This window comes from Pseudomonas sp. LB3P58, assembly GCF_054897895.1.
The window spans coordinates 2,721,250-2,777,830 of record NZ_JBUBVE010000001.1; the positions used below are offsets into that span (position 1 = coordinate 2,721,250).

A 56,581-nucleotide genomic window follows, 5' to 3' on the forward strand; every position below is an offset into this window, starting at 1 on the left:
GTGCGTCCGTCAGTTTGGCCAGCACCAGATGGACAATGTTTTCGGTCAGGTCCTGATCGCCACCGGTGATGAAGATCTTGCTGCCGGTGATGCTGAAGCTGCCGTCGGCCTGAGGTTCGGCGCGGGTGCGGATAATCCCCAGATCGGTGCCGGCGTGGGCTTCGGTCAGGCACATGGAACCGGCCCAGCGGCCTTCGTACATCGGCGGCAGGTAGAGGCTTTTCAGGGTGTCGCTGGCGTGGGCATCCAGCGCCAGGCAGGCACCGGAACTCAACGCCGAATACAGGGCGAAGCTGGAGTTGGCGCCGTAGAGCATTTCTTCGAACTGCACGGCGAGCATCTTCGGCATGCCCATGCCGCCGAAATCGGCGTTACCGGAAAGGCCCACCCAGCCGCCTTCGATGTAGGTGGCATAAGCCTGTTTGAAACCGATCGGCGTGCTGACCTGGCCATCGACCCACTGGGCGCCTTCCTCGTCGCCGCTGCGATTCAATGGCGCAATCAGGTGCGAGGTGACTTTGGCCGCCTCCTCAAGAATGGCGTCAGCGGTGGCGGCGTCGACACTGTCGGCCAGGGCTGGCAAGCGTGCCCACAGGGCCGGGGCGTCGAACACTTCATGCAAGACAAAGCGCATGTCGCGCAGCGGGGCGTTGAATTCGGGCATAACGTGAACCTCAAAAGGTTGTGCGATGGGCACGGCGCCGCTTGAGCAGGCCGTGCCCTTTGAATCAATGAGCGGAAGCGCTGGCGGCACCGAGGCCGGTCTGGGCGCGAACGAACTGGTCGGCGTAAGCGTCACGCTCTTTGTCGGCCCGCACGCTGCGGTCGAGTTTCGACACCACGACGATCACGAAGAACGCCAGCGGCATGGAGAACAGCGCCGGGTGGTCGTACGGGAAGATCGCGTGAGCATGGCCGAGCACGGTGACCCAGACGGCTGGCGAAAGGATCACCAGCACCAGCGCGCAGATCAGGCCGGCGAAACCACCGATGATCGCGCCTTTGGTGGTCAGGCCTTTCCAGTACATGGCCATGATCAGCACCGGGAAGTTGGTCGATGCGGCGATGCCGAAGGTCAGGCCGACCAGGAATGCGACGTTCATCTTCTCGAACAGAATGCCCAGCAGAATCGCGATGATGCCCAGGCCGACAGTGGCCATGCGGGTCACGCGCATTTCCTGTTTCTGGCTGGCTTTGCCTTTCTTGAATACTGTGGCGTAGAGGTCGTGGGATATCGCCGAGGCACCGGCCAGGGCCAGCCCGGAGACCACCGCCAGAATGGTGGCGAAGGCCACGGCCGAGAGGAAACCGAAGAACAGGTTGCCACCGACCGCTTTGGCCAAGTGCATGGCGACCATGTTGCCGCCGCCAATCAAGGCGCCGCCGACTTCGCCATTAACGTAGTACTGCGGATCGGTGCCGATGATCACCATCGCGGCAAAGCCCAGGGTGCAGACAACGAGGAAGAAGAAGCCGATGAAACCGGTGGCGTAGAACACCGACTTACGCGCTTCCTTGGCGTTAGGCACAGTGAAGAAACGCATCAGAATGTGCGGCAGGCCGGCAATCCCGAACACCAGGCCCAACGACATCGAAGCGGTGTTGATCGGGTCGGCGAGCATTGAGCCAGGGCCCATGATGTTCCAGCCGCTGGCATGGGCTTCGACGGCTTTGGTGGCCAGGGTTTCGTAGCTGAAGCCGAACTGCGACATGGCCATGAACGCCAGGGTTGTGCCGCCGGCAAGCAACAACACAGCTTTGATGATTTGCACCCAGGTGGTGGCGATCATGCCGCCGAAGATCACGTACACCAGCATCAGTGCACCGACGATCACCACCGCAACCGGGTAGTCGAGGCCGAACAGCAACTTGATCAACTGACCCGCACCGACCATCTGCACGATCAGGTAGCAGCACACCACCGTCAACGAACCGAAGGCGGCGAAGATCCGCACTTTGTTCTGGTCCAGTCGATAGGACACGATATCGGCAAAGGTGTAGCGCCCCAGGTTGCGCAGACGCTCGGCCATCAGGAAGGTGATGATCGGCCAGCCGACGAAGAAGCCGATGGTATAGATGAAGCCGTCGTAGCCTTTGGCGAATACCAGGCTGGACAGCCCCAGCAGCGTGGCGGCGGACATGTAGTCGCCGGCAATCGCCAGACCGTTCTGGAACCCGGTGATGCCGCCGCCCGCAGTGTAGAAGTCCGACGTGGATTTGGTTTGCCGCGCGGCCCACCAGGTGATGGCCAGCGTGCCCAGCACGAAGACGAAGAACATGCCGATCGCATGCAGGTTGAGCGGTTGTTTTTCCACCACACCCAGCGCGGGTGCAGCCAGCACAACGGAGGCCGGCAATAGCCCGGCAGCGGCGAGGAGAAGTTTACGCAGCAGGTTCATCACTTGCTCTCCTCGAGAATGGCGGCGCCCAGTGCATCGAAACGCGTGTTGGCGCTGTAGACATACCAACCGGTCAGTAGCCAGGAAAAAATGATGATCGCCGCGCCAACCGGCATGCCCAGGGTCAACATCCGATGCTCGGCGAGCGGCGCATGCAGCCACTGCGGGGCAAACGCCACCACCAGCATGAACGCGTAGTAAGTGCCCAGCACCGCAGCACTGAGTGACCAGGCCAGGCGCGAACGGCTGCTCACCAATTGAATGAATTTCGGGTTGGACCGAATGCGTTCACAGCGTTGGGTATCGGTTGAATGGATGTCGATCATGGGTGGCTCCACCTTGTTGTTGTTATCGGTGCTTTTGGTATTCAGGGCAGGGCAGCGCCGAATCCGGCCTGCACGAGCCCGAAGCGGCCAGTAAAATCACCGGCCGCTTGACGGGTACAACGTCGATTCGGTTAGAGCGCTTTGGCCCTGTCGCGCAGAACGTACTTCTGGATCTTGCCGGTTGAAGTCTTCGGCAGCAGGGTGAAAATCACGGTGCGCGGCACTTTGAAACCGGCCAGGTGTTCGCGGCAGAAACTGATGATGTCGGCCTCGCGAACGTCCTGGTGATCAGCCTTCAACGTGATAAAGGCGCAGGGCGTTTCGCCCCACTTCTCATCGGGGCGGGCGACGACGGCCGCTTCCATGACGGCTGGATGGCGATAGAGCACACCTTCCAGTTCGATGGTGGAAATGTTCTCGCCGCCGGAAATGATGATGTCCTTGAGTCGGTCCTTGATCTCGACATACCCGTTCGGATGACACACCGCCAGGTCGCCGGTGTGGAACCAGCCGCCTTCGAACGCTTCGGCCGTGGCGGTCGGGTTCTTCAGGTAGCCCTTCATCACGGTGTTGCCGCGCATGAAGATCTCACCGATGGTCTGACCGTCTCGTGGGGTCGGCTCCAGCGTCTTCGAGTCGCCGACCATCACGCCTTCGAGCGTCGGGTAGCGCACGCCCTGACGGGATTTGATTTGCGCCCGTTCGTCCAGCGGCAACTCATCCCATTCGGCGTGCCAGGCGCAGAGCGTCACCGGGCCATAGGTTTCGGTCAGGCCATACACGTGGGTGACCTTGATGCCCATTTCTTCCACGGCACCGATCACTTTGGCCGGCGGTGCGGCACCGGCGACCATCGCGTTGACCGGGTGATCGATCGCCGCTTTCGCCGATTCCGGCATGTTGACCAGCGCGTTGAGCACGATTGGCGCAGCGCACAGATGGGTGACCTGATGCTCGCGGATCAGCGTGAGGATTTTCTGTGGATCGACACGGCGCAGGAACACATGCACACCGGCCATGGCGGTGATGATCCACGGGTAACACCAACCGTTGCAATGGAACATCGGCAGGGTCCAGAGGTACACCGGGTGGTTGCCCATGGCCCAGGTCATCTGGTTGCCCAACGAGTTCAGATAAGCACCGCGATGGTGGTAAACCACGCCTTTAGGGTTGCCGGTAGTGCCGGAGGTGTAATTCAGCGAGATGGCTTGCCATTCGTCCGCCGGCCACTGCCAGGCGAAGGCCGGATCGCCTTCGGCCAGCAGCGCTTCATAGTCCAGATCGCTGACCGCCTGACCTTCGCCGTATTCCGGATCATTGACGTCGATCACCAGTGGCGGGTGATCGAGCATGCCGATCGCCGCGTGAATCACATCATGGAACTCGCGGTCGGTAATCAGCACCTTGGCTTCGCCATGTTGCAGCATGAAGGCGATGGCTTCGGCATCCAGACGCACGTTGAGCGGGTTGAGCACCGCGCCAATCATTGGCACGCCGAAATGCACTTCAAGCATCTCGGGAATGTTGGGCAGCATCACCGCCACCGTGTCGTTCTTGCCGATGCCGCGACCGGCCAGCGCCGACGCCAGACGGCGGCAGCGGGTGTAGGTCTGCGCCCAGGTGCGGCGAATAGAACCATGGATGACGGCGGGGTAGTTGGGGTAAACGCTGGCGGTGCGCTCGATGAAGCTGAGCGGAGACAAGGCAATATGATTGACAGCCGCAGGGCCTAGCCCTTGTTCATAGATCGACATGTACGGGTACTCGGTGGCTGATTGTTAGCTCTATAGGTGACCCTTGCAGCGTCGCCGCTGAGGGCACCTTTTATGTCCGGTTTGCTTTATATAACATTCAGCCACTGATATGGAAGTACAACCTACGTCATATAGGATATGTACTATATTTGCTTCTTGCGGATCTAAAATGAATGCAGTGACACTGCCAAGGCCGGTATATCCTTGGCTCCCCCAACGAAGCGGACCTGTGATGACCCTGACTCCCGTTCGATTGCACAGCTGGTTGCGCCTGCAGCGCGAGGGTGTGTCTCTGGCCGCCCGGGCCGATGCGTTGTGCCGTGCGTTGCAGGAATGTCCCGAGGTGCGCCGGGCGGTTTATCTGAGTTGGCAAGCCAATGCGCGGATTTACAGCCACGAGGGCGCCGCTCAGCATTTTCCACCTGGCCTGGGCGACCCATCGCTGGCCAGCGATCAGTTGCTGTTTGATCGGCTGGTCGAGGCGGGGCGTCTGGATCTGGCGCAAGTGCGGCAACTCGATTGCTGGTTGTCCGGTCGATTGCGTCGGGCCGCTATCAGCCATGGCCAGGTGTTTGATCTGGCCTTGCAACCGGGGCAGCCGGGGTTGTTGCTGGTGGAAGTGTGCGAGGGCGTGAGTCTTGATTGGCTGGGTTGGGTGCAGGATTTGCTGACGACCTTGCTGAGCAGCGTCAATGGCATGCTGCGTGGCTCACCGCTGTTGGGGCACGATCCGCAACCGAGTCTGTTGCTCGATGCGCAGGGCCGGCCGCTGGAGTTCAACGCGGCGCTGTTGGCGTTGCTGGCCGAAAAACCGCTGACCGAGGTGCTGGGCTTTTTGCCGGTGAATCACCGGGTGCTGGTCCGTGCCTGCCTCGACCAGCAACGCGCCATCGATGGGGTCGAAGCCCAGTTCGAAGCGCAGATCCTGATCTGGACGTTTATCCCCGATCCCCAGGACAACCGTGTACTCGCCCGTTGCCGCGACGCCACGGCACAAGTGCTGGCCGAGCGTGAAGCCGCCACGGCACGCAGGCTGTACAGGTTGATCATCGAGAACACCACCGACCTGATTTCCCGACACACACCGGACGGGCGCTTTCTGGATGCCTCACCCGCGTCCTGGACATTGCTCGGTTATTGGCCGGAAGAGTTGCGGGGGCAAATGGCCCAGGGCCTGTTCCATGGTCAGGATCTGGCCAGCCTGGTGCAGCGCGCGCGGGATGCCCTGGAGCAGGACGGTTATCACACGATGACCTATCGCATTCGTCATCGAGACGGGCATTACCTGTGGTTCGAAACCGCGAGCCGGGCGATTCGTGAAACCTACACCGGAACGGTGGTCGAAGTGGTCAGCGTGTCCCGGGATATCACCGCCCGGGTGCAAGCCGAGGAGAACAAGCGGCGTCTGGCTGAGGTGGTCGAGGCCAACACCGATCCGGTGTTGTTCATCGACCCCGAGGGGCAAGTCACTTACCTCAACCCGGCAGCGCGGCGCATCCTCGGGATCGACGAGCAGCAGCCGATGCCGGCCTTGGCGCAATTGTTCGCCAGCGCCGACCTGGCACGTCTGCAGCGTGATGGCTGGAGCAGCGCCGAACGCGATGGCGTCTGGAGCACCGATGCGCGATTGCAGCCACCGGGTGGCGGCACTTCAGTGCCGGTATCGCTGGTGTTGCTGGCGCACCGTTCGGCCGGTGGCGAGCGCTATTACTCCTTGGTGGCGCGGGACATGACCGAGCGTGAACTGCGTGAAGTGCAACAGCGCCGCCATCAAGACGAACTGGCGCACACCGCGCGGTTGGTCACCCTGGGTGAATTGGCCTCGGGCATCGCACACGAAATCAACCAGCCGTTGGCGGCGGTGGTCAATTACGCCAATGCCAGCCAGCGCTATTTACAGACGCTGGATTCCAATCCCCAGGCCGCCGCCCGAGTGGCGCAAGGGCTGGAACGCATTACCCATCACGCCACGCACGCCTCGGAAGTGATCAGACGTTTGCGCGCGTTTCTGCGCAAGGGACAACGTCGGATGCAGGCCCTGAATTTCACCGACGTCGCCCGCGAGGCCGTGCGTTTGTGTGCCTGGGAAGCGAGCAATTGCCAAGTGACAATCGAGGATCGCCTGCCGGATAATCTGCCGCCGATTTATGCCGACCGGGTGCTACTGGAACAGGTGCTGCTCAATCTGTTGCGCAATGCCATCGACGCCAACCGCGAACAACATCCGGGGCAGCCTTCGCAGATCGTGATGGCTGCGGGGCAGGGCGGTGGTGCAACCGTGGAAATCAGTGTGCAAGACCAGGGACCGGGCGTCAGCGAGCCCGAACTGGAGCAGATATTTACCCCGTTCTATACCAGCAAGGCCGATGGCCTGGGACTTGGCTTGTCCATGAGCCGCAGCATCATCGAAGGTTTCGGTGGCGAATTGCAGGCCCTACGCCAACCTGTCGGGCTACTGATGTGCTGCCGCTTGCCGCTGGCCGGCCCAACAAAACAACAACAGGAATAACGTAATGGCAGGTGTGACGGAGCACGTGGTGTATGTGGTCGACGACGATCAAGGCATGCTCGACTCAACGGTCTGGTTATTGGAATCGGTAGGGCTCAAGGCCTTGCCGTTTACCAGTGGCGTGGAGTTTCTCAATGCGTGTGATGCCACGCTCGATGCCTGCGTGCTGCTCGATGTTCGCATGCCCGGCATGGGCGGTTTGAACGTGCAGGAAGAAATGCGCACACGTGAGCTGAACCTGCCGATCATCTTCGTCAGCGGGCACGCGGACGTGCCGATCGTGGTTCGCGCCTTCAAGGCGGGCGCCCATGACTTCATCGAGAAGCCCTATAACGAGCAATTGCTGCTGGACAGCGTGCAGCAGGCGCTCAGCAACTGCGCGGCAAATCGCTCAGGCAATCAGGGCCATGAAGCCTTGCAGGCACGTTTGCTGACACTGACCCCACGGGAGCGCGATGTCTTGCTGCCGCTGGTCCAGGGTTACACCACCCGTGAGATCGCTGAACAACTGGGCGTGAGCGCAAAAACCGTCGACTTGTATCGTTCGCGGGTGATGAAACGCATGCAGGCCAATACCTTGCCGGACCTGGTGGGCATGGCTATCGCCGCTGAACTGGTCGATCCGCTGAAGCTGCGGTGATTTGCGCAGGGGTAACAGGGGTGTCAGATGAATCCACCCCTCACCCCAGCCCTCTCCCCAGTGGGGAGAGGGGGAAAGGGAGCCGATCTCCACGCTTTTCAAAGCCTGCGTTCACCTTGATATTTCAGGTCGATGTAACTCTAAGAACAACTCGGTCAGTCCCCTCTACCCTCTGGGGCGGTCCGACGTTTCGGGAGGGTTAGGGTGAGGGGTGGATCCTGAGCCAGACACTTATCCAACACCGCAATTCTCACGTTTTCCATTGAGCGTCTATGCTGGGCTAACCGATCTCATCCCTCTGCAGCGATCTGCAAGGAGGCAGCAATGGTGCCCACATCCAGTTCCGAGAAGGCGTTCACACGCAGTCTGCTCGATGTTTTGATCCGTGCCGGACTGATTGCCGTACTGGTGCTGTTCTGCTTTGAGATCTTCAGCCCGTTCCGCGACCTCATGCTGTGGTCGCTGATCCTGGCAATCACCCTTTACCCGCTGCAAGAGCGGCTCAAGGGGCCGCTGGGTCAGAAAGACGGCTACATTGCGACGCTGATTGTGCTGATCGCTATCGTTGTTCTCATGGTGCCGATCTATCTGTTGGTCACCTCGATTGCCGATTCGGTCGCGCATGCCATGACCACCGTCAAGGACGGCAGCTTCCATATTCCGCCACCCGCCGATTCAGTCGCTGCCTGGCCGTTAGTGGGCAAGTCGGTCTCTGCTTTATGGCTGCAGGCCTCAACCGATCTTCCCGAGCTGGCAGCGAAGTACCTGCCGCAGATAAAACATTTCAGCGTGAGTTTCCTGGGCAAACTGGCCGGCGTCGGCATGGGGTTCCTCACCTTTATCTTTGCATTGATCATCGCCGGCATTTTCATGGCCTATGGCGAGAGCGGCAGCCGCAGTGCGGTACAGATCGCTTCACGCGTGAGCGACCCGGGCAAGGGGCCGAAAATCGCCGAACTCTGCACCGCAACGATCCGTGCGGTCGCGCTGGGGGTGGTCGGCATCGCTTTCATCCAGATGCTGCTGGTGGGCATCGGATTCGTGCTCATGGGCGTCCCCGGCGCCGGTCTGCTGGCCTTGGCGGTGCTGCTGCTCGGCATCATGCAATTACCGGCGACGCTGATTACGCTGCCCGTGATTGCCTTTGTGTTCGCCACTGAGGGAGCCAGCACGGCAACCATTGTTTTCGCCATTTATGTGTTCGTTGCCGGCCTGGTGGATAACGTACTCAAGCCCTTGCTGCTGGGGCGCGGTGTCGATGTGCCGATGCCGGTGGTGTTGATCGGTGCCCTGGGCGGCATGGTCACCAGCGGCATCCTCGGGCTGTTCATCGGTCCGGTGGTGCTTGCGGTCGGCTATCAGTTGTTCTGGCAGTGGGTGGAGGATCAGCCGCAGAACAGACCGGACGTCCCGCCGACGTTATGACTGCCCGGGCTTGCGCTAGCATGAAAGATGTTCAGGCCATTCGCCCTGACGAGCAGGGCTGCCGCCATGACTGCACAGAATCCTCACTGCTTCGTCGACACGACTAAAACGTGGACGTGAGTGGCGGCCTGCCTCTACGCCTAGAGAGGGTTGAATCATGACCATCCATTCCTGGGAAAAACTCTACCTCGATGACCTGAGCCTCGGTCAGCAGTTCGAAAGCGACAGCTTGCGTGTCCATCGAGCGTCGATGCTGGCCTTTGCTCAGGAGTTCGACCCGCAACCGTTTCACCTCGATCCTGAGCTCGCCGAGCTGAGCCTGTTCCGTGGCCTGGCAGCCAGTGGCTGGAACACCGCCGCCCTGACCATGAAGCTGCTGGTGGAAAGCGTGCCATTGGCAGACGGGATCATCGGCCTGGGCATCGAGTTGAGCTGGCCGACGCCGACCTACCCGGACGACCTGTTGCGTCTGCAATGCACGGTGCAGGCCATCGATCCATCCAGTTCCAAGCCAGATCGGGGTGTGGTGACCCTGTTCATGGAAACACTCAATCAAAACGACCAGGTCGTGCAGCGAGCCACCGGCAAACTGCTGGTCTTCAGAAGACCGGCGCCTGATTGAGAACGTAGTCATGGGTGTGTGGAGCGTGCGTGATCGGCAAGGCGTCTTGCCGTTGCATTGAGCGCGTTCTTTGTCGATTGCAGGGGCCGGAGGCGGCGTTGTGAAAACATTCCTGCTCAGACCTAGCGCCTCAACGCTGAACATGTTGCGTCAAGCGTGCCTGCAACGCCGAGATGCGGTGCCGCCAACGTTAACCGAAAAAGCGCTCATCCCTGACATTCCAGATGCTCGCTACTGGCTGGACCAGGATCTGACGCCGTTCATTCGGGATGTGAGTCAGGCCAACCTTCGAGAGGCCGAGGCGCTCGCCAGCGCAGGGATGCCCAATGACACCCTGCCGCTGGCAAGCATGCTGGCCGTTTCGGGGGGTGGCGACGCAGGCACATTCGCGGGGGGCATCATTGCGGGATGGACCCTGCATGGGTCTCGACCGGTGTTCAAAGTCGTCACCGGCATTAGCGCTGGCGCCCTGGTCGCCCCGTTCGCTTACCTGGGGCCCCAGTACGACGGTGTCATTCTGGGTATCTGCAACGCAGTCGGTCCAAAAGACATATTCCATGCGCGCAATGTGCTGACCCGTCTTGCCAGCGACGGTATCGCGCACAGCAAGCCACTGTCGCGGCTCATTGCACAGCACATCACAGCCGAGGTTCTTGCGGCGATCGCGTCGGAATACGCCAAAGGACGACTGCTGATGATCGGCACCACCGACCTTGATTCTGGACGCCCGGTCACCTGGAACATGGGCGCCATTGCCTCCAGCCAGGCACCGGGCGCGCTCGACCTGTTTCGCAACATCATGATCGCGTCGATGAGTATTCCCGGCGCCGTCTCCCCCGTCATGATCGACGTGGAGGTTGACGGTCAACAGTTTCAGGAAATGCACGTGGACGGAGGCGTCCTGACTCAGGTGTTCCTTTACCCACCAGGCACCGTGATGGCGCTGAACCGCGTGACCGGGGCGCGCTTGCGTGATGAACGGCATTTCTATGTCATTCGCAACGGCAAACTGGAGTTGCAGTGGTCCGGAACCAAGCGCCGCACGTTGAGCATCGGCGGTCGCGCCATCAGCGCATTGATCCAGACTCAGGGGATCAGCGATCTGGATCGCATTTACCGAATTGCGCAGCAGGATGGGGCGGACTTCAATCTGGCGTACATCGGCTCGGATTTTGATACTTCTCGTGCTCATAAATTCGATGGCGAGTACATGAAGCGCTTGTTCGATTACGCCTTTCAGCTCAGCGCGAAAGGCTATCCGTGGCATAAATCGCCGAATACGTGAGAGAGGGCCGGCGCTCTGCTTAATGCCAGTCAATTAAGCAATTTCAGCTGCTACAAAAAAAGTGTCGCGGCTGAATTTGAATTCCAGTTCGATGCTCATCAGGAAATATCCAGAGACGCGATCTTGCCTTCGGCGAGTTCGAAGGTGTAGGTGAGCTCGACAGGGCTGCCAGGAAAGTTTCCGCTTAGCCGGGCGAGCAGGGTAACGGTCTGCCCTTTCTGCGAGCTGCTCAAGGGTTCGACGCTGTATTGGTACTTGGCCTGGGACGCTTGCTTCCAGGTTTTGATGGCCTCCAGTCCTTTGTACGTCCGGCTTTCGTCGCGAACCACGGCCTCTGTGGCGAAGCAGCGGTCCAGCATCTCGGTGTCGTGACTCTTCTCCGCTGCAAGGTAGCTGGCGATGGGTTCAGGCAATTCGATGTTCATATTGAGTTACCTCCAGGGTGTGAGATTGCTCCACCGACATACTCGCTTTTGCGCACTTGCGCCAAAAAATCAGCTGACCGGCTCGGCCGTACAACTCACTGCCCCTGAGCCTGGCTTCTGAAAAAGGACCATGTTGCCGTCTTGCCAGAAGCGGTAGTTCCCCTGGGAATCCTTGCCAGTGTATTGGGTTCCCGAATCACTCGGCACCTGGTTCAGGGTGATCGAGGTGTTCGCCCATTTCAGGTACACGACACCTGGCTGCGTGTTAAAGAAGGTGGCGGCGATCAGCGCGTTAAACCCTGTACAACGAAAAGCCAGGGGGCCTTCGGTGAGCCTGTCTGGATCCTTGGTTCTCACAATGGCCGAGCCTTGGCGTAGCTGGTGCGCGCGCTCGGCATAGCTTCGGATGGTGCACGCCTTGGGCTCAGACGTGGACGCACACTGATTACGGGCGTCGATCCAGAACTGCTGGTCGATCAAGACTTTGTCTGGCCGCGGTACTGAACGTTCATCCGTGAGCGCCAGGCGATAAAGACGCGTCAATTCGATATCCATCTGCGCCAGTTGCCGATCGCGACAGATAAGCTTTTCGACGGATGCCCTTGCCGTGGCGCAGTCGAAGCTGGTCTTGAACGACGCAGCATTTGCGCAGGTGGTCGTCGCCGCGCAAACGCTGGCAGCGAGCAGACAGGTGAAAAGGGTCGTGACCGTTTTCATGTTGGCTTCACCCAGATCATGACGTGATCCCCGGATTGCCATGGAACCTATCGATCTGTTGAACATTGATTCGTTCGCATTGGGTGTATCGCAGTGTAAGTCAGTGCTCAAAACTTGCCACTCCCGGCGTTGGCCGGGTTGTAGGAGGGTGCGGCGGAAGCGATGTTAAAAAATGTTAGATTGAAAAAATACTTCACATAATCTGATCATTGGTAGATGATCTTCACCAGCCGGTATGACAACCTGATAACACGACAAAAACAGGATGGCCTTGATGTTCGACGAGATCCCGACTCATGTGCTGAATGACAGTGCCCCTCAGCGGGTTTATCCGCTCGGCGCTGATCCTGTCTACCGCAGCCCTCTCTACAACGCGGCCAATGTCTGCGCCTTGCAGGCGCGCAAGCAGTCGCTGCTTTCCACTGGAGTACCCCATGAATAACAAGAATGTCGGTGTTGTCGGTCTGGGCGCGATGGGCCTGGGCATTGCTCGCTCGTTGTTGCGCAGCGGTTTCAATGTGCATGCCTGTGATGTGCGGGCTGCGGTGACTGAACAGTTTGCCGGGGAGGGCGGTGTGGCTTGCTCTTCGCCGTCGCACATGGCCGCTGAGTGCGACGTGATAGTGACTGTGGTGGTCAACGCCGAGCAGACCGAAACCGTATTGTTTGGTGAGGGTGGTGCCGTGGCCGCACTGCGGCCGGGCAGTCTGGTGATCGGCTGCGCCACCGTAGCCCCGACTTACGCGGTGGATCTGGGCCAACGCCTGGCTGCGCTGGGCCTGCTGTATCTGGATGCACCGATTTCCGGTGGCGCCGCCAAGGCTGCCGCTGGCGAGATGACCATGATGACCTCGGGGCCGGCCGACGCCTATAGCAAGGCTGAGTCGATCCTGGCAGGCATGGCCGGCAAGGTTTATCGCCTGGGTGACGTCCATGGTCTGGGGTCGAAGGTCAAAATCATCAATCAGCTGCTCGCTGGAGTGCATATTGCCGCCTCTGCCGAAGCCATGGCGCTGGGCCTGCGTGAAGGGGTCGATGCCGATGCGCTGTATGAGGTGATCACCCACAGCGCCGGTAATTCCTGGATGTTCGAAAACCGCGTACCGCACATTCTCAAGGCTGACTACACACCGTTGTCCGCGGTGGATATTTTCGTCAAGGACCTGGGCCTGGTGCTGGATACCGCCCGGGCCAGCAAATTCCCGCTGCCGCTGTCGGCCACCGCTCACCAAATGTTCATGCAGGCATCCAGTGCCGGCTTCGGTCGTGAGGATGACTCGGCGGTGATCAAGATTTTCCCGGGCATCGAATTGCCGACTGCCAAGCCCCAGTCCGTTTGAAGCCCGAGCCCGTTTGAGGAACACCCCATGACTACCTCCACCGCACGCCCGCTGCTGGGCTGCATAGCCGATGATTTCACCGGTGCCACGGACCTTGCCAACATGCTGGTACGCGGCGGAATGCGCACCGTGCAAAGCATCGGAATCCCGAGCGCAGACGTGGCCGCCGGGCTTGATGCCGATGCGATCGTCATCGCCCTGAAGTCGCGCACCATTTCTGTCGCCGACGCGGTCGAACAGTCTCTCGCCGCACTGGCCTGGCTGCGGGAACAAGGCTGCGAGCAGATCTTCTTCAAATACTGCTCGACGTTCGACTCCACCAAGGCCGGCAATATCGGCCAGGTCAGCGAGGCACTGCTGGCCGCGCTAGACAGCGACTTCACCCTGGCCTGCCCGGCGTTCCCAGAGAATGGCCGGACGATCTTTCGCGGCCACTTGTTTGTGCAGGATCAACTGCTCAGCGAGTCGGGCATGCAGCATCACCCGCTGACGCCGATGACCGATGCCAACCTGGTTCGGGTCCTGCAATCGCAGACCGGTCTGAATGTCGGTCTGTTGCGCTACGACACCATTGCCCGCGGCACTGAGCAGGTGCGTGCGCGAATCGCAGAGCTGAGGGCTCAAGGTGTCGGCATGGCCATCGCTGATGCCTTGTCGGACAGCGATTTGTACACCCTCGGTACCGCCTGTGCCGATCTGCCGTTGTTGACGGGTGGTTCAGGGCTGGCCCTGGGTTTGCCGGAAAACTTCCGTCGCGCCGGCAAGCTGCGCGACCTCGATGCCTCGAAGCTCCCGGCGGTGTTCGGCGGGGAAGTGGTGTTGGCCGGCAGTGCGTCGATCGCCACCAATGGGCAAGTGGCGGCCTGGCTCGAAGCCGGGCGGCCGGCCTTGCGCATTGATCCGTTGGCCTTGGCCGCGGGTGAACCGGTGGTGGCGCAAGCCTTGACCTTCGCCCGTGATAACGATCAAACCGTATTGATCTACGCCACCAGCTCACCGGAGGAGGTCAAATCGGTGCAACAGCAACTGGGTGTCGAGCAGGCTGGCAGTCTGGTGGAAAACGCCTTTGGCGAAATTGCCCAAGGTCTGCGCCAGAGCGGCGTGCGCCGCTTCGTGATTGCCGGCGGAGAAACCTCGGGCGCTGTGGTTCAGGCGTTGGGCGTACAGCTGCTGCAGATCGGCGCGCAGATTGATCCGGGTGTGCCGGCGACCGTCAGCAGTACTGACGAACCCTTGGCGTTGGCACTCAAATCGGGCAACTTCGGTGGCCGCGACTTCTTCAGCAAAGCCTTGAACCAACTCGCGGGAGGTGCGCAATGAGTAACGAAAGCGCCCTGCGTGAGGAAATCTGCGAAGTTGGCCGTAGCCTTTACCAGCGCGGCTACACCGTCGGCAGCGCCGGCAATATCAGCGCGCGCCTGGACGACGGCTGGTTGATCACACCGACCGATGTCTGCCTCGGGCGCCTCGATCCGGCGACCATCGCCAAGGTCAATCTGGCCGGCGAATGGGTGTCCGGTGACAAGCCTTCAAAGACCCTGGCTCTGCATCGCCAGGTCTACGACCGCAACCCGAGTGTCGGCGGCGTGGTGCATACCCATTCCACTCATCTGGTGGCGTTGACGCTGGCCGGTGTCTGGCAGGCGGACGACATCCTGCCGCCGCTGACGCCCTATCAGGTCATGAAGGTCGGGCATATCCCGTTGATTGGCTACCAGCGACCCGGGTCGCCGAAGGTTGCCGAGCAAGTCGCGCAACTGGCCAATAGTGTTCGTGGCGTGATGCTCGAACGGCTTGGCCCGGTGGTCTGGGAGAGTTCGGTCTCCAGGGCCAGTTACGCCCTGGAGGAGCTTGAGGAAACTGCGCGGCTCTGGCTGATGAGCCATCCCAAACCGGAACCTCTCGACCAGGCGGCTCTGGACGAGTTGCGAGAGACCTTCGGCGCGACCTGGTAAAGCGCTGGCTTAACACCACAAATCGATACAGCAGGCCCTGTACATGAGACGCGCTGCGACTCTCGATGGACCCGGCTTGCCTGAAAAAACAATAACAACAGGAAATCCAAGCATGACTCACTTCAGATTCAGTGGCAGAACCGTTTTGTTTACCCGGCGTGGAGGGGTTCTGAAATGAGCCCTTTAGTCCTGATGATTACCGCAGGGGTGGGCATCGCGCTGTTGTTGTTCCTGGTGCTCAAGTACAAGTTCCAGCCCTTCGTAGCGTTGATGCTGGTGAGCATTCTGGTGGCGCTGGTGGCCGGGGTGAAACCGGCCGATCTGGTGGCGACCATCGAAGGCGGCATGGGCAAGACCCTGGGCCATATCGCGATCATCATTGCCTTGGGCGCGATGATCGGGCGGATCATCGAGCTCTCCGGCGGTGCCGAGGCGCTGGCCAAGACCCTGATCACTCGTTTCGGCAACCGACGCACACCGCTGGCACTGACGATTGCCGGGTTCATGGTCGGGGTGCCGGTGTTCTTCGAGGTCGGCGTGATCATCCTGATGCCATTGGCCTATGGCATTGCGCGCAGTGCGCGTAAGCCGCTGTTGGTGTTTGCGCTGCCGATGTGCGCTGCGTTGCTGACCGTACACGCCTTCCTGCCGCCACACCCAGGCGCCGTGGCCGCTGCCAGTCAGTTGGGCGCGGACTTGGGCCGTGTGCTGATGTTCGGCCTGCCGCTGACTGCGTTCCTTTGCTATGTCGGCTACCGCGTGGCCGGGCGCATGACCCGTCGGGTGTACCCGATGACCGACGATATTCGTGCCGAGGTCTATGGCCCGCATGTCACCAACGAGGATCTGGCCGCCTGGTCCAATGGCAACGACAAGAGCGCTGAGCGAGCGGCTGTGGCCGTGTCGCACATGGGCCTGGAAGAGTCCACCAGCAGCATCGTTTCCAAGTTGCCGCCGGCACCCCCACCGGGGTTTGGTCTGATCGTCAGCCTGATCGTGCTGCCCATCATTCTGATTCTGCTGGGAACATTGTCCACCTCGTTGCTGCCTGCTGAATCGACCCTGCGCGGCATCATGACCGTGCTCGGCGCGCCGCTGGTGGCGCTGCTGCTCGACACCTTGCTGTGTGCCTGGTTGCTGGGTTCGCGTCGGGGCTGGAGCCGGACTCAGGTGTCCGACGTGATCGGTTCGGCCTTGCCCGGTGTGGCCATGGTGATCCTGATTGCCGGTGCCGGCGGGGTGTTTGGCAAGGTGCTGGTGGATACCGGAATCGGCGCCGTGGTCTCCGACATGCTGCGCACCACCGGTCTGCCGGTGCTGGCGCTGGGCTTTCTGCTGACCCTGCTGTTGCGCGCGGTGCAGGGCTCGACGACGGTGGCGCTGGTGACCACTGCCGGCATCATCAGCCCGCTGATTGCGACCCTCAATCTCACCCCGAACCACATGGCGCTGCTGTGCCTGGCCATGGGCGGTGGCGGGTTGGCGATGTCCCATATCAACGATGCCGGTTACTGGATCTTCACCAAGCTGTCCGGACTGAGCGTGGCCGACGGCTTGCGCACCTGGACGGTGTTGACCACCTTGCTCGGCACCTTGGGTTTCTGTATTACCCTGCTGATCTGGCCGTTTGTCTAACTCTTAATCTCAGGAGCTACCATGCCTCGTTTTGCTGCCAACCTCAGCATGCTCTACCCGGAACATGCGTTTCTGGATCGCTTCGCCGCCGCGGCCGCCGATGGTTTCGAAGCGGTGGAGTATCTGTTCCCCTACGACTACAGCGCTGAAGAACTCAAGCAACGCTTGAGCGACAACGGCCTGGTGCAGGCACTGTTCAACGCGCCGCCCGGTGACTGGGCGGCGGGCGAGCGGGGCACGGTGTCGTTGCCGGGCCGTGAGAGTGAATTTCGTAGCGGTTTCGATCGCGCGCTGGAATACGCCGGCGTGCTGGGCAACTCGCGCATCCATGTCATGGCCGGCCTGCTGCCGTCCGAGAGTGATCGGGCACGGCATCACGCCATCTATCTGGAAAACCTGGCCTATGTCACCACCCAGGCGGCCAAGGTCGGTATCACGGTGCTGCTGGAGCCGATCAATACGCGGGACATGCCGGGCTTTTTCCTCAACCGGCAGGACCAGGCCCAGGCCATCTGCAAGGAAGTAGGCGCCAGTAACCTGAAGGTTCAGTTCGACTGCTACCACTGCCAGATCGTCGAAGGTGACCTGGCCACTAAACTACGTCGGGACTTCGACGGCATTGGCCACATCCAGATCGCCGGCGTGCCGGATCGGCATGAACCGGACCTGGGAGAAGTCAATTACCCGTATCTGTTCGAGTTGATCGACCAGTTGGGTTATGACGGCTGGGTAGGGTGCGAATACCGGCCGCGTGGTAACACATCGGCCGGCTTGCAGTGGCTGCGTGACTGGAAGGCGCGCTAACGCCCTACGCGTTGCTATCAGAAGGCAACAACAGTTCGACTCCCTGTTTGCGAATGCCGTCGGCCGCGGCCGGGGTCAATGCATCGTCGCTGAGGATAATGTCGAACTGCTCCAGCCCGGCAATCTTGTACATGCTGAACGTGCCGTATTTCGAACTGCTGGCCACCAGCACCACTTGCGAGGCCGACTGCATCGCGGCTTGTTTCACCTCCACCTTCAGCGCCGAAGGCGTGGTGAGGCCGCGACGCAAATCCCATGAGCTGGTCGATATGAACGCGATGTCGGTGACGACCTGGCGCAAGGTGGCAACCGCCAGGCCACCGACGCACGATTGATTGGAGTGATCCAGCTGCCCGCCGGTATGAATCACCGTGACATGGGGGGCCTCGATCAGCGCCTGGACAATGCCGAAGTCGTTAGTCACCACGGTCATGCCGGACAGCGCCTTGATGTAGGGGACGATTTCCAGCGTGCTGGTTCCCGCATCCAGGTAGATCGTCATATCGGCATGCAGTAGCCGGGCGGCGAGCTTGGCCATGGACTGCTTCTGTGGCAACTCGACCACCGCCTTGAACTGATGACTGGGCTCACTGTGGAGCTGGCTGGCGATCCGCACCCCACCCGTTACCGAATAAGCACGACCTTCCTGCTCCAGCAGCGCGATATCGCGACGTATGGTCATGTGCGAACAGTCGAACATTTCCATCAACTGATGCACGCTCAGCACCTGATGCTTGCGCAACTGTCGCAGCATCAATTCACGGCGCTGTTCAGGAATCATCGGTGCGCCGCTTTCGGCGGCGATGTCCTTTTGATTAGGCATTCGGGCTCCAGATTAAGGAAAGCTGACGGTCAAGCTAACGGTCAAACATAGTAGCGAATCTGTGGCGGGATCAGTAGCGCGGCGATGTGACGGGGCCTGGGACTAAAATTGAGTCACGTTTCGCGTGGAGAGTGCTTCCTGCTCTTTCGATATGCAGCGAGTGAAGGCACAATGCGCATCCTTTTTTGGCTGGCCTTGCCGGAGGCGCCTCGAAATGATCAAAACGCCGTACTACCTCATCGATAAACAAAAGCTGCTGGCGAACATGCAGAAGATCGCCTATGTGCGCGAACAATCCGGGGCCAAGGCGCTCCTTGCACTCAAGTGCTTCGCCACCTGGTCGGTGTTCGACCTGATGCAGCAATACATGGACGGCACCACGTCGTCGTCGCTCTATGAGCTCAAGCTCGGTCGACAGAAGTTCGCTGGCGAGACCCATGCCTACAGCGTGGCCTGGGCCGACGACGAAATCGAGGAGATGCTCGACAACTGCGACAAGATCATCTTCAACTCCATCGGCCAGTTGCAGCGCTACGCCGAGGCTTCAGCAGGCAAGGTGCGCGGTCTGCGGGTCAATCCGCAGGTGAGCAGCTCGGATTATCTGCTGGCCGACCCTGCGCGGCCGTTCAGCCGTCTGGGCGAGTGGGACCCGGTGAAGATCGAGCAGGTCATCGATCAGATCTCTGGCTTCATGTTCCACAACAACTGCGAGAACGGTGATTTCGGCCTGTTCGACCAGATGCTGTGCACCATCGAAGAACGCTTCGGCGACTTGCTGCACAAGGTCGAGTGGGTCAGCCTCGGTGGCGGTATCCACTTCACTGGCGAAGGCTATGCGATCGACGAGTTCTGCGCGCGCCTCAAGGCCTTTTCGCAAAAATACGGCGTGCAGGTTTACCTGGAACCGGGCGAAGCAGCCATCACGCAGAGCGCGTCGCTGGAAGTCACCGTGCTCGACACCCTCTACAACGGCAAGCACCTGGCGGTTGTGGACAGCTCCATCGAAGCGCATATGCTCGATCTGCTGATCTATCGCCTGAATGCCAAGCTGGCGCCCAGCGATGGCGAGCACACGTACATGGTGTGCGGCAAATCCTGCCTGGCCGGAGACATTTTCGGTGAGTATCAATTTGATCGTCCGCTGGCGATCGGGGATCGGCTGTCGTTCATCGACGCAGCGGGTTACACCATGGTCAAGAAGAACTGGTTCAACGGCCTGAAAATGCCGTCCATCGTAGTGAAACAACTCGACGGTACTGTCGAGGTGGTTCGTGAGTTTGGTTACAACGACTACATGTCCAGCCTTTCGTAAGCTGGCAGAGAAGGAGAGAGAGAAAAATTGAAGAAGAACGTGCTTATCATTGGTGCAGGAGGTGTCGCCAAGGTGGTGGCCCACAAGTGCGCGCAGCACAACGATGAACTCGGTCGTATTGCTATCGCGTCGCGCAACATCTCCAAGTGCCAGGCCATCATCGACAGCGTCAAGGCCAAGGGCAGCCTCAAAGTGCCCGCCGAAATCCAGGCCTTCTCGCTGAACGCCATGGATGTCGAAGCGACCAAGGCGCTGATCCGCGAAACCGGATCGCAGATCGTCATCAACGTCGGTTCCGCCTTCCTCAACATGTCGGTGCTGCGCGCCTGCATCGATACCGGCGTGGCCTATCTGGACACCGCCATTCACGAAGAGCCGGGCAAAATCTGCGAGACTCCGCCCTGGTATGGCAACTACGAGTGGAACCACCTCGAAGAGTGCAAAGAGAAGAACATTACCGCCATTCTCGGCGTGGGCTTCGACCCGGGTGTGGTCAACGCCTATGCAGCACTGGCGCAACAACAGTATTTCGACCGCATTGATTCGATTGACATTCTCGACGTCAACGCCGGTTCCCATGGCAAGTATTTCGCCACCAATTTCGACCCGGAAATCAACTTCCGCGAATTCACCGGACAAGTGTGGAGCTGGCAGAACAGCCAGTGGACCAGCAACACGATGTTCGAAGTCAAACGCACCGATGACCTGCCGGTCGTAGGCGCGCAGAACCTGTACCTGACCGGCCACGATGAAGTGCACTCGCTGTCGAAGAACCTCGACGTGCCCAACGTGCGTTTCTGGATGAGCTTCGGCGAGCACTACATCAATGTGTTCACCGTACTCAGGAACCTCGGCCTGCTCTCCGAGCAACCGGTCAAGACCGCCGAGGGCCTGGAAGTTGTGCCGCTGAAAGTGGTCAAGGCCGTGCTGCCTGATCCGAGCTCGCTGGCGCCCGGCTACACCGGCAAGACCTGCATCGGCGATCTGGTCAAGGGCACCAAGGATGGACAGCCGCGCGAGGTGTTCATCTACAACGTGGCTGATCATGAAGACGCTTACGCGGAAACTGACAGCCAGGGCATTTCCTATACCGCAGGCGTGCCGCCCGTGGCAGCAGCCCTGCTGGTCGCCCGCGGCGAGTGGGACGTGCAGCGCATGGCCAACGTCGAGGAGTTGCCGGCTGAGCCGTTCCTCAAGGCACTGGATGTGATGGGCCTGCCGACCCGCATCAAGGACGAGAATGGAGATCGTCCGTGGAGCTGAAACGCTTGAGACTCGCAACAGACAGTTGAACCGAGTTTCCCGCTCCATACGCAAAAACGCCGCTCTTTGAGCGGCGTTTTTGTTTGTGCGTAATGGGGAATGCAACATTCCCGCCCGTCACCCACATGCAAACCCAGCCCGTCGAACCGGCACTAACCCGTGGATGCGTGGTCAGTAATTGGCGCCTGAAGCGACGAGGATCGTCTCTGATTAGCGGCGCATCCGGCTACGTTTAGTGTTTTCTCCAATACCTTGGGGCAAAAAAACTCGCGATGGATTGCGTCCTGGACCGACTTTTCCTTTTGCGGGCGACACTCTATGGGTTTGCTTCTCGATCCGCGTCATGACATTGATGCCGCTTTATTAAGCTATCGCCGAGTGTTCTGGTCGCTGGCGCTGTTCAGTGGGGTGATCAACCTGCTGGTGCTGGTGCCGTCGCTCTACATGATGCAGGTGTACGACCGGGTCCTCAGCAGCCGCAACGAAACCACCTTGTTCATGCTCACCTTGATCGCCCTGGGACTGTTCATGTTCAGCGCCCTGATCGAGTGGGCACGCGGCGAAGTGATGATTCGCATGAGCGCGGGGCTGGACGATGCCTTGGGCGAGCGGATTTTCGACGCTGCCTTCGCCCGCAGCCTGCGCGAGCACAACGCCAACCCGGCGCAGGTGCTCACCGATCTGGCGACGCTGCGGCAGTTGATCACCGGCCAGGGCCTGATCGCCTTGCTCGATGCGCCGTGGTTGCCAATCTTCCTGCTGGTGGCGTTCATCTTTCATCCCTGGTTCGGCGTGCTGACGCTGGTTCTGGCCCTGGTGCTGATCGGCCTGGCGCTGTGGGGCGAGTTGGCGACTCGAGCGCGTCTGGGCGAAGCCAATCGCCTGGGCGTGCAGTCGTCGATCTATGTAAACAGCACGTTACACAATGCCGAAGTCATCCAGGCCCTCGGCATGCTCGGGCCGTTGCGCCAGCGTTGGAGCCTGCTGCAGCAACGCATCATTGCCGCCCAGGCCCATGCCAGCGACCGTGGCGCGCGTATCACTTCGATGACCCGTTTCGTGCGCATCTCCGGACAGTCTCTGGCCTTGGGCCTGGGGGCGTTGCTGGTGCTTGAAGGCCAATTGTCGGCAGGCATGATGATTGCGATGTCGCTGCTGCTGGGGCGTGCCCTGGCGCCCGTGGAAATCGCCATTGGCTCGTGGAAGCAATTCAACTCCGGCCGCCAGAGCTATCAGCGCCTGAGCCAACTGCTTGCCCAGCATCCGCGCGAGCGCCTGCGCATGCCTTTGCCACCGCCCACCGGCGCGGTGCGTCTGGAGCAGTTGTATGTCGGCCCGCCCGGCGCCTCGCAACCGATCCTGCGGGGTATCAATTTCAGCCTGGCCAAAGGTGATGTGCTCGCCGTCGTTGGCCCCAGCGCCAGTGGTAAATCGACGCTGGCCAGGGCGATGGTCGGCGTATGGCCGGCCATGGGTGGCTCGGTGCGCCTGGACGACGCCGAGATCAGTCAATGGTCCCACGACGCCCTGGGCCCGCACCTTGGATACCTGCCGCAGGACATCGAACTGTTCGACGGCAGTGTGGCCGACAACATTGCCCGCTTCGGCGAGCAGGACGCCGACCAGATCATCGCCGCCGGGCGTCACGCCGGCATTCACGAGATCATCCTGAGGTTCCCCAAGGGTTACGACACGCCGCTGGGCCCCGGCGGGCTTGGCTTGTCCGGTGGACAAAAGCAACGCCTCGGCCTGGCTCGCGCGCTCTACGGGCGCCCGTCACTGATCGTGCTCGATGAGCCCAACTCCAACCTCGATGAAGCCGGAGAGCTGGCACTGGTGCAGGCCATCAGTGCGCTCAAGGCTGCTGGCAGCACCGTGGTGCTGATTACCCATCGCCCTAATGTGCTGGCGGTGGTCGATTACATCCTGGTGCTCAAGGACGGCACTCAACAAGCATTCGGTCCACGGGATCAGGTGATCAAGGCATTGATGCCGGGGCCAAGACCGGCCGCGGTCAGGGAGACTGGCGAAGATGCGTGATCTGACCCCAGGGGCACAAACGTACAGCGAGCAGGGGCCGAGCGTGCGCGGCGCCACAACGCTGCCCGCCAGTACCGATGCCGGGGGGGCTGCACGTTATGGTGTCGGCTTCCTGGTCCTGACGCTGGGCGGCTTCCTGCTTTGGGCCTGCCTGGCGCCGCTCGACCAGGGTGTCGTGGGCAGCGGCACCGTGGTGGTGGCGGGCGAGCGCAAGGCTGTGCAGTCGTTGGTCGGCGGGGTGGTGGAAAAGCTGCTGGTCAGCGATGGCGACCGCGTCACCCAGGGGCAGTTGCTGGTGCAGCTCAATACGGTGCAGGCGCAGTCGCAACGGGACGTGACCCTGGGCAAGTTGCTCAACGATCGCAGCGTCGAGGCGCGGTTGATTGCCGAGCGCCTGGGCTCAGCCGAGATCCAATGGCCCACTGATCTGCTGGAGCGCGCCGACGAGCCGCGGGTCAAGGCTTCCATGGCCTTGCAGAGCCAGTTGTTTTTGACCCGCCGCGCAGAACTGGGCAGCCGCTTGCAGATCATCGAACACGAAGCCGCGGCATTGCAGCAGCAATTGCTCGGCTACGAAGGCGTCAAGCGCAACTACGACACGCAGATGCGCTTCCAGCAGCAAGAACTGGAAGGCCTTCGTGAATTGGCCCGTGAAGGCTACATTCCGCGCAACAAACTCTTCGAGGCCGAGCGCAACGCAGCCCAGTTGGCCGGGCAGATTTCCTCCGGAGTGGGCGATGTCGGCAGGACCCGCCAGGCGATCAATGAAAGCCGGCTCAAGGCCTTGCAGGCGCAGCAGGAATTTCGCCGCGATGCCGAAACCCAGCTCAGCGAGGTCTCTGCCGAGGCGGCAGGTTATGCCGATCAGATTCGTGCCTTGCAGTTTGAAGTCGACAACGGTGCGATCCGTGCGCCGGTGTCCGGGCAGGTCATGGACGTGAACATTCATACGGTCGGGGGCGTTGCGCAGGCCGGCCAAACCCTGATGCAGGTGGTGCCGCTGGATGCGCCGATGGCGATCACCGCGCGTTTCGAGCCGCTGATGGCCAATAAGTTGCGCCCGGGGCTGCCGGTGCATGTGCATTTCACCGCGCTGCAACGGGTGGATACGCCGACGGTCACCGGCACGGTGACTACGGTGTCGGCGGACCAGTTGATCAATGAACAGACGCACCAGCCGTACTTTTCCGCCAAGGTCGAAATTCCCGCCGACACCGTCGCCTCGCTGCAGGCCGCCGGCCTGCTGGTGCGCCCCGGCATGCTCGCCGATGTCACGGTGGTGACGGGTGAACGCACCTTGATGAATTACCTGATGAAACCTTTGCGTGAACGCTTGCTTGCAGCCTTCAAAGAGGAATGACATGTGGGGGTGAGCCTGCTCGCGATAGCGGTGGATCAATCAGCCTCCATGCTGGATGTACCGCCGTCTTCGCGAGCAGGCTCGCTCCCACATGAGGTCAGGCTGTAAAGTCGCTGGCGTGCAGCTCCTTGACGCCCACCAGTTCGAATTCGAACTCGGGGGTGGCGTCGGCGTTGACACTGCCTTGGAGAATGCCATCGGCAAATCGCACTTGGCCGGTGGCGTTGGTGGGGTCGAAGGCGTTGCTGCCGATGAACGTGAAGGCGTCGACAGTGGGGGTCAGCGGGTTGGCATCCAGGCCGGTAAGATCCAGATGATCACCCTCGGTGGTCTTGAAACCGCTGATCACATCGCGCAAAGCCCCGACGCCCATGTCCGACAGCGCACCAAACGCGTAGGTATCCGCGCCAGTGCCACCGGTGAGGTTGTCGGTGCCTGCACCGCCGATCAGCCGGTCATCGCCCGAACCGCCCACCAGCGTGTCGTTGCCCGCACCACCGTTCAGAACGTTCGCGGCGCTGTTGCCCGACAGACTGTCGGCGTAGGCGCTTCCCGTCACGTTTTCCAAGAATTTCAGGGTGTCGAGCCCGGACCCCACGGTGTTTTGTTGCGCTGACGTCGAAAGGTTTACGGTAACGCCGGACAGGGCGCGCTCAAAGGACACCGTGTCAATGCCATCGCGTCCGTCCAGCACGTTGTTGCCGGCACCGGCGAACAGCGTGTTGTCCAGCGCGTTACCCGTGCCATTGGCGGCGCCAGTGCTATCGATATACAGACGCTCGACGTTGTTGCCGAGGGTATAGGCCGCCAGGCTGCTGTGCACGCTGTCGATCCCTCCAGACACTGCATTGCTGTTGGTCTCGATCACGATGTCGTCGGCGTTGTCGACATAGTAGGTGTCGTTGCCATCGCCGCCGCTCATGCTGTCGTCCCCCTCGGCACCATCGAGCACGTTATTGGCGGCATTGCCGGTGATGAAGTTATGCCGCTCATTGCCGGTGCCGTTGATGGCCGACACGCCGGTGAGCACCAGGTTCTCGAGATTGGCGCCGAGGGTCCAGCTGACCGAGGCCAGCACCGTATCGATCTGCGAGGTCGAGGTGTTGGTTTCCACCACGCGGTCGGACGCGTTATCGACCACATAGACGTCGTTGCCATCACCACCGGTCATGGTGTCGGCGCCCAGGCCGCCATCCAGTTTGTCGTTGCCCGAACTGCCCACCAGGGTATCCGCCTGGCTGGTACCGGAAATCAAGTTCTGAGCGTTGTCGAAAATGTCCTGCACGCTGTTGTTGTCGTTGGGGTTGCCCTGGAAGCCAAGGTCATTGGCAATGTAGTCGGCCAGGCGCTGGCCGACGATCTCCGCCGACTCCTCGTGCAGGTGCCAGACGTCGTCGGGATACGCCAGTGGATCGACTTCGTGGCGCAAGGGGAGGTCGGTGTAATCCACCGCCAGCTGGACGTCGGCGCGCTCGGCGGCGATGGCTTCCTGGGCTGCGCGGACATAGCCAACCCCCTCGACGATGGAGGCAATCTTGTCTTCCGAATAACCACGAGTACGCGCCGCGTCCTGCTCGTAGTGACCGGTTTCCATCATGTACACGCTGAAGTTGCCGAGCTGGGCATGCAGGTAATCAAACACCTTCAAGGTCGCGGCCTTGTAGGCCGCTGCCGCTGCTGGTTTGTCCGTGGCGCGGGCGATCTCCTGGGCGGCTTCCTCGCCCTGACCCCAAATGATGCCCATGGTGACGTTATTGATCGATTGCAGTTCGGTGAGCTGGTCCCGCAGCAGCGTCACGGCGCGCAACAGCGCAGCCCCGGGTTGGTTGGTGTCGGTCAGCCACCAGCACAACTTGAGCTCCTCGGCGCTGAGCGTCGACAGGCCGGTGACCGTGCTGCCGCCCACCGCGATGTCGATGCCGTTGCCATCGGCATCGGTGAACTGGCTGCGCACATCATAGGGGGTGTAGCGGCCCAGGTCGTTGACCAGCATCGAGGTGCCGGACTGATTGTCGTCCTCCGTCATGCGCAGCAGACGCGCATTGGATTGGCCGAGGGTGGGCACGTAGAGGATGTCCTGCTGGGCGCGCTCGCCGAACACGAAGTCGCTGGCGGTCAGGGTGTTGAGGTAGTTGCCGTTGAGGGCGATTTCAAAACGATTGCCATCGGCATCCGCTTCGGCGGACTTGATGTAGGTCTTGTCGCCGGCCGCGTTGAGGGTGATGTACAACGTGCCATTGCTGCCATCGCCGAGGCCGATAAAGCCCAGGCCCGAAACATCGATCTTGTCGACGCCCGCGGTGAAGTCATAAATCGTGTCGGTGGCCGTGACACCGCCGGTGTCGTAGTCGCGGTAGCTGTCGAGTACGTTGGTGTAGCGGAAGGCGTCGGCACCATCGCCGCCGTACAGCGAATCGCGTCCGGCGCCGCCGTCGACGATGTCCGCGCCGGTGCCGGCCTTGATTGTGTCGTTGCCACCGAGGCCGAGGATCAGGTCTGCGCCCGCCGTGCCATTGAGGGTTTCGGCATTGTTGGTGCCGGTGATGGTGTTGGCGGGCGCATCGGCCACTACCAACGCGAAGCTATCGCTGACCGATGCACCGGCCGGGTCCGTGGCTTTGACCAGCACGTTGTAATTGCCGGACGCAGTGCTGGTCGGCGTGCCGGTGAACGTCAGGTTGGTGACGTTGAAACTCAGCCACGCGGGCAGGGCGCTGCCATCGGCCAGGGTCGCGGTGTAGCTGAGGCTGTCATTATCCGGATCGGTGAAGCTGGTGGCCGGCACCGCGTAGCTGAACGAGGTGTTTTCGGTCGCGTTCTGATCCAGCAACGCCGTTGCCAGCACCGGCGCATGGTTGACCGTTGGCGAAGTGGCAAAGACGAAATTGGCGCTGGTCAGCTTGCCGAGGTAGTTGCCGTCCAGTGCCACCTCGAACCGGTTGCCATTGGCGTCGGCGGTCAGGGACTTGATGTAAGTCTTGGTGCCGGCACTGTTGAGCGCCACGTACACGGTGTTGTTCTTGCCATCCCCCAGGCCGGTGAAACCCATGGCCGAGAGGTCGATCTTGTCGGCGGTGATATCGAAGTCGGTGATCAGGTCGCCAAGATTGGCGCCGCCGGTGTTGTAGTTGCGATAACTGTCCAGACGGTCGGAGAACACGAAGGTGTCCGCCCCGGCGCCACCGGTGAGGGTGTCCATACCGGCTCCACCGTCGAGCCTGTCGTCGCCTGCGCCGCCACTGAGGCTGTCGTTGCCCGCGAGGCCGAGCAGGGTGTCGGCCGAATCGCTACCCAGCAGCGAGTCGCTGCCGCTGGTGCCGGTGACCACCCGATTGAAAATGAAGTTGCTGGCGGTCAGGGTGCTGGTGAGGTTGCCCGAGAGAACCAACTCGAAGCGATTGCCGCTGGCGTCGGCATCGTAGTCCTTGAGGTAGGTACGATCGTTGCTGGCGCTGTAGCTGACCTGCAGGGTACCGCCACGGCCATTGCCCAGGCCCGTGAAGCCGAGGCCGGCGAGGTCGATCTTGTCCTGGGTGACGTCGAAGTCGGTGATGGTGTCATCGAAGCTTGCGGTTGCGTTGCGGTAACTGTCGGACTGAGCGACGAAACGGAAGGTATCGGCGCCAGTACCGCCGGTGAGTTTGTCGATGCCTGCGCCACCCACCAGAATGTCGCCACCGGCCCCGCCATTGATGGTGTCGTTGCCGGCACCGCCGTAGAAAATCTCGCTGGCGGCGCTGCCCAGCAGGGTGTCGTTGCCAGCCGTGCCTTGCACGGTGGAAATCGGCACCGTGGCGCTGACGTAGCTGCCGTCACCATAGACCAGCGTGGCACCGTTGCTGGTGTGGCTGATGGTGTTGCCAATAATGGCGTTGCGATCAGTGCCGTCCTCATTGCGCTCTGCAACGCCGTAGGTCGACAGGTTGCTGCCGCTGATGATGTTGCCCTGAATCGTGTTGTCGCTGCCGTTGAAGTACTTGCCGGACACGCCGAGGGTATCGTCGTAGGACTGGATGATGATTTCCGGTACGGGATTGCCCAGGGAATTGTTGTTGAGCGTGTTGTCGATGATCTCGACGTGGTTGCTGCCGTAGATGCGGATCCCGGCGCTGGTGTTGTCGTGGATATCGACGCCGCTGACGGTCACGTCGCTGGACAGCTTGATCAGCACCCCTTCGGCGCCGTTGCCGTACACCTCGCCACCGGTGATGGTGATGTTGCTGGGGGAGGGGATGTTCTCGCTACCGCGCTGCACGACGATGCCATTGCCGCCATTGTTGTAGGCAACGTTGTTGGTGAGGGTGAAGTCGTGGGTACTGGTGACGACGTTGAAACCGTGGCGGTCATTGTCGTAGGCGACGTTGTTTTCGAAGGTACTGTCGCTGAGGAAGTCAGCAACGAAGCCGTCCAGGCCATTGCCGTGAGACACGCTGTTCTTGATGACCATGTTGACGGTCTGCTCGTGGGGGTCGAAACCGTACCCGGAGCAATCCTTGATCTCGACGCTGTCGAGGGTGACGTTGGAGTCGTGGCCTTCTACGCCAGGAATGTAGCCGTTGAACCAACCGTCGATCTTGCCGGTGGTGTGGTCGCGATTACCGTCGATGGTGAGGTTGCTGACGCCGAAGTCGTGGGTTTCCTCGCCATAGGCCGAGCGGATGACACCCGTGATCTTGGTGTCGGAGCCATCAGCCACCTTGACGGTGGTTTTGCCCATGCCGTCGCCGTACAGGTAGACGTTGCTCTTGAGCATCAGGCAGCCGTCGGAGGGTTCCTCGCCTCCCGAAACGATATAAGTTCCGGTCGGTACATACACCTGCCCCCCGCCTGCGGCGGCCGCCGCATCAATTGCACGTTGTATCGCCGCCGTGTCGTCAGTGATGCCATCTCCTTTGGCGCCAAAATTTTGCACATTGAAAATCATGAGCTTATCTCCGTATCAGGCTAAAACCTCGGAAAATGCCAATATTCCATCGACAGCTACCGTGTTATGACCCAACGGAGCGCAAAAGTTGTTACCGCATATCGGGGAAGCGTCAAAAACCTGATCTTGCTGATCAGCGGTTGTTAGGAAAGGCAAGGGGGATAACGTTATTTTGACACTGGCTCCGGCGGCAAGCGCCGCCTCGTCGGGAGCGAGATCGCGAAAACAATGGCGTTATTGATCAGGCCGAGTGAGTTTTGCGCTTTGAGCTGGACAGCCGTTGCTTGCGCCGAACGCCACGGCGAGAACCTGTGGGTACGATCCGCTCAGCTGAGATTTTCGGGATGTCGGGGCCGCGGTCCGACGAAGAAACCGCGGCGGCCGATCAATCAGGCGGCGGGGAGCACGCCTTTTTGTTTGGCGACATGAGTCGCCATTGCGTCCATCAAGTCCGGGGACAGGCAGTCGTAGGGCTCCAGGCCGATCTCGCGCAGGCGCTCACGGATGGCCTTCATTTGCGCTGGCGGTGTGCCGGTTTCGATGATGGAGGACACGAACGCCGCGAAGCCCGGCGCAGCCCATCCGCTCTGAGGAGAGAGTTCGGTGTGGACGAAGTCCAGGCCATAAAACGCATGGTCCTTGTTCTCGATGCGCCCGAAGAGATGGGCGTGGCACTGCTTGCAGGCGTGCCGCTGGATGGTGGCGGTGTCGTCGACAATTTCCAGTTTTTCGCCGTGGGCAATGACGCTGACCTTATCCCGAGGTACAACGGCAATGACGGCGAATGTCGCGTTTTGCGGTTTCCAGCATTTGCTGCAGCCGCACGCGTGGTTATACAGGGTTTGTGCGTCGATCTTGACCTCGACCTTGTCGGTCGCACACAGGCATTGCAGGGTGCCGCCTGAGAAATTCGCGGCGGCCGGTTGGATACCGTTGTCCAGTGCAGGGTGAAGTTTCAAGGTGCTCACGTTGGCTTCTCCGTTTCAGGGGGTTAGACGAACGTGCCTGGGGCCGGGCAGTTGCCTCCGGGTAGGCCTGAGAAAATCATAGCTCAAAGGCACTAAAGCCACGTATTCACCACTCGCCGATCCAGCTCCTCCCAATCCGCCATGCCCAACACCCGCGTGGTGTTCAACCCGCGCAAATAACCGCGCAACTGATTGGCGGTAGCCCGCGCAAGCTCCGGGTCAGGCGCGTTTTCACCCAACAGTACGGTTTCGTATTGGATCAGGTACTCGGCCACCCGGTCACGGAAATCGGGCAAAACGGCGTCGCGGATCAAGTCAAAAGTTCTCAAGGTGAAATCCTCATTAACCTTTTCTAGTTGTGATTGAGTGTGCAGCCGCCTGCACGGCGCGCAACTATTGCTAGAAGTAATAGTGACCATTACGAAACGCAAGTTCTGCTTTGTCGGCAATAGTTGGAAAATCGCTTCCATCGAACACGCGACTCAAGAAATTCCGCGATGACCGTTGCTTGATGAACCGAACCTTTTATTTTTTGGACGAGACCGATGCGCCCTTTATTCGTGCCTGCCATGGTGTTTGCCTCTTTGTTACTCGCCGGTTGTGCCTCCGCGCCGAACGACCCGACCCTGACCTTGCAGACCAGCAAGACCCCTGCCCAATACGCCGACTGCGTTGTACCGAAATTGCAGGGCAGTGCGTTGAGCCCGACCGTCTCGCAGACCCAGCACAGTTACCGGATCGTGGTGTCGAGCAAAGTCTCGGCGGACAACGTGCTGGAAGCCTACAAGGCGGGGAACGGCGGCAAGGTGTTCATCTACGAACGGCACTTGCTGGCCTCGAACTTCCTGCCTTCAAGTTTTGAACGCGCCGCGCAGGATTGCATCTGACCCCGGCCCGTAAACGCTTTTCATAGCGCTCCTTTGGTTGGCCGCAACCAACCAAATTTTTGCCCCGCACCGCATTCGGTTGCGGGGCTTTTTTTCTGAGAATGAACAAAGGCTTGTCTTTGATTCAAATGGAGGAGGGGGTAATGATTTCATTCCCGCCTTAGCTCCGGGTGAGTAGTAGGTAGATCACATTGCGATAGGGGTCGAAATACAAGCAGGAATGGGGTGATGAGTCCGCAGGTATGAACGCCCTCATCTGTTCGCGCGTCCTGAGCACGAGCTGCCAGTCCATGAAAGCTTCCATGTAGCCCCGCCCCCAGTTGTCCGGTGTAAAGTTTGCGATCAGGAGTTTACCTCCTGGATTCAGTTTGCCCATCAGCCAAGCTGTAAGCGCCATTGCCTGGGCGCGATTAAGGTAGTCATAGATGCCAATACTGTAGATGAAGTCGAATCCATCGTAATCATCACTTTCAGGCAGCTTCTTGACATTGCACTGCCACTTGATGATTTTCGAGCACGTTAGAGTGGCAAGCGTCAGCGTCTCTGCGTCATTATCAAATGCGACGAAGCGCTGGATCCGCTGTCGGGTCTCGGGTTTGAGAAGCTCCAGTTCTCGGCAGTGGCCACAAGCGACGCTCATGATAGAAAGCGTTTCCCGATGGGATGCCAGCCGCTCAATCAAGTCTGCAATGTGCTCACGGCGCCAACGTACGCTAAGTGCATTTGGGCTTGAGGTGACAACCTCGAATATTAATTTTCCGATCGCGCTGGAGTCGGGAGGCGGGTTCTGAAAGTAGGCGTAATCCAGCATTACAGCATCCCCTGGGTAGCCTCTGGGTTTTTCGAAAGCTCGTGAGGTGTAGGGGTCTTCCTGGAGTAGTTGAAAAATCGGATGTTCACGACATTGATCGACTATGTCGTCCTGCCAGAGCGTGTCGGGCAAACTTTGGCGGTACTCCGTTAGCAGCTCGGTCATGCAAGTGATGGCGTGCATATGGTCGCCACCGAGAATTTCTTGCTGGAAAATATCAAGTTCGCTAATCAGGCCTCTCATCATCAACCTCCGCTGCGCCGCAAAGTAGGTGAGCCACGGTTGTAGATTAGTAGAACCGGTGCGGTGCAGTACCTCACACGGAGAGTCGTATTGCGAATCTGCGCATTGCATCGACCCCACTGAATAGGGTGAGGACAAGGGTGGAAACGAGCGCTGTACTCGATCTTATCGGTCGACTGGAGGAGGGGAGTGACCATACCGAGTATTTCTCGGTAAGACGCTTGCTTCCGTCGTGGAGGTCATCGATAAAAAGCGAGCAGACTATGAACGTCGTCGCAAACTGCATCCGCTTGACCTAGATTCCTGATCTTGAGGTCTAGACAGCAACCCTGGATTTTGAGACGCGTTAGTCAGAAACCAAGTTAAAGTGTTCATCAATGTCTGTTCATAAGGTCCCTCCACTCGATTTGCGTAGTCGCGCCAAGCGGTTCCAGCGAACGAACCGGGCAAAAAAAACCGTAAATCAATCGTTGTTTGAAGAATGAATCGTCCGCTGTTTGTTTCTCTAGATGGGCCCAAGGGAGCCGGCAAAACCACACTGTTGGAAGCCGTGACGAAAGTACTGAGGGCAGACAACAAAAAGGTGATCCGACTTTGCGAGAAAAAAAGCGATCCCTATAGGGGTGAAACAATGACCCTCGTTAACAAGCTCGTCAGAAATCCCACCCGGGATTTGGAGTTGAGGGTTTGTGAGCGCTTTGCTGATAGCCGTACCTGGATTTCCCGGCACGTGCTGACTAAACAGCCACCAGACAGCATCATCTTGATCGATCGCTGGTACCCGTCTGATGCCGCGTTTCGCCGGATAGTCCCGTTTGCAGAGATTCTACAGTTGAACATTGATCGAAACGTGCGAGTGCCAGACCTGCATGTCGGGGTTGTCACCGCCCCTGATATTTCGTGGGCAAGGGCTGCGGCACGAGGCCGTGGGCTGGGCAGTACTGTGATCCATAAGCTGGAAGAACATGTCGCTTGTACAAAGGCGTTCGAGCAAGCAATTGCAGATCACGGCTGGGTTTTATGCCGTAACGAAGGAACGATCGAAGACGCAACGATGCAGGTGATTTCTGAGATCTATAGAGTCCTTCGGTGCCCGTAGGCGAAGTGCGCATCTATAGAGTAATACATGATTTAACATAATATACATTACACGTAACAAGATGTTTCGAGATTAGCCCGGTTGCACGCAGGTTTTGAAACGATCAATTCGCCTCAGCCACTCATTCTCCCATCAGCTTCTCAAACAGCTCCGCGTGTTCGGGAAATTGCTCGGTAAGCTGCTCCTGCATGCCCAGCGCCATATCTGCAAAATCAAACCCTGGTGTAACCGCTTCGCTGATCAGGCCGTATCCCGCCAGTCCACTTGTAAGCTGCGAAGCTTTCCAGACGCCACCCGGTACATGCAACTGCAGACATTGTCCGGCGATTATATCGCTGCCCATCACAACCGTTTTTAATGTTCCGTCCGGGAAAATCAGGCTGTACTGAATCGCATCTCCCACATGGTAGTAATGCACGATGTCCGATTGGTTCAGATGAAAATGACCTATCGGCGAATCCTTGGTCAGCAAGTAGTAAATGGATGTCATCAGGTAGCGCCGGCCCCCAGCGGTCTCAACCATCGCGTGGTGATCGGTTTGAAAGGTCCGGCGGTAGAAACCGCCTTCCATGTGGGGTTCCAGGTTCAGTGCTGCGATCACAGCCTCTGCGCTGGGAATGTGTCTATCAAAGGTGTTGGTAGTCATGTTGATTGAGCCCTCCAGCCTTTGAAATAGCGCGCAATTAATGTGCTTACTCTATTATGACTATGCATGCGATTAATAATAACTATGCTAAATAGCTCTTTAGTAGAGCTAGCCATTAGAGCTTGAACGCACGAGTACTCACTACCCTCGCCCACTATTGTCATTCACGCCGCACTTGTGTTTGCGACACGAGCGGTGCGAATAAACAAGGCGCGCACTTTCTCCCAGAAATTCCCCCCCAATACAAAAAAGCTACCGATCAGCATGAGGTCACCCAGCGCTTGAACTTGCCAGAGGTTGGGTCTGAGCCCCGGCCAAATGCTGTCGATGTAAGGTTCAAGAAAGGAGGAAATCAGCGGCACGAAAAACATAACGATGCCAATTCTGTGACGCAATGGGCCCACTTCGACTTCCGTGCTGGGTGCAAGTGAGGACACATAACCGAACAGGCTGCGCTTTAACTGCTGGAATCCGGACTTGCCCATGATGGCAATGGCGAGAATCAGCAGGATTTTGTTGCTGATGAACAGCACGCCGGTCAGTGCAGCGATCTTTGAACCCGGCACATCGGCTGCCGCCGCGAGAGGCACCAACAGCCAGGAACCCAGCATCAAGCAGATAATGACTATGCCCAACTTAAAGCGCCAACCGGCTGAATGGGGGTCAACAACACCTGGGGTGTTATTCATAGTCGTCGTACCTTTCTAACGGATCACAGTAGATTTGATGGCGCTTAAAAAAGCGTAGCAGCCATGTGCCCATTTGGACGGCTATGCTCCAGTGATCTTTGTTGGTCGGGAAATGCGTAATGCATCCAGGTACAACCCTGCTGAATTGGCCAGGCCGGCTCGTGCTGCTTGGCGTACTCGGCCTCAATGGCTGCGTACGACTTGGGCCGGACTTCCAGCCGCCCGGCGAAGAATGGGTCAAACACTGGAGCACCCCTGCCCTTGAGCAATCCAGCCAACGCAGCCTGAACCCGGATCTGCGTCAATGGTGGCAAGTCTTCGCCGATCCGGTCCTCAATCATTTGATAGCGGAGTCGGATGCACGCAACTCCAGCCTCAAAATCGCCGGCCTGCGCGTCATGGAAGCCCGTGCCCAACTCGGCATTGCTCAAAGCGGTCTTTACCCGCAACTGCAGCAAGCCAGTGTCGACAGTCTTTACTTTAACCGCAGGCAATCCGGCGGGACCAACCCGCAGGACAGCCATTTCTGGCAACACAGCGTGGGGTTCGACGTGGGGTGGGAACTGGACTTCTGGGGCCGTTTCAGTCGCGCCATCGAGTCATCCGATGCCAGCTACTTCGCCGCCCAGGCCAACTATGAAGACGTGCTCGTACTGCTGCGCGCACAAGTGGCCGATACCTATTTTTCGCTGCGCACCACCGAAGCCCGTTTGCGTGTCGCCCGGGAAAACGCCAAACAGCAAAAGCGCAACTTCGAGATTACCGAGAAACTCTTCAATAGCGGCCAAACCGCCGAGCTCGACCTGCAACAAGCCAGGACTCAATACCTGGGTACGTTGAGCACCATCCCCAACTTCGAAGATCAATTGCAACGAACCCGCAATGCGTTGGCGGTATTGATCGGCCAGCCGCCCGGCGCGCTGCCGCAACTGGTCGAGAACGTGGGATTGATCCCGCTGGTCGACCGTGCCGTGTTGCAAGATGTACCGGCCAACCTGCTGCTGCGTCGGCCCGACGTGCGCGCCGCCGAGCTTAATGTCGCCGCCCAGTCAGCGCTGATCGGTGTGGCCGAGAGCGATTTCTATCCGTCGCTGACCTTGCTGGGCAGCATCGTCTGGTCCACCGACACGCTCAGTGGCACGCCTCGGAATCTGGATTTGATCGGCGGCCCCAGTCTGCGCTGGAATGTGTTCGATCACGGCCAGATCAGCAACAACGTGCGCGTGCAGGATGCGCGGTTGCAGCAGCTGATCGAGGCTTACCGCGACAAGGTTCGCCAGGCGGCACGCGAGGCGGACGATGCGGCCTATGGCCTGATCAAATCCCTGGAGCGCGAACGCATTCTGGGTGAGGCTGAAGTGGCAGCCAAACGCTCGCTGGTGTTGGCCAGCGCGCAGTATCGCGAAGGATATTCGGACTTCCAGCGGGTGCTGGATGCGCAGCGTGCCTTGCTTGAACAACAGGACAATTATCTGGTCGCCCGCAGCAATGCCGTGAGTAATGTCATTGCCTTGTACAAAGCCGTGGGCGGTGGCTGGTACAGCGCCCAGCCGAAAGTTGATCCAGCCACTCGCCAGCAAATGGAAAAACGTACCGACTGGGGCGATCTGCTGGAAGAGCCCGCCACCGCACAACCTGCCATTCCAATGTCTTACAAGGTAAAAGATCAATGAGTGAAGCCGCCAAGCCCACGCCCGAGACACCTGTCACCCAGGCGCCAGCACCGGCTGCCGACCCGGCGAAAAAAGGCATCAAGTGGGTGCTGTTACTGATCCTCCTGAGCCTGACCTGGTACCTGTTAGCGGATCGTTTCACACCCTATACACAACAGGCCCGGGTGGGTGCCTTTGTGATTCCGGTCGCCTCGGAAGTGGCAGGCCGCGTGATCCGGGTGAACGTGCGCAACAACCAGGACGTCAAGGCCGGCGAAATTCTTTTCGAGGTGGACCCTCAGCCGTACCAGATTGCCGTCGACCGTGCGCGTGCTGACCTTGAATCGACCCGCCGACAGATCGGTGCGAGCACCGCCGGCATTGCCTCGGCGCAAGCCAATCTGCGGGCCGCCCAGGCCAATGAGCTCAAGGCGCGTCAGGACAATCAGCGACTTGAAGGTTTGTATCGCGAAGACCCCGGCACCATTTCCGTACGCCTGCTGGAAGTGTCTCGCGCCAACCGCGAACAAGCGGTCAGCCAGGTCGCCGCTGCCCGCGCCGAAGTGCAGCGCGCGCGTGAGCAGGAAGGTGGCAGCGAGGAAGACAACGCCTTGCTGCGCAGTGCCGCCACGGCATTGTCCAAAGCCGAACTGGATCTGTCCAACACGCAGATTCGCGCTCGCTCGGCCGGACTGATTACGGATCTGCGTACTGACGCAGGGCAATTCGCCGCGGCCGGCAGCCCGGTCATGACCCTGATCGCCATTCATGATGTGTGGATCAGTGCGGACATGACCGAGAACAACCTCGGTCTGGTGAAGCTCGACACGCCGGTTTCGATTGTTCTGGATGCTCTGCCGGGCGAGGTCTTCGAGGGGCGCGTGCGCAGCGTCGGTTACGGCGTCAGCGTGGGCCAGACGCCCGCGCCCGGCACGCTTCCCAGTGTGCAGAACAGTCGCGATTGGTTGCGTCCGGCCCAGCGCTTCCCGGTGATTATCGAGTTTTCGCCAGACTCATTGAACACGTTGCGTGACAGTCGGGGGATCCGTGCCGGTGGGCAGGCCGAAGTTATGGCCTTCCCCTCCGAGGGCAATCCGCTGAACCCGCTCGGCCGCGTGTTTGTGGGGTTCATGAGCTGGCTGAGCTATGCCTATTAAAGGTATGTCGACTCGGCGCACGCCGCGGGATCAACGCGCACTGCGCCTGGCCACCGGTACAGCGTTGTGCCTCACCGCCAGTTTCGGCCTTGGCTTGCCGATTCCTTTTATGGCGCCGGTGCTTTGCCTGCTGTTGCTGGCCTCGGTCAATCGCCCGCTGCCGTTCAAGGCCGGACTGGTGCTCGCACTGGCCGCCATGTTGACCACCGGCATCGGCCTGCTGTTGATCCCGGTCCTGCGTTATTACCCCGTCAGCGGCGTGCTATTGATCAGCGTCGGTCTGTTCCTGGCCTTCCGCTATGGCCTGCGCGGCGGCAACACCTTGATCATGACCTTCCTGGTGATTGGCCTGACCATGATCTCCTCAGCCGGTATCGCCGAATTCGATCTGGCGGCGATGGTCATCGGCGCACTGGTCAAGGGTTTGCTGCTCGCCGTTGTCGTCGTGGCGTTCAGTCATGGGTTATTCCCGGATCCACCCAATGCCCCTTCTCCGCCGCCTGCCCCACCCTTGCCGGCAGAAGAAGTCAGTCGGATTGCGCTGCGTGCCACCTTGATCGTGCTGCCGGCATTCCTGCTGGCACTGATCGACCCGGCCGGTTATCTGCCGATCATCCTGAAGGCCGTCGGCCTGGGTCAGCAAAGCTCCACGACGAACGCCCGCATCGCCGGTCGCGAACTGCTCGGTTCAACCTTGCTCGCAGGCCTGTTGGCGATCCTGTTCTGGAGCGCCCTCAGCCTGTTTGTGCATCTGTGGATGTTCTTTCTGTGGATGCTGCTGTTCGGCCTGGTGATGGCGCGCAAGTTGTATGCCCTGAGCCCGACGCGGTTTACCCCGGGGTTCTGGCTCAATACCCTGATCACGCTGATCATCCTGCTGGGTCAGTCGGTACAGGACAGCGCAGCAGGCAAGGACGTTTACACAGCGTTCGCCATCCGCATGGGCTTGTTTATCCTCGTGACGTTGTATGCCTGCCTGATGGTTCATTTGCTCGATCAACGTCGGCCAAAAGAGGCTCAAGGGTTAACCTGATACCCCTTCCCCTGCAGGCAACTGGTATAAGCCGTTGAACTGGTCGCAGCGCTGGTTTTCTGCTGCGCCCGGCGCTCCTGCCGCTGACGCGAGCCACCCACTACGGCTCCCGCTGCCGCTGTCCCTTTTGCCTGGTTCTGGCGATAGTCCTGTTTCACGTCATCGTCGACACGATCATAAAACTCGTCATGCTGACGTCCACGCACCTGGGCCCCCGCCGCACCGGCGGCAGCGCCCACCGCGGCGCCCTTCAGCCTTCCGCCGCTAGGAGGCGGTGCAGTCGAGGCACTCTGACCGGCCGCGATGTTTTGGCAATCGGTCATGTCCGTTTGGGTTTGTTGCGAACTCTGCCCTTTCATCGGCACGACCGTTTCCGCCCACCCCTGGACACTGAAAACCGACAATGCGACGCACAGGCTGATGGGCGACAGCCTTTTCATGACGACCTCCGTATGAGCGTGGTTCACCCTAAAAGAGTGTAGATCACCCCGCTGCATCCACCCCGCCGTGATCCGCGTGGCGCTAGACCTCCATGATTAATCGGTCTTGGACCCATCGCACCGGCACGGGCTCCAACTGCGCGCCCTTGCAGGGACCGTCGATGCAATGCCCGTCTTCGAAACGAAACATCGCGCTGTGATGAGCGCACATCAGGACTTTGCCGCGATAGGTGCAGAATTCTTGCGGCCGATAGTCCAGAGGCACCGAGAAATGCGGGCAACGGTTGATATAGACCCACACCTGCTCGCCTTGCCGCACCGCCACCAGCCCGCCGGGATGCAATTGCTGGTGTTCGGGCAGCCCCAGGGCGCCGCCATCAGTGATGTCATCCAGTTGGCATAAGGTAATGATGGTCATGATCAGCCGCGCAATTCCGGGTTGCCAAGGCTCCAGTACCAGGGGCGAATCTGAACACTGGCGAACAGTCCTGCCTGAACATACGGGTCGTCCTGGATGAACGCTTCCACCTCCGGCAGACTGCCCGCTTCGATGACCAGCAACGTGCCATTCATGGCCGTACCCGCCTCATCGAGGGTCGGGCCGCCAAACCGCACGACCACTCGATGCGTTTCAGTCGCTCGCAAGTGCGCCTGATGACTCGGCCGCAAGCGCTGACGCAAGGCCAGGGAATCCGGGTGGTCTGTAGCGAATACCGCAAAAAACTGTCCCATGGTTCACTCGGTTTCCATGACGAATTCGTAACAGGCGCGCTTGAACGGCAAGTCGATACCCAGGTCGGCGGACAGATCATCGTGGGTGATCCGGTCTTCATAGATCACCTGCAACGACTGTTTGACGCCGAACACCGCATCGGACGCCAGGTACGGATCGTCGTGATTGAACAGGTGGGTGACCAGTTTGCGATACCCCGGCACATCGATCATGAAATGCAGGTGCGCAGGCCGCCACGGGTGACGGTTCGCGGCGTTGAGCATGCGCCCGACCGGGCCATCGGTGGGGATCGGATAGCACACCGGGACAATCGTGCGAATCGCGAAATAGCCGTCGGCATCGGTGCGATAGCGTCCGCGCAGGTTGCCGAACGGCTGCTCGGTGTCCTGGCCTGAATACATGCCATTTTCGGCAGTCTGCCAGACGTCGAGCACCGCGCCGGCCAAGGGATTGCCCTGAGTATCGACCACCCGACCGCGCACCAGTGCGGTCTCGCCCGCGGTGAAGGCCATGTTTTCGCCGAAGTCCCGCTCTGGCATGCCTTCGATGTAGAACGGTCCGAACACGGTGGTCTCGGTGGCGTTTGCACTGTGCCGATGGTTGATCGCATCGACCAGCATTGAGACGCCCAAGGTGTCCGACAGCAGGATGAATTCCTGGCGCACCAGACCATCACATGTGTGGCCAGTCTCGGTCAGGAAGCGGATGCCTTCAAACCACTCCTGCTCGGTCAGTTCGACGTCGCTGACGAATGCGTGCAGGTGGCGAACCAGGCTCTGCATGATCTGTTTGTAACGCGCATTGGGCGCATCGCCAAAACTGCTGACCGCCTGCTCGGAGATCAGGGTTTCTATGGCTTTGTCTTGATCGGTCATTGTTTTTGTTCCGACATGGGTTGTCTGCACGGATGAATCAGGCTGGCGCCAGACCTTTCATGGCCCGGGTCAACAGCGCTTCGATCGGACCTTGTTCAAACGGCCGTGGGTTGTAATAAGGACTGGCGCAGGCGATTTGCGCAGCGTCGGCCGGCCCGTTTTCAGGCAGGCCAATGTCAGCCAGCGCCAATGGAATACCCAGCTTCTGGTTCAGTGCGTACAACAAGGCGCCCACCTCCCCCGCTTCGCTGCCGCCCAAGGCGCGGGCGGCACGCTGTAACGGGCCTGCGGCCGCTTCACGGTTGTAATGCGCCGCGTGTGGCAAAACAATCGCGTGTGCCTGGGCGTGAGGCAAATTGAACGTCCCGCCCAAGGTGTGGCAGAGCTTGTGGTGCAAGGCCATGCCGACCGAACCCAGGCAAATGCCTGCCAGCCACGCGCCATACAACGCCTGGCTGCGCGCTTGCGGGTCGCTGGGGTCATTGACCACGCCCGGCAGGGCCAGTGCCAGTGAGCGAATTGACTCTTCAGCCATGAAACCGATGATCGGATTGGCGTCCTGGGCGTACAACGCTTCAACCGCGTGGGCCATGGCGTTCATTCCCGAACAGGCGGAAATCTGCGCGGGCAAGGTCAGGGTCAATTGCGGATCGTAGATCACGGTCTTGGGCAACACCCTTGGATCACGTCCGGTTTTCTTCAGGCGGTTTTCGGTCAGCCCGTAGATCGGGGTCATCTCCGAACCGGCGTACGTCGTCGGAATCGCCACGATCGGCAGCCCCGAATCCATGGCAATCGCCTTGCCCAGGCCAATGGTCGAACCACCGCCAATGGCGACGCAGCAATCGGCATCCAGACGCGCTGCTTCGACACGCGCCGCTTGCGCCACTTCCAGCGGCACATGCATCACTGCCTTGGAATAGACACCCGCCGCGCGATCACCGAGCAACGTAGCGACCCGTTCGCCGAGCCCATGTTGTTCAGGCGTGGTGAGGATCAGCGCCCGCCTGGCGCCCAGACGCTCGATCTCTTCAGCCAGCGCCGAGAGCTTGCCCCAGCCGAACACCACACGGGTTGGCAGGCTTTGGTACACAAAAGGATTCATGGCAGGCCTCAGCGTTTGTAGTAGGCAGCGATGTTGGCGTCGACGTTGACCCAGACCGAGCGTGCCTCGGTGTAATCATGGATCGCTTCAAAGCCCATTTCACGGCCGTAACCCGACTGTCCAACGCCACCAAACGGGCTGCCAGGGCTCACGCGTTTGTAGCAGTTGACCCAGCACATACCGGCATGAATGGCATCGGCCATTTTGTGCGCGCGGTTCAGGTTCTGCGTCCACAGGCCGCTGCCCAGTCCGTATTCAGTGTTGTTGGCAATGGCCAGGGCTTCTTCATCGGTGCTGAAACGCACCACGCTGACGAATGGACCGAAGACCTCTTCCTGGCAAACGCGATCTTCTGGCGAAGCCTCGACAATGGTCGGCTCGACATAAAAGCCCTGGGCCAATGCCTGGTCATCCGGGGCCTTGCCGCCACAAAGGATTTTGCCGCCCTGCTCTATCGCGATATCGACATAGGCCAGCACGCGGTCGCGGTGCAGCGCCGACGTCAGCGGGCCCATTTCGGTCTCCGGGTTCATCGGGTCGCCCAGGCGGATGGATTTGGCCAGCGCGATGAAACGCTCAAGGAACTGGTCAGCAATGTCTTTATGCAGAATCAAACGCGATCCGGCGATGCAGGCCTGGCCCTGATTGTGAAAGATCGCCCAGGCAGCACCGTTGACGGCCGCGTCCAGGTTGGCGTCTTCGAACACGATGTTGGCGCCCTTCCCGCCCAGCTCCAGTTGAATACGCTTGAGGTTGCCTTTCGACGCTTCAACGATCCGGCGACCGGTCGCCGTCGAACCGGTAAAGGCAATCTTGCCCACGTCCGGGTGTTCGGCCAGGCGTTGACCGGCGGTATGCCCGTAGCCCGGCACGACGTTGACCACGCCCTTCGGAAAGCCGACTTCGGTCATCAGCTCAACGATTCGCAAGGTCGTCAGCGGCGTGATTTCCGAGGGTTTGATGACGATGGTATTACCGGCGGCCAGTGCCGGGCCCATTTTCCAACTGGTGAACATCAGCGGGAAGTTCCAGGGCACGATCTGCCCGACCACACCGATCGGCTTGCGCTGCACGTAATTGAGAAACCCGGCTTCGACCGGAATCACCGCACCTTCGATCTTGTCGGCCATGCCGCCGAAATAACGGAAACAGGCTGCCGTGCGTGGAACATCGAGGCCGCGGGAATCACGAATCGGGTGCCCGGTGTTGAGGGATTCGAGCTGTGCCAGTTCTTCGCTACATTCTTCGATCTTGTCCGCCAGTTTGAGCAACAAGCGCCCACGTTCGGCGGCACCCAGGGCAGACCAGGCTGGAAACGCCCGTTTGGCCGCAGCGACAGCGAGGTCGATGTCAGCGGCTTCTGCCGCGGCGACGCGGGTGATCAACGAGCCGTCATGGGGCGACACGACGTCAATGGTGCCGCCAGCGACCGCATCCACGAAACGGCCATCGATATAGAGCTGATTTTGCATAATATTTTCCTCGCACCGCGCCGAGGGCGCAGTGTCTGACCATTTGATTTTTGAGTGCAGGGCCCGACGCATTGCCGGGCCAGATGCAAGGTCTTAGAACTCGATTGGATACGGTTTCAGCTCACCGCTTTCGTAGCGCTGCGGCAGGTTCGGTGTGGCGTTCTCCCACACCAGCAGCATCGAGCGCTTGGTCGAGTAGCCCTGATGACGAATGTCCGCCGGCATGGCGCAGATGTCGCCGGCACGCATGGTGATACGCGCTCGCGGGTTGCCGTCGTCCTTGTCGCCGACGTCCCAGAGGATTTCATCGGACAACTGCAAGAACCACTCGACCCGGTCATTGCCATGGAACACCGGCAAGATGAATTCTTCAGTGGTTGGGCAGAACAGGCTGGCCTTGCACACCGAAGTCACCGACGGGTTCCAGGTCACGTCGGAGCGCGACAGGTACTTGAACAGGCTGAAGGCATGCAACTCACCTTCGAAACCCTCTGCCGCGTGAACTTCCGGCTCATCCTGGGACACGTCGATGAACTGGCGATTGACCGGCAAATCGTTACGCAGCGGCGAGTCATCTTTCAGGCCCGGCATGCGCTGGGTGGCGATGCGGAAGCGTTCGATGGCCTCGATGTTGTTGCCGTTCTTGCGACCGAACGCCGAACCGGTTTCTTCCGGTGCTGCGAAGGGGTCGAAGGTGGCATTGGTCCAGTCCCGCAGGATGGCCTTGAAGGTCGCCATGATCAGCGGTGTTTCAAAGTTTTCGGTGTAGTTGACGCCTGCGGCCTTGAGCGTGCCATTGAAGGTGCCGGCGTACAGGTCGACTTTACCGTAGTAATTGCGGGTGCCGATGACGTGGTCGAAGTTGACCCAGCCGTAGAAAAAGCCCCAGGCCACGTCGCGCATCATGGCGCGCAGAAAGGCATCGACCGGAATCAGGTGCGAACGGGTCTGACCTTTGGCGGGCCAGGTGATGCGGGCAAAATACTCGTCGCGCGACAGTTCGAAAGCGCCGAGTTTGAAGGCGCGATAGCCGGTGACGGCATGGGGGGCGCTGGCCTGGACTTCGTCGTCGGCAAAGGGTGTGTTATCGGCAGCGTTTTCAAGCATGGCCATGACGGGGTTCCTCTTGTTGCTTTTATTAGATGGGAGGGCGGTGATCACTTGAAGCAGATGTCGGCCCACTTCTCGACCGATAACGGCCCTTTAATGGTCTGCTGCAGGATCACGCCGGGACGGCTGGCTTCGAAGCGATACGCGGTGCCGGTCGGCAACAGGCACTGGTGACCGCGCTTGAGCAGCACGTAACCCATCGGTTTGCCCGCCGGGACTTCACCGGCCAGCTGAGTGCCCTCGCCGTCTTTCAATGGCGCATCGAGCTTGAGGAAGTCCACGCGAACTTCGCCGTCCATGACGATGGCAAATTCGTCGTGCGCCGCTGTGTACCAAGGCGACTGCCCTTCGGCGCGCAGGGTTTCAATGACGTAGCCAAGATTGAGACCGACGACGACTTTTTCATAAGGAAGGGAGTTGTCCGCCACTTCGAAAATATTCGAAAAGGCGTAATGACTGGCCTGGCCGCTGATGATTTCAACCGACCCTTTGCTGTAGTTATCCAGCGAGCCGAAGACCGTTTCGATTGCCGCGCTACTCATGGTTTTCACCGTTTTGTTGTTGTAGTAACAGTGAGCCAACATTACGTCTCCCCTCTTCCGGGGACAATTACAGAGCGGGCGACAACAGTGTTTGCGAAACGCAAACACTGATAAAGCAAACGTGCTGCTCAGCGTACCCAGCCACGCTCCAGCAAGGGTTTGTCCCAGCACGGTTCGTCACCGAAGTTTTCCACCAGGAAGTCGATCAGCGTGCGTACTTTCAAGGCACGACGCTGGGTGGCGGGATACACCGCGGAGAAGTTGAAGGATGACAAGGCGTACTCCGGCAGTACCGGAATCAGTCGACCGCTGAGCAGGTCATCGCTGGCCACCAACGTCGGCAAACAAACAATGCAGACCCCGGTCGACGCGTAGTCGCGCAGCAAATGAACCGAATTCGAACGTACCTGCCCCGGCAGGCTCAGCTCCACCTGCTCGTGCTCGCCGGTGAAGATCCAGCGGTTGCGTGATGGATAGCCTTCGTACAAGGCGATTTTGTGTTGCAGCAGCTCCTGCGGATGCTTGGGCACACCGAACTCGGCGGCATAATCGGGTGACATGCAGAACAACCGACGAACGCTGAACAACTTGCGTTCGATCAGGGTTTCCGCCATCGGCGGGAACATCTGGAACGCCACATCGAAACCCTCTTCGATCGGGTCCACCACCCGGTCATTGACGATGACGTCGACTTCAATGTCCGGGTACAGCCGCGTGAACTCGGCGAGCATTCTGCCGAAGTGGCCGATGGCAAAGCCCGGCAGCATCTGCACGCGCAATTTGCCGGTGGGTTTGGCGCGCAACTCGCGCATGTGTTCAGTCAGCGAGTTGAAGCTCGCGACCATGTCCGCGCATTCCTTGTAGTAGGTCTCGCCCACTTCGGAGAGCCGGACGTGCCGCGTACTGCGGTGGAACAGCGGCGCATTGATGAACTGTTCCAGCTGTTGAATGCGGTGAGTGATCACCGACCGGGTCACGCCCAATTGCTGGGCCGCCTTGGCGAAGTTGCCGGTTTCGGCAACACGCACAAAGGCTTCGACACTGAGTAAACGATCCATGGGGCAGGCTCTCTGGATGTTTTTGTTCTTATAGGAACAGCGAGGTTAGCCTGTCGGCACCCCGCACTCCACATCCCTGGCAACGCGCTATTTGTGGTTCTGAACAGACAACCGTCGCTGCATGGGGAAAACCTGCCAGCCCAGGCGTTCACTGATCAGCCCCCACACCCCTTGCGGCGCCTTGAGCATCATCACCACCGCGACCACGCCGAGGATGATCATGTACACGGCGCCGTACTGCGCCAGGCAGCCGCGCAACACAAAGTAAATCAGCGTGCCGATCAATGGCCCCTCCAGCGTGCCGATGCCGCCGATGATCACGATGAAGATCACCACCGCCGTCCAGTCCTGCAGGTTGAACGCCGCGTCCGGTGAAATACGCAGTTTCTGCAGGAAGATCAGCGCCCCGACCACGCCCGTGCAACCGGCGGCCAGCACGTACACCATCAACTTGGTACGGAAGGTGTTGACCCCCAGGCTGCCGGACGCCGGCTCGGAGTCGCGAATCGACGCCAGCGCCAGCCCCTGCCTCGAACGCAGCACAAAGAACACCACCGCCACGGCGGCAATGGCGATGGCCAGCGCGGTGAAGTAGATCAGCATCTCGCGCTCGTCCCGGTCATTGCCGATCTGCCGCACAATCGCCGCCGGCAGGCTTTGCCCGGAACCGCCACCGAGGCTACTCATCTGCGCCAGGCCCAGGCGAAAGACTTCTGCCACCACCCAAGTGCCAATGGCGAAGTAGGCACCGCGCAGCCGAAACACAATCAAGGCTGTGGGAATCGCCAACAGCGCGACCAGAACACCCGAAAGCAGGACCGCGAACAACGGCGGAATACCAAACCGGGTGGCCAACATAAACAGCAGATACCCACCCAGACCGACGAACGCCTGCTGCCCGACCGAGACCATGCCCGCGTAACCCGCCAGCAGGTTCCACATTTGCGCCAGCGCCAGGTAATAGGCGAACTCCACCACGAGCCGCAAACTTGAGCGATCGGCCCAGAATGGCGCGCTGATCAACACCAACACACAGACGCCCAGCAATGACAGCCCGACCATGCTGCTGGTGGTCATGCGTTGTACGCGATAGCTGAGCGCGGGATTGTTCAAGGCATTCATCAGTCGACACTCCGGGGGAACAGGCCACGCGGGCGCACGACCAGAATCAGCAAGAACACAAGATGACCGGCGAGGATTTGCCAGCCAGGATCGATTTTTGCGCCCAGCGCCTGGGCGACGCCGAGAATCACCCCGCCGGCCAGGGTGCCCCACAGGCTGCCCAACCCGCCGATGATCACCGCTTCGAAACCGTACAACAGACGCGCCGGCCCTACCGTGGGGTCGAAGCTGGTGCGAATCGCCAGAAACACCCCGGCAATCGACACCACAGCCATCGCCAGCGCCATGGCCAGACCGAAGATATGCGCGTTGTTGACGCCCATCAGCCGCGCGGTGTGCTGATCATCGGAGGTAGCGCGAAATGCCCGGCCCAGAGCGGTTTTGTAGAACAGTAATTGCAAACCACCGATGATCAGCAACGCACTGCAAAACACGATCAGCGGCATGACGCCCACGCTCAAACTGCCGAAGCCGACACTGGCGACTTCAAGATCACCCTGAGACAGCTTTTGACTGTCTGCGCTAAAAAACTCCAGTAGCACGTTCTGCACGATGATCGACAAACCAAAGGTCACCAGCAGCGGCGGCAGGATGTCCTGGCCAAGCGTTCGGTTGAGTAACAACCGTTGCAGCAGGTAGCCGAAACAGAACATCAGCGGCACCACCACCAGCAAGCTCGCCAACGGGCTGAAGCCCAGATGATTGACCACCATCAGCGCCAGGTACGACGCCAGCACGATGAAGTCGCCATGGGCGATATTGACCAGGCGCATGATGCCGAACATCAGCGACAGCCCCACCGCGAACATCGCGTAGAGGCCACCCAGCAACATGCCCTGAAGCAAAGTATTGAGCCATTCCATAACTAGATCCCGAAATACGCGGCTTTGATTTGTGCTTTGTCCGCGTCCCCAGGGCGGCCGGTCAGGGACACGCGCCCTTCCTGGAAGCAATAGAAACGGTCGCAGACACTCAGCGCCTGATTGATGTCCTGCTCGACGAGAATCACCGTGGTGCCGTCGGCCTTGATCGAGGGCAGCGCGGCGTAGATGTCCTTGATCGTGGTCGGCGCCAGGCCCAGGCTGATCTCGTCGCACAACAGCAAATGCGGGTTGGCCATCAAGCCCCGGCCGATCGCAACCATTTGCTGCTGACCGCCGGACAGCGCGGTGCCGGGGCGCTTGCGCAGTTTTTCCAGCACCGGAAACAGCTGATAGATCCGCGCCAGCGTCCACGGGCCGGGGCGTTTGCTGTAGGCGCCGATCAACAGGTTTTCCTCGACGCTCAGCGAAGGAAACAGCTTCCTGCCTTCCGGCACCAAGGCGATGCCACGTTCAAGCACCTGATTCGCCGCCAGGTCACCAATCGCCTGGCCCTTGAAGGTTATGGCGCCGGGCTGGTTTTTGATCAGCCCGGCCAGCGAGCGCAGGAACGTCGATTTGCCCGCGCCGTTGGAGCCAATGATCGCCACGGTTTCGCCCGCCTCAAGGGTCAGGCTGATATCGAACAGGGCTTGAAAGTCGCCGTAGCCGGCACAGAGATTTTCGATGGACAACAGGTTTGAAGGGGTCGACATGTTCAGCTCCCGATGCCCATATAAATGTCCTGGACCCTGGGGTCGGCCATCACGCTGCGCGGTTCACCCTCAGCCAATTTGGCGCCGAAGTTGATCACTGTCAGGCGGCTGACGACCGCCAGTAACGCGTGCACGATGTGTTCGATCCAGATGATGGCGACGCCAGCCTTGTGAATGCCCTGAATGGTTTCTACCAGCGCCAGGCACTCCGGTTCGGTCAGGCCACCGGCGATTTCATCCAGCAACAACAGCTGCGGTTGGGTCGACAACGCGCGGGCCATTTCCAGACGCTTGCGGTCGAGCAATGTCAGCGAGCCGGCCAGGACGTTGGCCTTGCGCATCAGCCCCGTCAGTTCCAGGGTCTGCGCGCACCATTGGCTGGCCTCCTTGTCGCGCAATCGCGCCCCGAAGGTCGCGCCGACCAGCAAGTTCTCGAACACCGTCATTTTCACGAATGGATGCGGGATCTGATGGGAGCGGCCAATGCCTTGCTGACAGCGCTTGAACACCGGCTCGCGGGTGACGTTGCGACCTTCGAAATGGATCGTGCCGCTGTCGGCTGCCACGCCCCCGGCGATCAGGTTGAACAGCGTGCTTTTACCCGCGCCATTGGGACCGATGATGCCAAGGGCCTCACCCGGTTGCAGGGTCAGGCTCATCGCGTCCGTGACCTTCACCGAGCCGTAGCTCTTGTGCACATCGTTCATTTGCAGAAGTGGCTGTTGCATGGTGCACCCGTTTCTTTTCGAGTAATCAGTACGTAATGGCCTGCATGTCGCCGCCCAGCGGAATCGCTGGTGCGGTGGCATTGCTGGTCACGACCAGGTCGTATTTGTTGTCAGTGCCCAATCGCCATTGGCCGCTGACCAAAGGTGTTTTGGCGACGTTCTTCACCGGTCCGTTTTTCCAGCTGATCGGCCCGACAACGGTGTTGAGGTCGGTCTTGAGCAAGGCATCGCGTACCGCATGCGAGTTACCGATTTCTTCAGTGCGCTTGAGGATGTCCACCGCCAGTTCGAACAAGGCATGCACGAATCCCAGCGGTTGAGTCCACTGCTTGCCGGTCGCCTGAGTGAAGCCCTGGGCCAACTGCCCGGCACTGGCGCCAGTCAAGGAAGAGCTGAACGGGTGCGTCGGGCTCCACCAGATTTCGGTCGACAGGTTGTTACCGGCCTTGCCCAGCGCTTCGACCGCCGTGGGAAACAGCAGCGCCTTGCCGACCGACACCGCTTTGGGTTTGAAGCCCTGCTGGCGAGCCTGGGTCCAGAAGGTGGTCAAGTCAGGTGGAATGACCACGCCGGTGACGATCTCGACGTCGGCCTTTTTGAACGCGGCGATCTGCGCCGAGAAATCGTCGGTCAAGCTTTGAAAGCGGCCGGGGTCGACCACTTGGAAACCCTTCTGCGCCAACACCGGTGGAAAGCCGAGCTTCGGATCGCCCCAGGCATTGCCGTCGCCATCGTTGGGGAACAGACCGCCGACCACCTTGTTGGACGGCATTGCGCCCCACATGGCGCTGTAAGTGCCGATCACATCCTCCAGGCCCCAGAAGAAGTGATAAGTCCACTCGAACCCCTGATCCGGCTTGCCACCGCGGGTAAAGAACCACGGCTGCCACGGCGCCACCGTGGAAATACACGGAATCTCGTTGATTTCGCATTGGTCGGAGACCGGGTTGGTGGTTTCCGGTGTCGACGACACCAGCATCAGGTCGACCTGATCAGACAGGATCAACTCGCTCGCCACTTCCGCTGCGCGATTAGGGTTGGACTGGCTGTCCTTGACGATGACTTCCAGGCGATACGCCTTGCCGGCCACGTTGATGGAGTTCTTCAACACCTGCTTGAGCGATTCGATGATGTAGTTGTCGGCGGCCGCAAAGGGCGCCAAAGGTCCGGTCTGCGGGCTGACATAACCGAGTTTGATCACCCGCTCGCTACCCAGCGCAAAGTTGAACGGCATACTCGCCAGCGCCACACCGCCGGCAGCAACGCCTGTGCTGCGCAGGAAATCACGACGCGAGACGTCGCGGCCAAACAGGTTTTTATCGTTGTTGTCTGTCATGTAGTACTCCAATGCGGCTGCTTGCCGGCAAAGTCCGGACGAACAAAGTCGCAGCGTGTGGGCTGAGCCAGCACGCAGGGTCAGGTGCTTTGCGAAAGTGAGCGGTTTAGAAAAAGAAGCTGACGTCGAAGGACGCGACCAGTTGCGAGTCCTTTTGCCCATCGGCGTAGGCATCGCGGCCGGGGCCGGAATGAATGTCGTAGCGCAATTCCGGTCGCAGGCGCACGTTGGGGGTCGGCGTCCAGGCCAGGTTGGTGGTCACGCCGTAGAAACTGCCCCAGGTCGGGTCGGGAATTCCGGTGTGCGGGTCAATGTTGGCCATCATTACGTGCACCGGTGCGTCGGTGTAGAACCACTCGGCGCGGCTGTTCCACATCAGGGTTTCGCTGACTCGGTGATACCAATTGATGTCGGTGCCGTACCAGGTGGCATCGTTTTTGTTGGCAAACCCGGCGAAAGCGCCCTGCTCCTGTTTGCCGTAATTCAACTCCAGCGCCACACGGTTATTCGGATCGAGCACTTGCGACAGGGTCAGGTACGAGGCCAGGCGCTTGTAGTCGTCGTCCTTGGTGCCGGCCGGCAATGGCGAACCACAACTGCAGTCGGCGAAGCTGTCACCGGCGCCGTTGCCGTAGATGTTTTCCCAGTCGATCCAGGTGCTGAAGTCCGCCGAGCGCCAGCGTACGTTGGCGATCACATCGGGATCATGGTTGGGATCCTGCAAGTTGTTCCAGCCCTGCACCACGCCCAGTTCGAAGCCCAGCATGCTTTCCCCGGGCGCCGAGGGCAGTTTGAACGAGTACAGCGCCCCGGCATGCTTGGCCGGGCCGTGCATGAAGGAATAGGTGTGCGAGTAGAAGTCGCTCGGTGCCGGGGATGGCAAGGCAAAGCCGATTTCATTTTCCAGTGGCGTATGGAAAATCCCGATCATCAAGTCGGAACCGCCAAGTACAGGGAAGTAAAAATCGACATACGCCTGAGCGACGGTGAAGGCTTCGTCTTCGGCCTTGTTGTCGCGATTGACACTCAGGTCTTCGTCCCAGCCGTAGGTCTTGAAGAAGCGCGCATCCTTACCATACAGCGCCGTGACATTGAAACCCCAATCAGCCTCTTGCGGCATGGGCCCGGGAAACGGTCCAACACGACCGATCACATTGCTTTTGGGTTTCTTTTCCACGGCCAGCGCGAACTGATTGAGGTTTACGCCTTCGTCGGAAGTGAAGAAGCTCTGTTTGCTTACGTCATCCGTGCCGTTATTGTTGTAGCTCACACCCACCTGGCCCCAGCCGTAGACCTTGATGCCATGCTCACGCTCAAGGCTATCGCCGAACACCCCGCGAACCAGCGAGCCCATCGGATCGTCCGCCGCAGAGGCCATTGGGGGTAATAAAACGCCGGCTCCCAGAACGGGGCCGAACAGGGTTGCTGCACATGCCCATGCACGAATACTCATACCTGTGTTCCTTATTTTTATTAGGCGCCAAACCCCCGAAAGGGCATCAGGCCGACAGCAAGGTATGACGTGAAGGTGTCTGTCTTGAAAAGCCCAGGCTCGGGCTCCACTCGATCCTTGGCAGATCGTAGTGTTCGGCGTATTGCAGGCTACAAGCCCGTCACTACCCCAACAATTCCATTCTCGGCGACTTCAGTGTTCGCGTATTCAGAACAATCGCGCGCATCGCGGAACTATTTTTCGCGCCAGCACACGCCATGACCTAACCTGAATGGCTAAAGCCGCTGGAGGCATGCCTATGCGTCCTGCATTGAAATTACTCATATTCGTTGTGTTCGCGCTGATGGGGGCGAACATCGGCGAGCTGTCGGCGGATGAACTACCCACCACGTCAAGTAACGGTGAGGCCAGCGCTACCGCTACGGTGTCGAAAAGCGATCTGGAAGCACTGCAACTAAGGCTGGACACCCTTAAGCAGAAGGTCTCACTGACCAGTAACTACACCCAGTTGGTGGGCTTTCAGGACAACGTTCAGTTGCTCTTCAGTGATGTGGACAAGTTGGCGGCGCTGTTACTTCCCGAGCAGGCACAATTGCAAGCACAACTCAGTGTGCTCGGGACGGCGTCTGCCACCAGCCTTGCCGCGGAAAAGTCCGATCTCGTGAAGCAGAGGTCTTACCTCACCGCACAAAAAGACAAGGTGGATAGCGATCTCAAGATACTGCAGGCCATCAAAGAAGGCGCTACTAACCTTATCACTCAGATTGCCAGCATGCGGCGCACCCAACTGGAAACCGAACTGGCCCAGCGCACCGCCAGCTTCCTCAACCCTCGGTTCTGGTTACCGCTGTTTTCTCCACTGGAGGAGGATAAAAACCGTCTGAGGTTTTTGATCGATCAGTCCAACAGTGTCATTCAGTCCGTCTGGCAACCCGGCCGGCGTGCCGCGACCGTCACGTTGTTATTGCTGGCCCTGGCCTTCTGGACGCCGGGGCGAAGACTGGCTGAACGTGGTTTGACATGGATCTGCATCCATCGAGTACCGGAAGGTCGCCTGCGCAGAAGTTCATTGGCGATAGCGACGGTAGTTGCCACGATGTTGAGCGCAGGTTGCGCAGTACAGCTCATCTCCGCGGCGGCTACCCGGCTTCAACCATTGCCGCAGCCACTGCAAGGTTACTTCGACGATGTCGAGAAAGTCGCTTACGCCTGCGCCCTGATTATCGGTTTGAGTCGGGCCCTGCTGTCTAAACGCAATCCCTCATGGCGGTTGCCTGGCATCGCCGATGAAGTAGCACTTGCAATAAGCCCTTTTCCGGCGCTGCTGGCCGGTTCAATGTTGATACTCATCTCACTGGTACAAGTCACCAATGCGACAGGTATGAGTTCGCAGGTGGTTCTGTTCAGCCGGGGCGTCGTGTCATTTGTCGTCATCATGGTTATGGGTGCGCTATTGCTGCGCGTCAGTAGAACCCGCCGAGCAATGGTCATTGCCGGGGAACACCCTGAGTCAGGGACTACGCTGGCGGGGCTGATTTATACCGGCGTCAGTATCGCCGTGTTGATCTCGATTTTTGGCCTGCTGGTCGGTTACATCTCCCTGGCCCGGTTCATCACTTACGAAATTGTCTGGCTCTATATCGTTATTGCCAGCTTCTATTTGCTGACGCAGTTGTTCAGGGACTTGTGTGATTACCTGTTTTCGCCAAAGCACCCCAGCGGCAAAACGATCAAACAGCTGCTGGGCATCGGCGACGTACGGCTTGAACAAATCGAGGTTGTTGTGGCGGGTATTGGCCGAGCGGCCTTACTCCTGATTGCCGTGATTACAACGATTGTGGGGGGGATTGGAGCGACCTTCGGCCAACTGACTGACAGGGTTTCAGCGATCCTCGGCGGCGATGGCCTGCGCAAGCTGAATATTATTCCGGGCAATCTGTTGAATGCGGTCCTCGCGCTGTTGATCGGTATTTACCTGATTCGATCGCTGCGCAGATGGCTGGATAACGAGTTTCTGCCGAAAACCGATATGGACCCCGGCATGGGTGCGTCGCTGAGCACCCTGTTCAGTAATATCGGGTACGTACTGGTCATTCTGCTGGCATTGTCTTCATTGGGCGTCCAATGGACGAATCTGGCCTGGATCGTCAGTGCGTTGTCCGTGGGGATCGGCTTCGGCCTGCAGGAGATCGTCAAGAACTTCGTGTCCGGGTTGATCCTGCTCACCGAGCGTCCGGTCAAGGTCGGCGACCTGATCAGCATCAGCGGGGTCGAAGGCGATATCCGGCGGATCAATGTCAGGGCCACCGAGATACAGCTCAGTGACCGCTCGATCGTGATCGTGCCCAACTCCCAGCTTATCTCCCAGAACCTGCGCAATGTGACCATGGGCGGCAGCGCCCAAGGGGTGGCCACACTCGAGCTGGTGTTCCCTCTGGATATCGACCCTGAGCAAGTCAAAAACCTGCTGTACAGCGCCTATTGCGAACATGAAACCATCCTCGACAAACCCTCCCCCGTTGTTCGATTCAGCAACCTGAGCCCTGAAGGCATCACATTGACCATCACCGGCTATGTCAGCAGCCCAAGGATTGTCAGCACGACCAAGAGCGATCTGCTCTTTGAGATCCTGAAGCGATTGAGTGCGGCTGGCATCGAATTGGCCAAGCCGGTCCCTCCTGCGTAATGCCCATCAATAGCCTGATGCTGTTCACTTAAGGTTGTTGGGGTACATATCCGTTTCTGCGGTGATGGCTGATTACGGTTTCGCTTTTACAGCGAGTCACTTTCGAAAAGCGCGAAAGTAACCAAAGCGCTTTTGCCCCTCCATTCGGTGCCTCGCCTAGGCTCGGCATGCCCTCACTCCGGCATTGCTCCGGGGGCCCGCCGCCATCGGCCATCCATGGCCGGGGGCGGCTACCGCGGCATCCTTGCCGCGGTGCCCCCTGCGCAACGCCTGCGTTCGGCCTCTGGGAAAGGGGCAACAGATCAAAATCAAAAGCAACGGCAACGGCAACGGCAACGGCAACGGCAACGGCAACGGCAACGGCAACGGCAAGATCAACAGCTTCGCGAGCAAGTCGAATCGTCGCACCGCCGCTCCCACATAAAGCAGATCGGCGTACAGCTTTTGCTTCTCACCACTCAACAGGCCGAGCGTTAGCTCGCCTGCAGCTTTTGATCTTGATGCACCGCCCCATCGAGAGGCCGAGTGGAGGTTCTGCGCAGTGGGCAACCCGGCATGGATGCCGGGTTAGCCGCCCCCGGCCATGGATGGCCGATGGCGGCGGGCCCATGGAGCAGGACCGGAGCGAGGGCATGCCGAGCCTAGGCGAGGCACCGAACGAAAGGGGCAAGAACCCTTTGGTTACTTTGGGGTTCTTTTCCAAAGTGACCCGCCGTAAGGGCGGAACCCTAAGCAGCCGTGACCGCAAAAACGGATATGCACCCCAAGCTTAAGTGAACAGCATTACATCAATAGCCTGCCTGGCGCCTGAACATGCTCGTGATCACACGGGATCGCTGTGATTTTTTGCGCCATCGAATGACACGTTTATTTTCATACCATTGCATTATGAAATAAAACATGTCATTTATAGCCACACAAAATCATCAGGACTGATCCACCGTGCCAGATCGGATGGCCTGTACCACCCCAACGCCCCTCCAAGGAGTCAACAATATGAACAAGACAGAACTTCTAGGTGCTCTGGCACTGTGCGCCGCAAGCTTGCTGGCACACGCCGACGAAGACAGCCTGCGAATCGGTATCGAAGCCGCCTACCCGCCCTTCTCTTTCAAGACGCCGGAGGGCAACGTCAGTGGTTTCGACTACGACATCGGCAACGCCCTGTGCGAAGAAATGAAGGTCAAATGCGAGTGGGTCATCCAGGAATTCGACGGCATGATCCCATCGCTGAAAGTGCGCAAGATCGATGCCGTGCTGTCGTCGATGTCGATCACTGAAGACCGTATGAAATCGGTCGACTTCAGCAAAAAGTACTACCACACGCCCGGCAAGTTCGCGATGAAGGCCGGCAATGTGATCAACGACCCGCTGGTTGATCTCAAGGGCAAGAAGGTCGGAGTGCAACGCTCATCGACCTACGACCGTTTCGCCACCGAGCAGCTTGAAAAAGCCGGGGTCGAAGTGGTGCGCTACGGCTCACAAAATGAAGCCTTCCTCGATCTGGCGTCGGGTCGACTGGACGCGACGCTCGCCGACATCGTCAACACCGATGAGAGCTTCATCAAAACGCCAGCAGGCAAAGGCTTCGCGCTGGTGGGA

General features: G+C 59.7%; 51 protein-coding genes (2 of these 51 running past the window's edge). 23 read left to right on the forward strand and 28 right to left on the reverse strand.

What is annotated here, in order from left to right:
- The 4 genes from ACYZTZ_RS12700 to ACYZTZ_RS12715 form a co-directional block, all read right to left on the reverse strand.
- Positions 1-664: the 5' end (the start) of an acyl-CoA dehydrogenase C-terminal domain-containing protein gene (locus ACYZTZ_RS12700; protein ID WP_461998442.1), read on the reverse strand. The gene continues 1,109 nt to the left of window position 1, outside the view; only the first 664 of its 1,773 coding nucleotides appear in the window; its start codon is at positions 662-664; the stop codon falls past the left edge of the window.
- 64 nt (positions 665-728) lie between these two features.
- Entirely contained in the window at positions 729-2,399 is a 1,671-nt protein-coding gene (locus ACYZTZ_RS12705; RefSeq protein WP_461998444.1) for a cation acetate symporter, read from the reverse strand.
- Entirely contained in the window at positions 2,399-2,725 is a 327-nt protein-coding gene (locus tag ACYZTZ_RS12710; protein WP_123363997.1) for a DUF485 domain-containing protein, read from the reverse strand. Before ACYZTZ_RS12710 ends, ACYZTZ_RS12705 begins: the two co-directional genes overlap by 1 nt.
- A gap of 131 nt (positions 2,726-2,856) precedes the next feature.
- The gene (locus ACYZTZ_RS12715; RefSeq protein WP_046049843.1) at positions 2,857-4,479 is read right to left on the reverse strand and encodes an acyl-CoA synthetase; all 1,623 of its coding nucleotides are present in this window, start codon (positions 4,477-4,479) and stop codon (positions 2,857-2,859) included.
- A 232-nt stretch (positions 4,480-4,711) separates the two neighbouring features.
- Here ACYZTZ_RS12715 and ACYZTZ_RS12720 point away from each other — a divergent pair, with 232 nt between their 5' ends.
- From ACYZTZ_RS12720 to ACYZTZ_RS12740, 5 genes are all read left to right on the forward strand, one after another.
- Positions 4,712-6,988 (forward strand): PAS domain-containing sensor histidine kinase, encoded by a 2,277-nt coding sequence (locus ACYZTZ_RS12720; RefSeq protein WP_461998445.1) that lies wholly within the window; start codon positions 4,712-4,714, stop codon positions 6,986-6,988.
- 4 nt (positions 6,989-6,992) lie between these two features.
- On the forward strand, positions 6,993-7,628 hold the full coding sequence (locus ACYZTZ_RS12725; RefSeq protein WP_046049845.1) for a response regulator transcription factor: 636 nt from the start codon (positions 6,993-6,995) through the stop codon (positions 7,626-7,628).
- 324 nt (positions 7,629-7,952) lie between these two features.
- The gene (locus tag ACYZTZ_RS12730; protein ID WP_461998446.1) at positions 7,953-9,053 is read left to right on the forward strand and encodes an AI-2E family transporter; all 1,101 of its coding nucleotides are present in this window, start codon (positions 7,953-7,955) and stop codon (positions 9,051-9,053) included.
- Between the two features lie 157 nt (positions 9,054-9,210).
- Positions 9,211-9,675 (forward strand): MaoC family dehydratase, encoded by a 465-nt coding sequence (locus tag ACYZTZ_RS12735; protein WP_461998447.1) that lies wholly within the window; start codon positions 9,211-9,213, stop codon positions 9,673-9,675.
- Positions 9,676-9,775: 100 nt separating this feature from the next.
- Positions 9,776-10,960 carry a patatin-like phospholipase family protein gene (locus ACYZTZ_RS12740; RefSeq protein ID WP_056742274.1) on the forward strand — a complete coding sequence of 395 codons (1,185 nt, stop codon included), beginning with the start codon at positions 9,776-9,778 and terminating at the stop codon, positions 10,958-10,960.
- A gap of 98 nt (positions 10,961-11,058) precedes the next feature.
- Here ACYZTZ_RS12740 and ACYZTZ_RS12745 read toward each other — a convergent pair whose 3' ends face one another.
- Entirely contained in the window at positions 11,059-11,385 is a 327-nt protein-coding gene (locus ACYZTZ_RS12745; protein ID WP_461998448.1) for a nuclear transport factor 2 family protein, read from the reverse strand.
- 69 nt (positions 11,386-11,454) lie between these two features.
- Positions 11,455-12,102 carry an MliC family protein gene (locus tag ACYZTZ_RS12750; RefSeq protein WP_461998449.1) on the reverse strand — a complete coding sequence of 216 codons (648 nt, stop codon included), beginning with the start codon at positions 12,100-12,102 and terminating at the stop codon, positions 11,455-11,457.
- A gap of 274 nt (positions 12,103-12,376) precedes the next feature.
- On the opposite strand from ACYZTZ_RS12750, the gene ACYZTZ_RS12755 reads away from it, so the two are divergent.
- The 6 genes from ACYZTZ_RS12755 (at position 12,377) to otnI (ending at position 17,836) form a co-directional block, all read left to right on the forward strand.
- Positions 12,377-12,544: a hypothetical protein gene (locus tag ACYZTZ_RS12755; RefSeq protein ID WP_223430989.1), complete on the forward strand. Its 168-nt coding sequence runs from the start codon at positions 12,377-12,379 to the stop codon at positions 12,542-12,544.
- Positions 12,537-13,442: an L-threonate dehydrogenase gene (ltnD, locus tag ACYZTZ_RS12760; protein ID WP_046049850.1), complete on the forward strand. Its 906-nt coding sequence runs from the start codon at positions 12,537-12,539 to the stop codon at positions 13,440-13,442. The genes ACYZTZ_RS12755 and ltnD overlap by 8 nt, the downstream gene beginning before the upstream one ends.
- Positions 13,443-13,469: 27 nt before the next feature.
- Positions 13,470-14,762, forward strand: a complete 1,293-nt coding sequence (otnK, locus tag ACYZTZ_RS12765; RefSeq protein WP_461998450.1) for a 3-oxo-tetronate kinase — start codon at positions 13,470-13,472, stop codon at positions 14,760-14,762.
- Positions 14,759-15,397 carry a 3-oxo-tetronate 4-phosphate decarboxylase gene (gene otnC / locus ACYZTZ_RS12770; RefSeq protein ID WP_429509969.1) on the forward strand — a complete coding sequence of 213 codons (639 nt, stop codon included), beginning with the start codon at positions 14,759-14,761 and terminating at the stop codon, positions 15,395-15,397. Before otnK ends, otnC begins: the two co-directional genes overlap by 4 nt.
- A 174-nt stretch (positions 15,398-15,571) precedes the next feature.
- On the forward strand, positions 15,572-17,032 hold the full coding sequence (locus ACYZTZ_RS12775) for a GntT/GntP/DsdX family permease (protein ID WP_461998451.1): 1,461 nt from the start codon (positions 15,572-15,574) through the stop codon (positions 17,030-17,032).
- Positions 17,033-17,053: 21 nt separating this feature from the next.
- A complete protein-coding gene (otnI, locus tag ACYZTZ_RS12780; protein WP_461998452.1) occupies positions 17,054-17,836 on the forward strand; it encodes a 2-oxo-tetronate isomerase in 783 nt (260 codons plus the stop codon).
- A 4-nt stretch (positions 17,837-17,840) separates the two neighbouring features.
- Here otnI and ACYZTZ_RS12785 read toward each other — a convergent pair whose 3' ends face one another.
- Positions 17,841-18,659: a DeoR/GlpR family DNA-binding transcription regulator gene (locus tag ACYZTZ_RS12785; protein WP_150658100.1), complete on the reverse strand. Its 819-nt coding sequence runs from the start codon at positions 18,657-18,659 to the stop codon at positions 17,841-17,843.
- Positions 18,660-18,873: 214 nt separating this feature from the next.
- Here ACYZTZ_RS12785 and nspC point away from each other — a divergent pair, with 214 nt between their 5' ends.
- From nspC to ACYZTZ_RS12805, 4 genes are all read left to right on the forward strand, one after another.
- A complete protein-coding gene (gene nspC / locus ACYZTZ_RS12790; protein ID WP_056742288.1) occupies positions 18,874-19,971 on the forward strand; it encodes a carboxynorspermidine decarboxylase in 1,098 nt (365 codons plus the stop codon).
- A gap of 27 nt (positions 19,972-19,998) precedes the next feature.
- Positions 19,999-21,234, forward strand: coding sequence for a saccharopine dehydrogenase family protein (locus ACYZTZ_RS12795; protein WP_056742289.1), 1,236 nt, complete (start codon positions 19,999-20,001; stop codon positions 21,232-21,234).
- 318 nt (positions 21,235-21,552) lie between these two features.
- Complete coding sequence (locus tag ACYZTZ_RS12800; RefSeq protein ID WP_461998453.1) at positions 21,553-23,274, forward strand: type I secretion system permease/ATPase; 1,722 nt, start codon at positions 21,553-21,555, stop codon at positions 23,272-23,274.
- Positions 23,267-24,634 carry an HlyD family type I secretion periplasmic adaptor subunit gene (locus ACYZTZ_RS12805; protein ID WP_461998454.1) on the forward strand — a complete coding sequence of 456 codons (1,368 nt, stop codon included), beginning with the start codon at positions 23,267-23,269 and terminating at the stop codon, positions 24,632-24,634. The genes ACYZTZ_RS12800 and ACYZTZ_RS12805 overlap by 8 nt, the downstream gene beginning before the upstream one ends.
- Before the next feature lie 97 nt (positions 24,635-24,731).
- Here ACYZTZ_RS12805 and ACYZTZ_RS12810 read toward each other — a convergent pair whose 3' ends face one another.
- From ACYZTZ_RS12810 to ACYZTZ_RS12820, 3 genes are all read right to left on the reverse strand, one after another.
- The gene (locus ACYZTZ_RS12810) at positions 24,732-29,558 is read right to left on the reverse strand and encodes a M10 family metallopeptidase C-terminal domain-containing protein (RefSeq protein ID WP_461998455.1); all 4,827 of its coding nucleotides are present in this window, start codon (positions 29,556-29,558) and stop codon (positions 24,732-24,734) included.
- Positions 29,559-29,947: 389 nt separating this feature from the next.
- A complete protein-coding gene (gfa, locus tag ACYZTZ_RS12815; protein ID WP_461998456.1) occupies positions 29,948-30,526 on the reverse strand; it encodes an S-(hydroxymethyl)glutathione synthase in 579 nt (192 codons plus the stop codon).
- A 92-nt stretch (positions 30,527-30,618) separates the two neighbouring features.
- Positions 30,619-30,855, reverse strand: coding sequence for a hypothetical protein (locus tag ACYZTZ_RS12820; protein WP_461998457.1), 237 nt, complete (start codon positions 30,853-30,855; stop codon positions 30,619-30,621).
- Between the two features lie 216 nt (positions 30,856-31,071).
- On the opposite strand from ACYZTZ_RS12820, the gene ACYZTZ_RS12825 reads away from it, so the two are divergent.
- Positions 31,072-31,413, forward strand: coding sequence for a YajG family lipoprotein (locus ACYZTZ_RS12825; RefSeq protein ID WP_046049748.1), 342 nt, complete (start codon positions 31,072-31,074; stop codon positions 31,411-31,413).
- A gap of 160 nt (positions 31,414-31,573) precedes the next feature.
- On the opposite strand, the gene ACYZTZ_RS12830 is transcribed toward ACYZTZ_RS12825, so the two are convergent.
- Entirely contained in the window at positions 31,574-32,467 is an 894-nt protein-coding gene (locus tag ACYZTZ_RS12830) for a hypothetical protein (RefSeq protein WP_461998458.1), read from the reverse strand.
- Positions 32,468-32,948: 481 nt separating this feature from the next.
- Here ACYZTZ_RS12830 and ACYZTZ_RS12835 point away from each other — a divergent pair, with 481 nt between their 5' ends.
- A complete protein-coding gene (locus tag ACYZTZ_RS12835; RefSeq protein WP_056742304.1) occupies positions 32,949-33,566 on the forward strand; it encodes a dTMP kinase in 618 nt (205 codons plus the stop codon).
- 121 nt (positions 33,567-33,687) lie between these two features.
- Here the strand turns inward: ACYZTZ_RS12835 and ACYZTZ_RS12840 are convergent, their stop codons facing one another.
- Together ACYZTZ_RS12840 and ACYZTZ_RS12845 are read right to left on the reverse strand one after the other, a co-directional pair.
- Positions 33,688-34,212 (reverse strand): cupin domain-containing protein, encoded by a 525-nt coding sequence (locus ACYZTZ_RS12840; protein WP_461998459.1) that lies wholly within the window; start codon positions 34,210-34,212, stop codon positions 33,688-33,690.
- Positions 34,213-34,376: 164 nt separating this feature from the next.
- Positions 34,377-34,901, reverse strand: coding sequence for a transporter suffix domain-containing protein (locus ACYZTZ_RS12845; protein ID WP_461998460.1), 525 nt, complete (start codon positions 34,899-34,901; stop codon positions 34,377-34,379).
- A gap of 119 nt (positions 34,902-35,020) precedes the next feature.
- On the opposite strand from ACYZTZ_RS12845, the gene ACYZTZ_RS12850 reads away from it, so the two are divergent.
- From ACYZTZ_RS12850 to ACYZTZ_RS12860, 3 genes are read left to right on the forward strand one after another with little or no spacing between them, the layout of a single operon-like run.
- The gene (locus ACYZTZ_RS12850; protein ID WP_461998461.1) at positions 35,021-36,574 is read left to right on the forward strand and encodes an efflux transporter outer membrane subunit; all 1,554 of its coding nucleotides are present in this window, start codon (positions 35,021-35,023) and stop codon (positions 36,572-36,574) included.
- Positions 36,571-37,710 (forward strand): HlyD family secretion protein, encoded by a 1,140-nt coding sequence (locus ACYZTZ_RS12855; RefSeq protein WP_461998462.1) that lies wholly within the window; start codon positions 36,571-36,573, stop codon positions 37,708-37,710. Before ACYZTZ_RS12850 ends, ACYZTZ_RS12855 begins: the two co-directional genes overlap by 4 nt.
- 4 nt (positions 37,711-37,714) lie before the next feature.
- A complete protein-coding gene (locus tag ACYZTZ_RS12860) occupies positions 37,715-38,743 on the forward strand; it encodes a DUF2955 domain-containing protein (protein WP_462000670.1) in 1,029 nt (342 codons plus the stop codon).
- Here the strand turns inward: ACYZTZ_RS12860 and ACYZTZ_RS12865 are convergent.
- From ACYZTZ_RS12865 to ACYZTZ_RS12935, 15 genes are all read right to left on the reverse strand, one after another.
- On the reverse strand, positions 38,728-39,183 hold the full coding sequence (locus ACYZTZ_RS12865) for a hypothetical protein (RefSeq protein ID WP_461998463.1): 456 nt from the start codon (positions 39,181-39,183) through the stop codon (positions 38,728-38,730). The two genes, ACYZTZ_RS12860 and ACYZTZ_RS12865, sit on opposite strands and share 16 nt — an antisense overlap.
- 82 nt (positions 39,184-39,265) lie before the next feature.
- On the reverse strand, positions 39,266-39,601 hold the full coding sequence (locus tag ACYZTZ_RS12870) for a Rieske (2Fe-2S) protein (protein ID WP_461998464.1): 336 nt from the start codon (positions 39,599-39,601) through the stop codon (positions 39,266-39,268).
- A gap of 2 nt (positions 39,602-39,603) precedes the next feature.
- Positions 39,604-39,915: a YciI family protein gene (locus ACYZTZ_RS12875; protein WP_461998465.1), complete on the reverse strand. Its 312-nt coding sequence runs from the start codon at positions 39,913-39,915 to the stop codon at positions 39,604-39,606.
- 3 nt (positions 39,916-39,918) lie between these two features.
- The gene (locus ACYZTZ_RS12880; protein WP_461998466.1) at positions 39,919-40,791 is read right to left on the reverse strand and encodes a dioxygenase family protein; all 873 of its coding nucleotides are present in this window, start codon (positions 40,789-40,791) and stop codon (positions 39,919-39,921) included.
- Between the two features lie 37 nt (positions 40,792-40,828).
- On the reverse strand, positions 40,829-41,896 hold the full coding sequence (locus ACYZTZ_RS12885) for a maleylacetate reductase (RefSeq protein WP_461998467.1): 1,068 nt from the start codon (positions 41,894-41,896) through the stop codon (positions 40,829-40,831).
- 8 nt (positions 41,897-41,904) lie between these two features.
- A complete protein-coding gene (locus tag ACYZTZ_RS12890) occupies positions 41,905-43,368 on the reverse strand; it encodes an aldehyde dehydrogenase family protein (protein ID WP_461998468.1) in 1,464 nt (487 codons plus the stop codon).
- A 93-nt stretch (positions 43,369-43,461) separates the two neighbouring features.
- A complete protein-coding gene (locus ACYZTZ_RS12895; protein WP_461998469.1) occupies positions 43,462-44,481 on the reverse strand; it encodes a hydroxyquinol 1,2-dioxygenase in 1,020 nt (339 codons plus the stop codon).
- A gap of 44 nt (positions 44,482-44,525) precedes the next feature.
- A complete protein-coding gene (locus ACYZTZ_RS12900; RefSeq protein ID WP_462000671.1) occupies positions 44,526-45,020 on the reverse strand; it encodes a hydroxyquinol 1,2-dioxygenase in 495 nt (164 codons plus the stop codon).
- Positions 45,021-45,148: 128 nt separating this feature from the next.
- A complete protein-coding gene (locus tag ACYZTZ_RS12905) occupies positions 45,149-46,078 on the reverse strand; it encodes a LysR family transcriptional regulator (RefSeq protein ID WP_140678827.1) in 930 nt (309 codons plus the stop codon).
- Positions 46,079-46,165: 87 nt separating this feature from the next.
- Positions 46,166-47,200 (reverse strand): branched-chain amino acid ABC transporter permease, encoded by a 1,035-nt coding sequence (locus ACYZTZ_RS12910; protein ID WP_461998470.1) that lies wholly within the window; start codon positions 47,198-47,200, stop codon positions 46,166-46,168.
- Positions 47,200-48,063, reverse strand: coding sequence for a branched-chain amino acid ABC transporter permease (locus tag ACYZTZ_RS12915; RefSeq protein WP_348123800.1), 864 nt, complete (start codon positions 48,061-48,063; stop codon positions 47,200-47,202). The genes ACYZTZ_RS12910 and ACYZTZ_RS12915 overlap by 1 nt, the downstream gene beginning before the upstream one ends.
- Positions 48,064-48,065: 2 nt before the next feature.
- A complete protein-coding gene (locus ACYZTZ_RS12920) occupies positions 48,066-48,758 on the reverse strand; it encodes an ABC transporter ATP-binding protein (protein WP_462000672.1) in 693 nt (230 codons plus the stop codon).
- 20 nt (positions 48,759-48,778) lie between these two features.
- The gene (locus tag ACYZTZ_RS12925; RefSeq protein WP_461998471.1) at positions 48,779-49,504 is read right to left on the reverse strand and encodes an ABC transporter ATP-binding protein; all 726 of its coding nucleotides are present in this window, start codon (positions 49,502-49,504) and stop codon (positions 48,779-48,781) included.
- 25 nt (positions 49,505-49,529) lie between these two features.
- Positions 49,530-50,840, reverse strand: a complete 1,311-nt coding sequence (locus ACYZTZ_RS12930) for an ABC transporter substrate-binding protein (RefSeq protein WP_461998472.1) — start codon at positions 50,838-50,840, stop codon at positions 49,530-49,532.
- A gap of 106 nt (positions 50,841-50,946) precedes the next feature.
- Positions 50,947-52,293 carry an outer membrane beta-barrel protein gene (locus ACYZTZ_RS12935; protein ID WP_461998473.1) on the reverse strand — a complete coding sequence of 449 codons (1,347 nt, stop codon included), beginning with the start codon at positions 52,291-52,293 and terminating at the stop codon, positions 50,947-50,949.
- 298 nt (positions 52,294-52,591) lie between these two features.
- Here ACYZTZ_RS12935 and ACYZTZ_RS12940 point away from each other — a divergent pair, with 298 nt between their 5' ends.
- The 3 genes from ACYZTZ_RS12940 to ACYZTZ_RS12950 form a co-directional block, all read left to right on the forward strand.
- Complete coding sequence (locus tag ACYZTZ_RS12940; protein WP_461998474.1) at positions 52,592-54,979, forward strand: DUF3772 domain-containing protein; 2,388 nt, start codon at positions 52,592-52,594, stop codon at positions 54,977-54,979.
- A gap of 244 nt (positions 54,980-55,223) precedes the next feature.
- Positions 55,224-55,403: a hypothetical protein gene (locus ACYZTZ_RS12945; protein WP_461998475.1), complete on the forward strand. Its 180-nt coding sequence runs from the start codon at positions 55,224-55,226 to the stop codon at positions 55,401-55,403.
- Between the two features lie 572 nt (positions 55,404-55,975).
- Positions 55,976-56,581, forward strand: the 5' portion of a protein-coding gene (locus ACYZTZ_RS12950) for an ABC transporter substrate-binding protein (protein WP_046047038.1). It continues 171 nt past the right edge of the window; 606 of the gene's 777 nt are visible here — the first part of the coding sequence; it begins with the start codon at positions 55,976-55,978; its stop codon lies off the right edge, out of view.

What these genes read in the sequence shown, in the direction of transcription:
- ACYZTZ_RS12925 (WP_461998471.1), bottom strand. Translation starts at nt 49,504, where the DNA reads ATGCAACAGCCACTTCTGCAAATGAACGATGTGCACAAGAGCTACGGC.
- ACYZTZ_RS12710 (WP_123363997.1), bottom strand. Translation starts at nt 2,725, where the DNA reads ATGATCGACATCCATTCAACCGATACCCAACGCTGTGAACGCATTCGG.
- ACYZTZ_RS12735 (WP_461998447.1), top strand. Translation starts at nt 9,211, where the DNA reads ATGACCATCCATTCCTGGGAAAAACTCTACCTCGATGACCTGAGCCTC.
- ACYZTZ_RS12890 (WP_461998468.1), bottom strand. Translation starts at nt 43,368, where the DNA reads ATGCAAAATCAGCTCTATATCGATGGCCGTTTCGTGGATGCGGTCGCT.
- ACYZTZ_RS12750 (WP_461998449.1), bottom strand. Translation starts at nt 12,102, where the DNA reads ATGAAAACGGTCACGACCCTTTTCACCTGTCTGCTCGCTGCCAGCGTT.
- ACYZTZ_RS12875 (WP_461998465.1), bottom strand. Translation starts at nt 39,915, where the DNA reads ATGGGACAGTTTTTTGCGGTATTCGCTACAGACCACCCGGATTCCCTG.
- ACYZTZ_RS12895 (WP_461998469.1), bottom strand. Translation starts at nt 44,481, where the DNA reads ATGGCCATGCTTGAAAACGCTGCCGATAACACACCCTTTGCCGACGAC.
- ACYZTZ_RS12850 (WP_461998461.1), top strand. Translation starts at nt 35,021, where the DNA reads ATGCATCCAGGTACAACCCTGCTGAATTGGCCAGGCCGGCTCGTGCTG.
- ACYZTZ_RS12775 (WP_461998451.1), top strand. Translation starts at nt 15,572, where the DNA reads ATGAGCCCTTTAGTCCTGATGATTACCGCAGGGGTGGGCATCGCGCTG.
- ACYZTZ_RS12745 (WP_461998448.1), bottom strand. Translation starts at nt 11,385, where the DNA reads ATGAACATCGAATTGCCTGAACCCATCGCCAGCTACCTTGCAGCGGAG.
- ACYZTZ_RS12915 (WP_348123800.1), bottom strand. Translation starts at nt 48,063, where the DNA reads ATGGAATGGCTCAATACTTTGCTTCAGGGCATGTTGCTGGGTGGCCTC.
- ACYZTZ_RS12840 (WP_461998459.1), bottom strand. Translation starts at nt 34,212, where the DNA reads ATGACTACCAACACCTTTGATAGACACATTCCCAGCGCAGAGGCTGTG.
- ACYZTZ_RS12705 (WP_461998444.1), bottom strand. Translation starts at nt 2,399, where the DNA reads ATGAACCTGCTGCGTAAACTTCTCCTCGCCGCTGCCGGGCTATTGCCG.
- ACYZTZ_RS12880 (WP_461998466.1), bottom strand. Translation starts at nt 40,791, where the DNA reads ATGACCGATCAAGACAAAGCCATAGAAACCCTGATCTCCGAGCAGGCG.
- ACYZTZ_RS12730 (WP_461998446.1), top strand. Translation starts at nt 7,953, where the DNA reads ATGGTGCCCACATCCAGTTCCGAGAAGGCGTTCACACGCAGTCTGCTC.
- ACYZTZ_RS12835 (WP_056742304.1), top strand. Translation starts at nt 32,949, where the DNA reads ATGAATCGTCCGCTGTTTGTTTCTCTAGATGGGCCCAAGGGAGCCGGC.
- ACYZTZ_RS12845 (WP_461998460.1), bottom strand. Translation starts at nt 34,901, where the DNA reads ATGAATAACACCCCAGGTGTTGTTGACCCCCATTCAGCCGGTTGGCGC.
- ACYZTZ_RS12855 (WP_461998462.1), top strand. Translation starts at nt 36,571, where the DNA reads ATGAGTGAAGCCGCCAAGCCCACGCCCGAGACACCTGTCACCCAGGCG.
- ACYZTZ_RS12905 (WP_140678827.1), bottom strand. Translation starts at nt 46,078, where the DNA reads ATGGATCGTTTACTCAGTGTCGAAGCCTTTGTGCGTGTTGCCGAAACC.
- ACYZTZ_RS12870 (WP_461998464.1), bottom strand. Translation starts at nt 39,601, where the DNA reads ATGACCATCATTACCTTATGCCAACTGGATGACATCACTGATGGCGGC.
- ACYZTZ_RS12900 (WP_462000671.1), bottom strand. Translation starts at nt 45,020, where the DNA reads ATGAGTAGCGCGGCAATCGAAACGGTCTTCGGCTCGCTGGATAACTAC.
- otnI (WP_461998452.1), top strand. Translation starts at nt 17,054, where the DNA reads ATGCCTCGTTTTGCTGCCAACCTCAGCATGCTCTACCCGGAACATGCG.
- ACYZTZ_RS12800 (WP_461998453.1), top strand. Translation starts at nt 21,553, where the DNA reads ATGGGTTTGCTTCTCGATCCGCGTCATGACATTGATGCCGCTTTATTA.
- otnK (WP_461998450.1), top strand. Translation starts at nt 13,470, where the DNA reads ATGACTACCTCCACCGCACGCCCGCTGCTGGGCTGCATAGCCGATGAT.
- ACYZTZ_RS12785 (WP_150658100.1), bottom strand. Translation starts at nt 18,659, where the DNA reads ATGCCTAATCAAAAGGACATCGCCGCCGAAAGCGGCGCACCGATGATT.
- ACYZTZ_RS12805 (WP_461998454.1), top strand. Translation starts at nt 23,267, where the DNA reads ATGCGTGATCTGACCCCAGGGGCACAAACGTACAGCGAGCAGGGGCCG.
- ltnD (WP_046049850.1), top strand. Translation starts at nt 12,537, where the DNA reads ATGAATAACAAGAATGTCGGTGTTGTCGGTCTGGGCGCGATGGGCCTG.
- ACYZTZ_RS12725 (WP_046049845.1), top strand. Translation starts at nt 6,993, where the DNA reads ATGGCAGGTGTGACGGAGCACGTGGTGTATGTGGTCGACGACGATCAA.
- ACYZTZ_RS12720 (WP_461998445.1), top strand. Translation starts at nt 4,712, where the DNA reads ATGACCCTGACTCCCGTTCGATTGCACAGCTGGTTGCGCCTGCAGCGC.
- ACYZTZ_RS12930 (WP_461998472.1), bottom strand. Translation starts at nt 50,840, where the DNA reads ATGACAGACAACAACGATAAAAACCTGTTTGGCCGCGACGTCTCGCGT.
- otnC (WP_429509969.1), top strand. Translation starts at nt 14,759, where the DNA reads ATGAGTAACGAAAGCGCCCTGCGTGAGGAAATCTGCGAAGTTGGCCGT.
- nspC (WP_056742288.1), top strand. Translation starts at nt 18,874, where the DNA reads ATGATCAAAACGCCGTACTACCTCATCGATAAACAAAAGCTGCTGGCG.
- ACYZTZ_RS12810 (WP_461998455.1), bottom strand. Translation starts at nt 29,558, where the DNA reads ATGATTTTCAATGTGCAAAATTTTGGCGCCAAAGGAGATGGCATCACT.
- ACYZTZ_RS12715 (WP_046049843.1), bottom strand. Translation starts at nt 4,479, where the DNA reads ATGTCGATCTATGAACAAGGGCTAGGCCCTGCGGCTGTCAATCATATT.
- ACYZTZ_RS12885 (WP_461998467.1), bottom strand. Translation starts at nt 41,896, where the DNA reads ATGAATCCTTTTGTGTACCAAAGCCTGCCAACCCGTGTGGTGTTCGGC.
- ACYZTZ_RS12935 (WP_461998473.1), bottom strand. Translation starts at nt 52,293, where the DNA reads ATGAGTATTCGTGCATGGGCATGTGCAGCAACCCTGTTCGGCCCCGTT.
- ACYZTZ_RS12825 (WP_046049748.1), top strand. Translation starts at nt 31,072, where the DNA reads ATGCGCCCTTTATTCGTGCCTGCCATGGTGTTTGCCTCTTTGTTACTC.
- ACYZTZ_RS12910 (WP_461998470.1), bottom strand. Translation starts at nt 47,200, where the DNA reads ATGAATGCCTTGAACAATCCCGCGCTCAGCTATCGCGTACAACGCATG.
- ACYZTZ_RS12860 (WP_462000670.1), top strand. Translation starts at nt 37,715, where the DNA reads ATGTCGACTCGGCGCACGCCGCGGGATCAACGCGCACTGCGCCTGGCC.
- ACYZTZ_RS12755 (WP_223430989.1), top strand. Translation starts at nt 12,377, where the DNA reads ATGTTCGACGAGATCCCGACTCATGTGCTGAATGACAGTGCCCCTCAG.
- ACYZTZ_RS12830 (WP_461998458.1), bottom strand. Translation starts at nt 32,467, where the DNA reads ATGAGAGGCCTGATTAGCGAACTTGATATTTTCCAGCAAGAAATTCTC.
- ACYZTZ_RS12940 (WP_461998474.1), top strand. Translation starts at nt 52,592, where the DNA reads ATGCGTCCTGCATTGAAATTACTCATATTCGTTGTGTTCGCGCTGATG.
- ACYZTZ_RS12865 (WP_461998463.1), bottom strand. Translation starts at nt 39,183, where the DNA reads ATGAAAAGGCTGTCGCCCATCAGCCTGTGCGTCGCATTGTCGGTTTTC.